This window comes from Mucilaginibacter sp. OK283, assembly GCF_900110415.1.
Classification (GTDB): Bacteria; Bacteroidota; Bacteroidia; order Sphingobacteriales; family Sphingobacteriaceae; genus Mucilaginibacter.
The window spans coordinates 57,672-115,342 of the sequence record NZ_FODR01000012.1 but is presented as its reverse complement, the minus strand read 5'-3'; the positions used below and the strand labels follow the sequence as shown (position 1 = coordinate 115,342).

The following is a 57,671-nucleotide window of genomic DNA, read 5'->3' as shown; positions in this document are numbered from 1 at the left end:
CATCAAAATAATAACAAACTTTTCGGAGCGTATCCAACCTGATATCAATTTTTCCCGACTCGAGCCGGGCAATATTAATATTGGTTTCGGTAAAGAATTTTTCCTGTGTAACCTGATTTTGTCGCCTCAAATTCTTAATCTGAAGGGCTATTTTCTTTTTAAAAGCTTCGTCAGAATTGGTAAGGTATTCAAAATCAGTAAGTAACATAAAAGTGAAATTAATTTAAAAATTGATTTTTTGCAGGGGGCTCAAAAAATAAATTGGCGTTTGATTATTAAAGTTCGTAAAAAATATTGGATTAAATAATTGTAACGCAACTATTATTTATTGCCAATAATTATAGAAATAATAAATACTGGCAATAAATTTGTTTTGAACAACTCGCCCTGCATATAATCTGTGAAAAAAAAATTAAATCACCTACCTGTGAAAAACTTTTTTTGAATTCTCAGACGCCCAAGTTGAGATTTTTTGTTCTTTGTTTTGGGTTTAATCAATAGTTTAAATTAATTAGGGGAAAGGGAGCTTCCAAAAAGGCTCTCTTTTTTTGTTTTACAACTTCCCAACCGATCCGAAGTTGTACGCATTTACAAACAAACAACCCCAGGATTTTATTACCCGCCATTTATGTTAAATATTGTGTCATTGTTACACAATAGGTATTGACACTTCGATATTTAATTATAAATTTGATAAGTAGCTATAGATTGTATCATTTTGTTGCAATAGCTCCTGAAACCAAGCTCTATACACCAGTTTAACCCAAATTCATAATAGTCGATATGAAAAAAATCGCCCTGTTGGTTCTTGTAGCGCTTAGCTGCACCTACTTATCATGTAACAAAGCCAGGCCCGGAAAGCCGCGCGTGCTTGTATTTTCAAAAACCATGGGCTTTCATCATGCATCTATAGATGCTGGGATAGCCGCAATTCAAAAACTGGGAGAGCAAAACGGGTTTGACGTAGATACCACCAAAAACTCCGCGATGTTTAATGATACAACCCTTCAAAAATACGCTACAGTTATATTTCTGAGCACCACCGGCGATGTGCTCGATTATCGGCAGGAAGCTGCTTTTGAGCGCTATATCCAGGCAGGCGGCGGTTACGTAGGCATCCATGCCGCGGCCGATACAGAGTATGATTGGGGATGGTATGGCCGCCTCATGGGCGATTGGTTTTATGACCACCCCGGTATTCACGATAAAAACCCTAACGTACAGCCCGGTACCTACAACGTGGTTGATGCCGATAACGACGCCACCAGGCACCTGCCCAAAGTTTGGAAACGTACAGATGAGTTTTACAGCTTCAAAAAGGCATTGGCAGCTGATGTGCATGTTTTAATTACCCTTGACGAAAGCACCTATAAAGGTGGTAAACGTATGGGGCTGCACCCTGCTACCTGGTATCATGATTTTGACGGAGGCCGCGCTTTTTATACCGCCATGGGCCATACCGAAGAAACCTATAAGGACGATAATTACCTTAAAATGCTGACCGCCGGCATTAAATATGCCATTGGCGAAAATAAAGAAGTGGACTACTCCAAAGCTAAAACCCAAACACCGCCCGAAGAGGACAGGTTTGTGAAAACTCAGCTTTCGACCGGTGAATTTTTTGAGCCAACCGAAATGACCGTACTACCCAACCTGGATATCCTGGTGATACAGCGCCGGGGCGAGATTATGCGGTATGATCACGCTACCCAAAAAGTAAAACAGGTAGGCTTTTTTGATGTATACTGGAAAACACTGCACACGCCGGGCACAAATGCCGAGGAAGGCATGCTGGGTTTGGCTAAAGACCCCGATTTTGCCAATAACAACTGGGTGTACATTTACTACAGCCCGGCCGATAGTTCGGTTAACCGCTTGTCGCGTTTTACGTTTAAGAATGATACGCTGGATAAAAAGACTGAGAAAGTGATATTGGAAGTAAAAGCCCAGCGCGAAATTTGCTGTCATACCGGTGGTTCAATAGCCTTTGGGCCGGGGCCTGATAAAATCCTGTTCTTCTCGGCAGGTGATAACTCAACCCCGTTTGATGAAAAAGGACAAAAATATGTGACCAGCGGCTATGCGCCTTTGGATGACAGGCCAGGTCACTTACAATTTGATGCCCGCCGGTCGGCAGGGAACACCAACGATTTACGCGGTAAAATTATGCGTATCAAAATTAAGGACGATGGTACTTACGATATCCCCGAAGGCAACCTTTTCCCTAAAGGCACGGCAAAAACCCGCCCCGAAATTTATGTAATGGGCGACAGGAACCCGTACAGGATATCCGTCGATCAAAAAAACGGTAATTTATATTGGGGCGAAGTTGGCCCGGATGCGCATAACGATAGCCTTGACACCCGCGGTCCAATGGGATATGACGAAATAAACCAGGCACGCCACGCGGGTAATTTTGGCTGGCCATACTTTGTGGGCGATAACAAACCATATCATATTTATGATTACGCCACAGGCAAATCGGGCCCGCTATTTGACCCTAAGCACCCGGTAAATAATTCGCGTAACAATACAGGGTTAACCGATTTGCCACCGGCTCAGCCGGCATTTATATGGTACCCTTATGGGGCCTCGGCCGATTTTCCGCAGGTAGGCGCGGGCGGGCGTAACGCAATGGCAGGCCCGGTTTATTATACCGATATGTTCCCGGCAGAAACCCGTTTGCCCGATTATTATAACGGAAAGTTTTTGGCTTATGAATGGATGCGCGGCTGGATAAAAGCCGTAAGCCTTACTCCTGAAGGTGATTTTGATAAAATGGAGCCATTTTTCCCGGGCCTTAAATCAAACTCGATGATTGATATGGAAGTCGGCTCCGATGGCAGGCTGTATGGCCTGGAATATGGCAGCGGTTGGTTTACGCATAACCCCGATGCGGGTTTATTCCGGATAGATTATATTAAAGGGAACAGGCCACCGGTAATAAGCAGTGTAAAGGTTGATAAAACAACAGGTTTGTTGCCTTTCACTGTAAAGCTAACAGCCCAGGCCAAGGATCCCGAAGGAGATAAAATAACTTATACCTGGAAAATGGGCGACGGTACCACCAAAGAAACCGATGCCCCGCAACTAAGCTATACTTATACCAAGGCCGGGGATTATAAAATAAGTGTTGAAGCCAAAGATGCAGAAGGCGCGGCAAGTAAAGGTAGCCCGGTTAATGTTTATGCAGGTAACGAGCAGCCTGTTGTATCGGTGAAACTAACCAGTGGCAATAAATCGTTCTATTTGCCGGGTGTTCCGCTTAGCTATGCGGTTACCGTTACCGATGGCGCGGCAACCAGTAAGGTTGATGCAAAACGTATTATAGTTAACGTTGATTATATTGATGGCTATAAAAAGCCCGTTGAAGCATCCCAATTGGAGCAAACAGCACCCGAAAATACCGGCAAAACGCTTATGCTGAGCATGGATTGTAAAAGCTGCCATAAAGAGGTTGGCAAATCAATAGGCCCTGCGTTTATTGATGTAAGCAACAAGTACCAGAAAGATCCTGATGCCATGAATAAGCTAAGCCAGAAGGTTATTAAAGGCGGTGCGGGCGTTTGGGGCGAAACCGCCATGTCGGCCCACCCAAGCATCAAAAAGGGCGACCTGGAACAAATTATTGGTTGGGTAATGTCGTTAGGAAAGGACAGCCAGAAAAAATCCTTGCCGCCAACAGGCACTATCATGCCAGATCCGGGCAAAACACCATCGGCCACTTTGGTATTAACAGCTAAATACACAGATGATGGCACCGACGCAATTAAAGCCTTAACCGGTACCGGCGTGGCTTCTTTAAACAGCAGTAATTACCTGTTCACAGGTGCCGAAAAAACAAACGGTTTTACCGGGTTTAAGTACAACGGCATGAATTTGATGATCATTCCGCCGGGCGAAGGTTGGTTTGAGGTTGACGATATTGACCTTACCGGTGTAAAATCAGTAAACCTGACCACATTCTGGCAGGCTGCACCAACGTATGGTTTCAATTTTGAACTTCATGCTGATGCGCCGGATGGTAAACTTATTGGCAAAGGCGGCATGCCAACGCCGGTAAAAGACCAAAAAGGAGGCATGGCGCATGTAGCGGTTACCCCTGTAACTGATGGTAAAATGCACAAGCTGTTCTTTATTTATAAACCGGTAAAACCGGGTGCCTTAACGGCCGGTGTTACGGGCTTGATATTTAGCGCGAAATAACAGCTACGGTGCCAGCTTTTGACAGAGGCTGAAAAACAAGAAATCCCGGTAGTTAAACTTGCCGGGATTTCTTGTTTTGTTGCTGTCGGAGACACAGAATCGCTTTTAAAATTATGAACAAACAGGAGGCACCTACGGAGCCAAAAACAAGATAGATTTTCACTATAAACACGTAACTCCGCTGGAGTTAGAAATAGTTGGTATGTTATTGACTCCGTAGGAGTCACGTGTTTATAGCACAAGGAAACCTAAAAGCAGGCTCCGTAGGTGCCTCCTCTTTAAAAACGATTGCCTGCTATCGGAGGAGAAAAGCTCATCGTTCCGATAAGTGTTTTTGACTAAATTCTTCCAGCGTAATGCTTTTTCCAGCCTCGTATTGTTGCATTCCGCGGTGGATACTTTCTGAAACATGGGGAGGGAATGTAACAGTGCTTGATTCAAACTGTACCTTCAACGCTTTCAATACAGCTTTAACTGTTTTCAGTTGCTCTGGACTTTCAGGATGTATAAGAATGCTTTCCATATAGACAAATATACCAACATCCACCTTTTACTTAAAGCCCATATTCCCATTCTCAACTCACAATGCCTGTTTCCTTTTAAACTCGCTCGGGGTGCAATTGTACTGTGCTTTAAACACCGTTGAAAAATAATTGGGGCTCGCAAAGCCTACCATGTAGGTTATCTCGGAAATGGAATAACCTTCGTGGGTGAGCAGGTACCTTGCTTTTTTTAGCCTTCGGGTTAAAATATAATCGGTAATGCTACAGCCCAACAGCGCTTTTACTTTACGATACAGTTGTACCCGCGATATGCCAATGGTTTTGCAAATATCATCTACATTAAAGTTTTCATTGGCCAGGTTTTGCTCGACTATGCCTGCAAAATCGTTAAGGAATTTTTTATCGAGCGATTTTGATGCCGGTATTTTGCCGTGGCTTACGTCGCTTGTAAAATGTTCTTTAAGTATTACCCTGTTTTTGATGAGGTTTTTTACCGTTGCCAGCAACTGGTCATAATTAAAAGGCTTCACCATATAAACATCGGCCATGCTGCCAATGCCATCAATTTGATGCTCAATACTGGCCTGCGCGGTAAGTAAAATAACCGGGATGTGCGATGTGCGGATATCTGTTTTAAGATTTTCGGTAATTGCTTTGCCCGACATACCCGGCAGTACTACATCTGATATAATAAGGTCGGGCACTTTTTCAAATGCTTCAGTCAAACCCTGTACGCCGTTATCTGCTGTAAAAACCTCATAATCGATGCCCAGTTTATCGGAAAGGTAGGTCAGCAAATCGGCATTATCCTCAATTATAAGAATGGATTGCTCCTTAGGGCTGCTAAGAGGGGTGGTATCGGTTTTTATTTCGCCTTGTTCAAGATCGGTGGTATAAATGCGCGAGCGCTCATCAATGGCAGCGGTATTAACAACCTTGCCCGGCTGGTTGGTACTGTAATTGTAAGGGTTGCCCAGTGGCAGTGTAATGGTAAAAATAGTTCCCTGCCATTTTTTGCTACTTACTTTAATATTGCCATGATGTAGCAAAACAATCTCTTTAGATAAGGAAAGCCCCAGGCCCGAACCTTTGGCATTGCCGTTATCTGCCTGGTAAAATTGGTCAAAAACGTGCTCGGCCTCTCCCGGCTCCATGCCTATGCCATTGTCCTGGATGGCTATTTCAACATTTTCGATATTTTTTGTAAATGTTACCTGGATGCGGCCATTGTCTTTAGTAAACTTAAGGGCATTAGATAGCAGGTTAAAGAAAACTTTATCCAGCATGTTGGCATCAAACCACACCGTTATTTTTTTTTCTGCCGAAGTTAAGCTCAGGCTGATGTTCCGTTTGCGGGCATTGTGCTGAAAGCTATCCATAATATCGGTAACAAAAGTTACCAGGTTACCGGGCGCAGCATTAATTTGTTGTTTGTCGTATTCAATTTTGCGATAATCTATGAGCTGGTTAACCAACCTTAGCAGCCTGAACGTATTTTTATGGATTAGTTTTAAGTTTTTGCCTGCTATAATATTGAGTTTCTCGTTTTTCATCATATCCTCAACCGGCGACAGGATGAGGGTTAATGGGGTACGAAACTCGTGCGAGATATTGGTAAAAAAGTTAAGTTTGGCTTCGGTAGCAACCTCGGCCCGGGCCGACATTTCCATCAGCTGGTTGCGCTGCAGCAAAATTTCGTTGTTTTTTACTTCAAGGCTTTTATTAATCTTTCGGTTCTCCATCAGCCAGTAAAACGCAAGCCCTCCAAAAATAATAGCCAGCACCAGGGTTATTACTATAATATTTAAAACTAACTCCTGGCTATTGTAAACCTGTCGCTGCTCTTTCAGTAACGATTGTTGCCGTTCAATATCCTTTTGCTGGCTGTTAATTTTGTTCCACTGCATTTTCATAAGCTGCACATTGGTTGAATCGATAACCAGCGATTGCAGGATGTTTTCTTTGGCAAAAGCTTCTTTATTCAGGATCCTGAATGCGGTGGTAATGGCCTCTTTGCCGCCGGTGGGGTATACCAAACTGGCATCAATAGTTTTTGATGCCACCATTTGCAGGCCACCGCCGGCGCCGGGCATGGCGTCGACCCCTAATACTTTAACGTGATGGTTTAAATGCAGGTTGTTTAGCACCTCCCTGGATGCGCCTGCCATTACATCGTTATGGGCAAACAGGGCATCGGCATTTTTTAAATCAGGCTGCACCTGGTAAAGTTGTTTTTGGGCATGGTCCTTTAACCAATCGCCATATACCTGGGCTTTAATATGTATGTTATTAAATTTTGCCAACGCATCGCTAAAGCCCCTGTGCCTTTCGATTGCGGGCGAAGAACCGGGGAGGCCCATCACCTCTACAATGTTGCCGGTGCCCTTTAAATTACTGCCAACGTATTCGCCGGCCATTTTGCCAATCTGGTAATTATCGGCGCCCACATATGCTGTGTAAAGGTCTGATGATGTTTTACGGTCAATTACAATTACCGGGATGCCTTTATTATAGGTTTGCTCAACTATACCGGTTAAAGGTTGTGCTTCGTTTGGCGATATGATGAGCAAATCGATGCCTTCATTCAGCATTTGCTTCACCTGTTCAATTTGTTTTTTGCTGCTGTTATCGGCATCGGCATAAATAAAACGGGCATCGGGATGTAACGAAAGCTCCATTTTCATTTCGTCCAGCATATTGCGCCGCCACAAGTCAGAGCCTACACATTGCGAAAAGCCAATTGTATACTGTGATGTTTTGTCGGCTTTTTTACAGCCGGTAAACACCATTAGTATACATATGCTTGGCAATAACAGGTTGCGCAATTGATGAAGCAAAGCCATTAAAAAATATTAAATAAACGTTTAAGCACGGTTTTATTGGTTAATACAATCCTTTTTTGGGAGACATGTATACAAAAGTATCGATAAAAGTTTTTACAATACAAATAACAGCCCCTGGCCACGGGTTATCTCTTGTATCATGATGTATCAAAACTGGAAATACCGTGTATCAAAATCAAACATCTGGATGGTACAGGATTGAAATTAAATTTTATTGTGCTGATAATCAAATAATTAACACGGATTTAATTTTTGTACTGTTTTGGAATAAAATCAATAACTGCCGCCTTGCATATCGCCCTACTTTGCAATCGTAAATCCAATTAACACCTTTTATAATTATTATGAGAAAACATTCCGTCCTGGCCTGGTCCATGGTCGTGGCCCTTGGTGGCTTCCTTTTCGGGTTTGATACCGCTGTGATATCGGGCGCCGAAAAATCTATCCAGCAATTCTGGCACCTGTCTGTAATGGAACATGGGCTTACCATATCTATCGCGCTTATCGGTACCGTAATTGGCTCATTGTTTGGTGCGAGGCCATCAGATATCTTCGGACGAAAAAACACATTATACTTTGTAGCGGCAGCCTACCTGCTATCATCAATAGGTACCGCCCTTGCCGATAACTGGTACCTGTTTTTAGTATTCAGGCTATTAGGAGGCCTGGGTGTAGGCATATCATCGGTAACAGCCCCTATTTATATTTCAGAAGTGTCGCCTGCAGATAGGCGGGGGCGTCTGGTTGGTTTGTTCCAGTTTAATGTGGTATTGGGGATCCTGATCTCGTACCTGTCCAATTACCTCATTAGCCAGGGCGGTGAGGCTTCATGGCGCTGGATGCTGGGCGTGCAAGCCTTCCCTTCGGCTTTGTTTTTAGCGCTCATTTATTTTATACCCGAAAGCCCCCGCTGGCTCATCCTCAAAAAAGGCGAAACAGGCAGGGCGCTTGAAATATTGCGTGTAATCAATCCGCTCAATTGCGAACAGGAGCTGGCTGCTATCAAAAATTCTACCCTTCATGACACTGCTTCAAGCGGCAATCTTTTCTCGGGCCAATACAAAACACCGGTAATATTAGCGGTGCTCTTCGCTTTTTTTAACCAGGTATCGGGCATCAATGCTATTATATACTACGCGCCACGCATATTTGAAATGGCCGGGCTTGGCGCGCACTCGTCGCTGCTATCCACAGTTGGTATAGGGCTAATCAATTTCATATTCACCCTGTTGGGTATTAATATTATTGATAAGGTAGGGCGCCGTACGTTAATGCTGGTTGGCTCAATCGGGTTAATCGCGTCGCTGTTCATGGTGGCGTTCACGTTTTACTCGGGCCACATGAGCGGGTTTGCAATCCCGGTTTATATGATGATGTTCATCGCTTTCTTCGCTTTTTCGCAGGGGGCGGTTATCTGGGTTTTTATATCCGAAATTTTTCCCAACCAGGTACGTGCCAAAGGTCAAACATTGGGCAGCTCAACACATTGGGTTATGGCCGCTATAATAGCTTTTTGTTTCCCCTACCTGGCCGAGTCGTTAGGCGGCGCGGTTACATTCTCTTTTTTCTGCGTGATGATGGTATGCCAGCTCATCTTCGTCTGGAAGTTTATGCCCGAAACCAAAGGCCGCTCATTGGAGCAGATAGAAACTAACATGGTAATGCATTAATAATTGAAATGACGATGACCCCGCAAACCAACATAACAACCCCGGCCATTTGCTACGGCGAAATCCTTTGGGATGTATTGCCCGATGGCCCGCAGCCCGGCGGCGCATTGCTTAATGTGGCGTATCACCTGAATAAACTGGGCATGCCCACCAGCCTGGTGAGCAAAATAGGCAACGATGCCAACGGCCACAAGCTGGAAAACTTGATGGACGGCTGGGGAATACCCAAACATTTACTGCAAACCGATACGGAGCACCCAACCAGCCAGGTAATTGCCAAAATGAACAATGGCAACGAGGTATCATACGAGATAGTTTTCCCCGTGGCCTGGGATTTTATAAGCGATAGCGAGCATATCATCAGCCAGTTGCAGCCATCAACCTACCTGGTATACGGCAGCCTGGCATCGCGTAACAGCGTATCGCGCAATACACTGTTTGAATTGTTGGAGCGTGATGCTATTAAAGTATTTGATATTAACCTGCGCCCGCCTTTTTTTAGCCGCGATTTGCTGGAAGAGCTTTTGCGCAAAGCAGATATAGTAAAATTTAACCAGGCCGAACTGGAAATGGTGCAGGGCCTTTTCAGGGGATCGTTCGGCAAAGAATCGGAACAGATCAGGTTTATACAGGACCACTTTAACATCCCCGAGATTGTAGTTACCAAGGGGGAGTTTGGGGCATCGTACTACAAGCAGGATAAGGCATACCATGTTGCCGGCCGCGAAGTAAAAGTTACAGACACCATTGGCAGCGGCGATTCTTTTTTGGCCGCGTTTATTGCCAACCATTATAACGGCGTACCGCCGGAAACCTTATTAAAAAACGCAATAGCGATGGGTGGCTTTATTGCAACAAAGAAAGGAGGTTGTCCCGATTATAAAATAACAGATTATCAAGACTTTAAAAGCCAATTATTTTAAATAAACCATACCTAATAAACTTAATTAAAAACCAATGAGAAAATTATTACTTATTTGTTCCCTGCTTATGCTGCTCATAAGTAAGGGATACGCGCAATCCCGCGTCATTACCGGGACTGTGCTGGATAACGCATCAAAACCAATGGATGGCGTTACCATTGTGGTTGTTGAAACCCAAAAATCAACGCTATCAGATGCCAGCGGAAAATTCAGCATCACGGCAGCAACCGGGCAATCTATCAGGTTTTCATATGTGGGCACCAAACCGATACTTGTAACAGTTGCCGCCGATACCAAAGTACTTGATGTGGTATTTAAAGATGCCGCAACCACCTTGAATGAGGTAGTAGTAACCGGTTACACATCCGAAAGGAAGAAAGACCTGACGGGCGCCGTGGCCGTTGTTGATTTAGCACCGGTAAAAAACAACAGCTCGGGTAATACCATGCAGGCTTTACAGGGCAGGGTTGCCGGTTTGTACATCGAAAAAGATGGATCGGCCAACGGTTCAACCAGCAGGATCCTGATCAGAGGGGCAAATACTTTGGGCAATAACAACCCTTTATATGTTATTGATGGTATACCCACCACCAGGCCCGAAGTTTTTCAAAATTTATCACCTTCAAACATCGCATCGGTACAGGTACTTAAGGATGCTTCGTCTGAGTCGATTTACGGGTCAAGAGCATCCAATGGCGTTATCATTGTTACCACAAAAAACGGCGGCAATACCCAGGGCAAAGTCCTGTTCCAGTTTAATAACAGTACATCTGTCCAGTCAGAAAAATCGTTGCGGTTTAAAATGCTGAATTCGACAGACAGAGGTAAGGCGCTATGGCAGGCATCTGTAAACGATGGCCAGGACCCGGCTGCCGGTTATGGCGATATATACACTTTTAACTGGAACGGTAATTATAACAACCCGGTTTTAAACAGTGTTACCCCCAAACAATTTGTAGGTGGCGACCCTAATACCCCTGCCGGCAATACCGATTGGCAAAGTGTATTGTATAAAACAGCCATGGTTTATAACAATGATTTCACAGCATCGGTAGGCAACAAAAACGCATCACTTGAAATTAACTTTGGCAACATCAAAAACACCGGCCTTGTTAGGTTTACAAAATACAACCGTACTACAGGTAGCATTAACGGTGTGGTACGCGCCTTTGACAACAAAGCTACTTTTGGCGTAAACTTAAAAATAACCAACTCAAACGAGACGCTTACTACCACAGATTTGGGCGGTGCGGCAACCACCTTTTTGGCGGTAACACTGGCACCTACTATACCAGTATACCAAAAAGATGGTGTTACTTATGCAGGCGAATCTGGCGCGGGATACTCTGACAGGAATAACCCGCTGCACATGCAGGATTTAGCCAAGTGGAACAATGCTAACCGGGTAAATACATTTGGTAATGTTTTTTTAGAAATACAACCCATTAAAAACCTGTATTTCAAATCGAATTTTGGTGCCGATAATTCAAATTACCTGAATAAGGTGATAACACCAACTTTCCAGGAAGGTGCCCTGGCGCGTACAACCAATAGCTTGTTTTTTGACCAGAACCATTACCTGAGCACTACTTTTTCAAACACGTTAAGGTATAACTACGATTTAACCACCAACAACCATTTTAAATTATTGGTTGGTACCGAGTATATTAAAACCTTTACCGATTTTCAGACCACCCTTAAACAAGGCTACGCCATACAAACCGAAGATTATTTTACCTTAGATGCCGGTACAGGCAATACTATAGTTACCGGCCGCTCTACCGGGAATAGCTTGTTTTCGCAGTTTTCGCGGTTAGATTATAATTATGCCGGTAAATACTTAGCCTCGGTAACCATACGCCGCGACGGTTCATCAAGGTTTGGTTCAAACAACCAATATGGTATTTTCCCGTCAGCTTCCTTCGGTTGGAAAATTGACCAGGAAAGCTTCATGAAAAACAACACCATCTTTTCGGAATTAAAACTAAGGGCAGGTGTGGGCCGTGTAGGTAACCAGGAAATTGGCGATCAATCGCGCTTCGCGCTTTATGATACCCGCTATGGTACCACTCAAAATCAGTTAACCCCGGGCTTTTGGGAGCAGTACATGAATGTTGGTACTGCTTACTCACTTTCTGGTGCCAATACAGGATCGTTACCCTCGGGCTTTGTGCAAACCCAGGCTGCCAATCCAGGCCTAAAATGGGAATCTACCGAAGAGCTAAATGCCGGGCTTGACTTTGCCATCCTGAACGATAAGATCTCGGGATCATTTGACTATTTTACCCGCAGAACCACAGGCATCCTGATTACACCACCAATTGCATCGGCATTGGGCGAAGGGCAATCAAAAACAGTTAATGGCGCCTCTAAAAGCAATAAAGGCTGGGAGTTTTTAGTAACCTATCATGGCCAGCAATCAGGCGATTTTAATTACAATGTAACTTTAAACTTTTCGCACTTCAGAGACAAAATCACTGATTTGCCTGAGAATGTTAGGCCGGCCTATCCGGGTAACATAGCTAATACCATTATAGGACATTCGCAGTTTGACATATTTGGGTATAAAACTGCCGGTCTTTTCCAATCGCAGGCCGAAGTGGATGCTGCCCCAACACAAATTGGCGCAGGACCGGGCAGAATAAAGTATGTTGATGTAAACCACGACGGAAAAATTGATGCAAACGATCAAACCTGGATAGGAACTACGCTACCCGCTTTGGAGTATGGTGCACGGATTGATTTAACCTACAAAAAATTCGACCTGTCTATATTTGGTTCGGGTGTTGCCGGCCGCAAAGGGTTTGATGTATATACCCTGTACAATAACCTGATGCATAGCCGCGAAAATGTTGGCCCAGGTGTATTTGGCGGATGGACACCGCAGCATACCAATACAAATGTACCTGCATTAACACTCAAAGATAATAACAACGAAGGCCGCACTTCTGATTACTTTATTGTAAACACATCTTACTTTAAACTCCGCAACATTCAAATTGGGTACACTATTGTGCCTAAAGCGGTATTTACCAGGCTAAGAGTGTTTGCGATGGCCGAAAACGTGTTTACGTTGAAAAGCAAAAGCTATTTAAGCCCAGATCCTGAAAGGATTGACCTTGGTCCGGTTCCAATTCCTAAAGTTTTCAGTTTTGGTATCAACGCATCATTTTAACGATATAAACTATTCAGTATGAAAGCAAAAATATTTTTCACAGCTGTTTTATCCGGACTGATCATCTTCAGTTCATGTAAAAAGGCGTTAGACTATACACCAAAGGGTGTGTTGTCTTCATCAGATTTAAAAACACCAACCGCTATTGAAGGTTTGGTAACCGCAGCCTATGCCGCTATTGGCAACGGCGACATGATAGGCCCCATATACAGCGATTGGGCTTACGGCAGCGTTCGCTCAGATGACGCCTATAAAGGCGGCGGCGGTACCGGTGATGTTGGCGAAGTTGACGCACTGGAGCATTACAACCTGGTAACCCCTTCAATGGATGCCTTTGTTTCACGTACCTGGAAAAATTTGTTCAAATCTATATCAAGGGCAAATGTGGCACTAAGGGCAGTTAATTCGCTCTCTGATGCCGATTATCCTAATAAGAAAACACGTTTGGCCGAGTTGAGATTTTTACGTGCCCACAGCTATTTTACCATGAAACTGCTGTATAAAAACATTCCAATTTTTGATGAAAACGCGACAGCGGATGATATTCTGAAAGTTTCGAACACGTTATCAAATGAGGATTCATGGAATAAAATTGCAGCCGATTTTCAATACGCTATTGATAATTTACCTGTTACCCAGCCAGAGCTGGCAAGGGCCAACAAGTTAAACGCCCAGGCTTATTTAGCAAAACTGAGATTGTACCAGGCTTACGAGCAGGACGATAAGCATCATGTAACCAATATCAATAAAACAAGGTTGCAGCAGGTGGTTGATCTTACACAGGCTGTTATCGCATCTGGCAAATATGCATTAAGCAGCGATATAGCCGATGATTTTTTACCGGAAACTGAAAACGGACCTGAATCTGTATTCGCTATTCAGTTTACCATTAATGACGGAACTACTGCCGGGCGTATGAATTTTGAGGATGGTTTAAATTATCCGCATGGCGCACCACAATACGGATGTTGCGGCTTTCATGCTGCAAGCCAGAACCTGGTGAATGCGCATACTACTGATTTTAATGGCTTGCCTAACTTTGATACGTTTAACAACAGCATTGCCGATTTAACAAAAGTAACGGTTGACCCCAGGTTAGACCATACCGTTGGTATCGACGGCCACCCGTACAAATATGACAACACGAAGCCATTCAGCAACAGTTGGGTGCGTGACCCTGGTGTTTACGGAAATTTCCACACCATGCGCAACCAGCAATTGGCTACCAGCTCATCATACTTTAAGCTTGGTCCGTTTATGGGTTCGGCAAAAAATTATGATATCATCAGGTACGATGATGTACTGCTCATGCAGGCCGAAGCCTATATTGAACTGGGGCAGCAGGCAAATGCATTACCGCTCATTAATCAAATAAGAAACCGTGCGGCGGCAAGCACCGGACGGCTTAAAAAAATAGATGGTACCTTTCCATCCAACTATAACGTTAAACCCTACAGCATTGCCAACTGGACGCAGGATTATGCCCGCAAAGCACTGCAATGGGAAAGGCGACTGGAGTTTGCCACAGAAGGAGCCCGTTTCTTTGATTTAGTAAGATGGGGAATTGCCGAGAAAACACTCAATGACTATATTAACGTTGAAAAAGGCAGGAGAACATTCCTGGCAACTGCTAAATTTACAGCAGGCCGGGACGAGTACCTGCCTATACCACAATCAGAAATTACATTTACCAACGGTTTGTACAAACAAAACCCGGGGTATTAAACTTGTTAAAGCATAAATAGGGCCCCGGTTTATAATTATGCCGGGGCGCCTTTGTAAATACACGCTTAAGTTCATCTGCCTAAATTAAAAGAACTTCAATTATGAAAACAAAAACCGGCATCGCGTTACTGATGGCCTTTATAATGATTACCATGGTTAGTAAAGCGCAGGATAAATCAGGAGTAAGCTACCAGGAGCCGCACAGGCCGCAGGTGCATTTTTCGCCGGAGCAGCATTGGGTAAATGACCCCAATGGGATGGTTTATTTTAACCACACCTACCATTTGTTTTTTCAATACTATCCTGATGGTATTGTGTGGGGGCCAATGCATTGGGGGCATGCGGTAAGTAAAGACCTGGTGCACTGGAAACAAATGCCTATAGCTTTATATCCCGATAGCCTGGGCTATATATTCTCGGGCAGTGCTGTGGTTGATTCCAACAATACTTCGGGCTTTGGTAAAAATGGAAAGGTTCCGTTGGTAGCCATATTTACGCACCATGATCCAAAGGGAGAAAAGGCAGGTACCGATGTTTTTCAAAACCAAAGTATTGCCTACAGCCTGGATGAAGGGAACACCTGGACAAAATATGCCGGCAACCCGGTACTTAAAAATCCGGGGATTAAAGATTTCAGAGATCCTAAAGTGATGTGGTACCCCAAACAAAAAAAATGGGTAATGACCCTGGCTACCAAAGATCATATTACCTTTTACTCGGCACCTGATTTAAAAACCTGGAAAAAGGAGAGTGAGTTTGGTTTAAGAGAGGGAGCGCACGGCGGGGTATGGGAGTGCCCCGACCTGTTCCCTTTAAAGCTGAACGGCAAAACATACTGGATACTTGTGGTAAACCTTAACCCGGGAGGCCCCAACGGAGGCTCGGCTACGCAATATTTTGTGGGAGACTTTAACGGGCACCGGTTTACGCCGATGGATACCCAAACGCGCTGGCTGGATTATGGCCCCGATGAGTATGCAGGCATTACCTGGAGCAATACCGGCAGCCGCAAAATTTTCCTTGGCTGGATGAGTAACTGGGAATATGCCAACCAGGTACCCACCCAAAAATGGCGCAACGCCATGACCATTCCGCGCGATTTGCGTTTAAAACAAAGTAAACAAGGTATCGTGATCGCATCGGCCCCGGTTCCTGAGTTAGTTAATATCAGCGCCAATACATCTGTATCAAAAAACGTGGCAGTTAATAAAATACTTGAGTTAACCGGCAAGGTGAATAAATTAAAAAGCCAATACATTTTAAAGTTAACGCTTGCCCGGTTAAAGGGCTATACCATCAAGTTGTATAACAAAAAAGGAGAGGAAGTGTTAATTGGGTATGATGATGTTAAGGGACAGTATTTTATCGACAGGACAAAATCAGGTAAGGTGGATTTTCAAAAAGACTTTTCGGGCCGGTTTACAGCCCCAAGATTGAGTACATCAAAAAGCGCCGACCTGACCATTGTAGTTGATAAAGCATCCGTTGAGCTTTTTGCTGATGGAGGCTTAACCACCATGACTGCTGTTTATTTCCCGAATGAAGATTTCACAGGCCTGGCTATAAATGTAGGTGGAAAGCTGAAATTAAATACGCTTTCCATTACAGGTTTGAAGTCGATTTGGAAGTAGAATATTCCACAAATCTAAAGTAAATGAAAAGACCGCCACTTTTGATGACGGTCTTTTTCTTTATAGTATCCGGTTTTTAACGCCGATCTCAGGTTCCGTATTCCGGGGTGGTTACTTCGCTTTCTTCAAACTCGTAATCGGTTAACGGCGGGCATGAGCAAATGAGCGTTCTATCGCCATAAGTATCATTAACCCTGCCTACTGACGGCCAGAATTTAAAGGCAGCTACATAAGGCAGCGGGAATGCTGCTTTTTGGCGGGTGTACGGATGTTCCCATTCATTGCCGGTAATTACGGCTACCGTGTGCGGCGCATTTTTTAACGGGTTGTCTGTTTTATCTAACACGCCACTGGCAACATCGGCAATTTCATGGCGGATAGCTATCATGGCATCACAGAAACGGTCGAGCTCATGTTTAGGTTCCGATTCGGTTGGTTCAACCATCACCGTCCCCGCAACCGGGAATGATACAGTTGGCGCGTGGAAACCGTAATCCATTAAGCGTTTGGCAATATCTGTAACCTCGATACCGAACGGTTTAAACGAGCGGCAATCCAGGATCATTTCGTGTGCACAACGGCCATTCGCACCTGTGTATAATACCGGGAAATGACTTTCTAAACGGGTTTTTATGTAGTTAGCATTCAGGATAGCGTAGCGGGTTGCATTAGTTAAGCCTTCGCTGCCCATCATGGCTATGTAAGCATGAGAGATGATCAGGATAGATGCCGAACCCCATGGTGCTGCAGATACCGCGTGGATAGATTTACCCCTGTCGATATCAACCACAGCATGGCCAGGTAAATAAGGCACCAGGTGTTTAGCTACGCCGATAGGGCCCATACCGGGGCCACCGCCACCGTGAGGGATACAGAAAGTTTTATGCAGGTTTAAATGGCAAACATCGGCACCAATATTGGCCGGGCTGGTTAAGCCTACCTGTGCGTTCATGTTGGCGCCATCCATATAAACCTGGCCTCCATTTTCATGGATGATCTGGCAGATCTCGATGATCGATTCCTCAAATACTCCATGGGTAGATGGGTAGGTAACCATTAAGCACGATAGCTCGTTTTTATATTGCTCGGCTTTGGCACGCATATCGGCCACGTCAATGTTACCATTATCATCACATTTAACAACCACTATCTTCATACCTGCCATAGCTGCAGATGCAGGGTTGGTACCGTGTGCCGATGATGGAATTAAAGCGATATTACGGTGGGTATCGCCCCTGTCATGATGATAGGCGCGGATAACCATCAGGCCGGCGTATTCGCCTTGTGCTCCTGCGTTTGGCTGTAAGCTCATGGCCGCGAAGCCGGTGATCTCACTCAGCCACTTGTTAATCTCGTCAAACAGTTGCATATAGCCGCCAACCTGGTCGGTTGGTGCAAAAGGGTGAATTTTGCTGAAATGGTTCCAGGTAACCGGGATCATTTCAGTGGTGGCGTTCAGCTTCATTGTACATGAGCCTAAAGCGATCATGGAATGGCAAAGCGAAAGATCCTTTGCCTCTAATGATTTAATATAACGCAGCATTTCATGTTCGGAATGGTGCGAGTTAAACAACGCATGGGTCAAGTAAGCAGATGTACGCTGTAATTCGGTTGGGATCACAGTTTCCAAATCAGCTTTCAATCCGTCAAAATCAACATCGTTAATAGTTTTACCCAATACTTTGGCAAAGAATCTAATTATGGTTTTAATATCCTCGGGCGATGTAGTTTCATCAACAGAAATGGTAACAGCCGAACCTTCGTAGTTCAGGTTCATCTCGTTGTTTAGCGCTTCAGAGTGGATAGGGCCTGCTAAGTGGGCAACATCAAACTTCAGGGTATCAAAATAACTTTCGTTCAGTTGCTTGTAACCTAATTCGCCAAGGGCTTTAGCTAATAGGATGGTTAAGCCATGAATTCTTTCGGCAATAAGTTTAACACCTTTAGGGCCATGGTATACGGCATACATACCGGCCATAATAGCCAATAATGCCTGCGCGGTACAAATATTTGAAGTGGCTTTATCCCTGCGGATGTGTTGCTCGCGGGTTTGCAAAGCCATACGCAAAGCATAGTTGCCCGCGCTATCAATAGTTACACCGATGATGCGGCCGGGGATAGAACGTTTGTATTCTTCTTTAGTAGCAAAAAATGCGGCATGCGGACCGCCAAAGCCCATTGGTACACCAAAGCGTTGGGTGCTTCCAACAACAATATCGGCACCCCATTCACCCGGAGGGGTTAACAGTACCAGGCTCATGATGTCGGCAACAACGGTTAGTTTAATGCCTTTTTCGTGGCCGGCGGCAGCAAAATCCTTGTAATTATACACCGCGCCTTTACCGGCAGGGTATTGTACAATGGCGCCAAACATATTGTCGGTTAATTCAACCGTACGATGGTCGCCTATTTGCAGTTCGATGCCGTAAGGCTCCGAGCGGGTTTTTAAAATATCAATAGTTTGCGGGAACAGTTCTTCGGATACAAAGAACACGTTGGCAGCGTTGTTTTTACGCAGGCTGTACTGCATAAACATAGCCTCGGCAGCGGCTGTGCCCTCATCCAATAGGGAAGCATTGGCAATTTCCATCCCGGTAAGGTCAATAACCATGGTTTGGAAATTTAACAAAGCCTGTAAACGGCCCTGCGCAATCTCGGCCTGGTACGGCGTGTATTGGGTGTACCATCCGGGATTTTCGAGGATGTTACGCTGAATAACACCAGGCACAATTACATCATAATAACCTTTGCCGATGAACGACTTAAATACCTTGTTTTTTAACGATGTTTGTTTAAGTGTAGTGAGGTAGTCAAACTCGCTTTTCGCAGGTGGCAAATCAAGCGGTTTTTTAAGCCTGATCTGGTCCGGAATGGTTTGCGCTATCAGTTCATCCAGTGAGCTAACACCGATGGTTTTTAACATTTTTGCCGTGTCGGCCTCATTTGGAGCAATATGCCTTGACTGGAATTGTTCCTGGTAATCTGCGTTAAGCTTCATGAAATAGTCGTCCCCTTAAATTTACCGCAAAGGTACGATTTTACAATATCAGTAACAATTGCGTAATATGATATTGACAAAGCATTTACAGAGAAATTTTATATCTTTAACAGACTTATACTTATCATGTTTGCTAAGAAATTTTTACTGTTAATAGTCTTTCTGTTTTTATTAAGCAATTTTAATTTTGCCGCCACCATCGTGGTAACCAGTAATGCCGATACAGGGCCCGGTACGCTTCGCGAAGCACTCTCGGTAGCAGCAGGCAACGGCATCATTACTCCCGATATCATCCGGTTTAATTTACCCGGTAGTTTGGTATCCGATCGTACCATTAGGTTAAAAAGCCAATTGCCGTTTATTACCTCCAACGTTACTATTGACGGTACAACCCAACCGGGTATTGCATTCGGGGTATCAAACGCCAAGGTGATTATTGAGCCCGAAACCTCTCCTGTTTATTTTAATGCTTTAAATATTAATGGCGAGGTAAATGCAGGTGGCGCACCAGCCACAAAAATTGCCATATACGGATTGTACATTCGCAACTTTGCTAAAATTAACAGTTTGGCCACTGCCGACCTTAGCCAGGGCTCGGGCTTAATGATGGAAGGGGATGTAAGCGGGATTGTTATAGGAGCGCCTGGCAAAGGAAATGTTTTTTGCGGCAACATTAACGGAATTTATAACACCTCCTATTACTATGCTGCAGGCGCTTCGGATATTCAAATTCAAAGTAATATTATAGGTTTGCTTGATGATGGCTTCACCGCCGCCAGTAACTACACCGGCATTAACCTTACTTTAGATAAAGATGGTTTGATAGGTGGTACGGATGCCGGTATGGGTAATGTGATAGCGGCCAATGTTACCGGTATTAATATAGCGCGGGCTTATTATTACGGGGTAGCCAATACCATAACCATACAAAACAACAAAATAGGCACCGATTATACCGGCAAAGCCGATTTTAAAAATATCCCGCTTTTGCAACAAAGCGCGTTTATTAAAGCTTATGGCATTAACGTTAACTCGTCAAATACAACGCTAAACGTTACTTCCAATTTAATATCGGGCCAGCGCTATTGCGGCATTTATATCGAGAACGCCACGTTTAAAATAACGGGCAACAAAATAGGAACAGATATTACCGGAACCAAAGACCTTGGCAATGGTGAGGGCATTCATGCCGGTACAAGTTCGTCTGGTACCATAGGTGGCACTGCCGCAGCCGATATCAATTATATAGGATATAATTTTTATGGCATCGAAGCTTTAAACAGCACGCATACACTAATTACGCACAACAGCATTTTTTGCAACAGCGATTATGGCATAAGCGTTTTAACCAATAATTATCAGGTTCCGTTTGTGCAGGTACTTAATTTTAGCGGCACTGCTGTATCGGGTACTGCAACGCCAAATTGCAAAATTGAATTGTTTTTGTCGGACGATTGCGGCAATATATGCCAGGGTAAAACCTACATAACCACGGTAACATCAAGCGCAAGCGGGGCATGGAGTTATTCGGGTACTTTTAGCAAGGCTGTTATTGCCACGGCTACGGATGCCAATAATAATACTTCGCCTTTTTCGTCATTGGTGATACAGGATAATGATGTGGTTGTAAAAAATTATACCTGTGCTTACCAGGGGAGTGTAACCATACAGCAACCCCGTACCGGACTATTATTCCACTGGGATAAAAAAGAAACCAATGGATCGTTAACGCCAATAGGCAACACGCAGAATATAAAAAACCTGCTGCCCGGTACTTACCAGTTAACCGTTCAATATCCGGGTGGCTGTCAAAAAACAACGCAACTGTTTGAAATAAAAGACCTGCGGATAAAAATACAAAATGTAATTGTGCCTACACCCCAGTGTCGGCAAAAGTCGTTTCCGTTTGATGTCAATTTTACGGGTGGTACAGGTAACGTAACCTTTGCCTGGAAAGACAAGGCCGGGCAGGTAAAATCAACAGATAAGGCCGCAAATTTACCCGAAGGCACTTATACCGTTACTATTTATGACGAGGCCGGTTGTGCGGTTACCTCATCGCCGGCTGTCACTATTAAAGCCAAACCGGGTCCGGATTATGATCTTTCGACTATGCAGGTTGCCCCCGCGCGATGCGGCATTGCCGATGGCGGTATCAGCAATATAACAACAACAGTAGGCATAGGCACATTAACCTATAAATGGACAAATGATGCCGGGGTAGTGGTGGCTACTACCAAAAACCTGGTAAAAGTTAAAGGGGGCTACTACACCCTCACGCTGTATGACCAAAGCGAATGCAGTCCGTATTCAACGCCTCCTATTTTTATCCAGGAAACCAATTCTGTAAATATTAGCGGAGGTTCTATTACTCCGGCCAAATGTGGCGCCAATAATGGTGCAATAACAAGTGTATATGTTCAAAATGCCGACCTGTATCAATGGTACGATCCACAAGGAAACCCAATTACCACCAATCAAAGCAATTTAGATATTTTTAACCTTGCCGATGGAACTTATCGCCTCAACGCGGTTAACACGGTAACCAAATGCAGCAATGATGGATATTTTACCGTTAACAGGCTAACGCCGGAAGTATTTACCATTAAGAGCCTGGCGAGTGTTGCCACCACCTGTGGATTAGATAATGGGGCAATTAACCTGGAGATTGAAGGAAAAATAATCCCGGTATCATACCAGTGGATGAAGCAGGATGGCACTTTGATTAGTAATTCGCCAAGTATAAGTGGTTTAGCGGCGGGTTTTTATACACTTAATGTAACCGATAAATATGGTTGCCCAAGTGTGCTGGTAAACAATTTAGAAGTAAAAGTAACGCCGCTTTTACAGTTTTCGTCGGTAAACAATCCCGTTTCCACTCCCGATCAGTGCGATCAGTTATTTGGAAGCATTACCGGTGTTGATGTAACAGGCGGCGTGCCTCCTTACAAATATACCTGGACCAATACTGATAACAATGCCGTTGTTGGTACGGATAAAGACCTGAAAAGTGTAGGAGAGGGAAATTACTCGCTGGTTGTTACGGATAATACGGCATGCGCCATCCCGCTTACCGTAGATCGTGCAGTTAGTAATAATAAGTTTACGCCCGATCCGCCCGTTGTTAATAATCAACGGATCTGCGATCCGGAAACAGTTACCATCAGCGTACAAAACCCGGTTGCGGGTACTTATAAATTGTATGCAGATGCTACATCTACTCTGCCGCTTTCAACTAACACAACGGGTAAATTCACTTTATCTATTACTGAAACCAGTGATTTTTACATCAACTATAGCATTGGCAGCTGCGAAAGCAACCGGACACAAACCCATATTGAGGTAGTGCACGTAGATGTTAAAAAACCAAACTCATTTAGCCCCAATGGCGATGGTATAAATGACTACTGGAACATAGAAGGTCTTGAGAAATTTCCAGGCTCGCTGGTACAGGTGTTTAACCGCTATGGCCAAAAGGTATTCGAATCTAAAGAGTATGCAACCGTTTTCACCGGGAAATTCAACAATCAGCTATTGCCGCCGGGCGTGTATTATTATATTATCAATTTAAATACCCCATGCAGCCTGCTCTCAGGCAGTTTAACTATTGTCAGGTAGGATGATTATTGGATGTGTGAAGGTGGTAAAATCCTAAAGACTAATAACAATGCGTTGCAAGTGTCTGTTTATTATGTTGTTTACATTGCTTTGCCGGCAGGCAACTGCGGCCGTATTTGTAGTTACCAGCAATGCCGATAGCGGGCTGGGAACTTTGCGTGAGGCATTAACTAAAGCTGCAGCCAACGGCAGCGCCGAGAAGGATTTTATTAATTTTAATCTGCCCGGTACTACTATTGTCGCCAGAACTATTACCATAAATAACGCGCTGCCTTATGTTAGCTCGAATATGGTTATAGACGACAGTACGCAGCCGGGTGCAAAGTTTGGCGTTAGCGAAGCGAAAGTTAAGATAGTAAATATTGATCAGCAATATCCCTCCATTGGTTATGATTTATGTGTGTTTAAATGTGATAATGTACATGATGTAATCATCAATGGCTTTTATCTTGCAAGTACCAATTTTTATCGCAATAGCGTCGGTTATATCCTGGTATCAAATAGCAGCAATATAGGCGTGTATCACTGCCTGATGGAAAGCGGTATTTTTACAGCAGAAAACACTCAAAAAATCACCTTGCAATCGTCAATATTGGGTTTGTTTCCGGATGGTTACCAATGTTCAACAGGCAGTGTGGACATCCTGAATTGTAATGATATCACAATTGGCGGGGATGAAACGCAGGGAAACGTAATTGAGGGATTTGTAAGGTTGTATAACGATAAAATTTCTACCGGTTGGAATTACTCTATTGGGAGCAATAAAATGGGGGTTGATTTTACAGGGACTAAAACAAGCATGCACATGTACTCCTACAAAGGCCGAATACAGGTAATTGAGGGTTTTGTTGGGCATTTACCTGTAGTTTCCACCGGCAAAATTTATAATAATATGCTTGCTAATTATTACAGCATAGGCATCAATGTGCAGGGGCGGGGAAATGTAACTATAACCGGCAATATGCTTAATACTGATAAAACCGGCACCGCAAACTTTTGGGTAGATCAAACCGAGTTGCCACCAAGACAGCCTAATGGAATAGTGCTTGACCGGGTTACCAGTGCCATTGTAGGTGGACCAAATCCTGGTGACCCCAATATTATCGGCAATATGTTTTACGGGGGTATACAGGAAGGGTCCGAAAAAGGCGTATTGATTTCACAAAACAGCATTTTTTGTATTTATATAGATGGGCAGCACGGCTATGATACACAGAGTGATTTAGACGCTGCCGGTGTGCCAAAACATCCATCTGTAAAAATGACGAAAATAACACCTGGGTTAATTGTAGGAACGGCTACACCGGGTGCAAAAATAGAGTTATTTTATGATGATATTAGTACCTGCGGATGCGACCCCCGCCATTATTTTGCTTCAACCAATGCGGATGCACAAGGCAATTGGACGTACGCCGGCAATACGCCAACACAAAGGATAGTTGCCTCATCTATTTATAATAATAATACCTCGCTTTTTACCCAGCCAGAAATTAACCTCGATCATTTAAAGATAACGCCACCAGATTGCGGAAAAAATAACGGAAGTATTGAGGGTATTGAATTTTACAATGCCGCTGGCGTTACCTGGATAAATGACAAGGGTGTTGAGATATCGCACAATTTAGATATTAAAGATTTGCCGCCTGGGAATTATAAATTAAAAATAGGATCCGGCAATTGTTCCAGACAATCAAATTGGATAACTGTTATTGACCCCAATCCCAAAATAGACGACTCCGGTATAAAAACTACAATGCCGGCATGTAATACCAATGGTTCAATTTTGGGCTTACAGGCATCCGTAAGCACCGGGGAAGATCTTGGGTTTGTCTGGATAAATAAAGCAGGGACCAAAATAGGCGATAAAATAGACATCGATAACTTACCGCCAGATGAATATACCCTGGTTATTACCGGTGTAAAAAATCATTGCCAATTAATTTACGGCCCAATTGTTCTTAAAAAGACAACCGGACCAACTATCGACGATTCAAAACCAATTATAATAAACACTAATTGCGGCCAAACCATAGGTTCTATAAAAAACATAATAATTACCGGCGGCACCGGTACCCGGCATTTTACCTGGAAAAACGAGCAGCAGCAAGAGGTAGCCACCACGCAAGATCTAACTGGACAACCAGCTGGCAAATATACTTTGCAGGTAACGGATGATAGCCAATGCGCCCCTGTTTTTAGCAAAGCCATAGAAATTTTAGAAATTAATGGCATAACCGTTACCGAATCGCCCAATCCTACAACGCCCGCAAGTTGCGGTAAGGCAAACGGCGCGGTGATCGGAGTTACAGCAACAGGTGGAACTAAATATGAATGGCGAGACATCAATGGAAACTTGGTGGGCAGCAGCCCCGATTTAAAAAACGTACCGGCTGGTGCTTACCAGTTAACGGTATCCAACGCTTTTTGCCAAAAACAATCAACGGTATACCAGGTAACCGAGCAGTCAGGTACCGTATTTCCCTCAACCTATAGCGTTAACCATATTGATGCCTGCTACGGTGCAGCTAACGGCGCGTTGCAGATAAACCAGGATCTCCTGATAAAGGCTGTTAGATGGGTTAACGCCGCCGGGGTTGACGTTGCCATACACCACGGCGCAACAGGTTTGCCCGCCGGTAGCTACAAGCTTTATCTAACCGACCAAAACGGGTGCGAAAGTTATTATAACACCTACCAGGTAAATCAGCTGCCCGAGTTAAAAGTTACTAATAACGGGCAAACAGGCAACGAGCAATGTGGATTGAAAAGCGGTTACGTAAGTAACGTAACGGTTGCCGGGGGCTTACCACCTTATACTTACACCTGGCTCAATGCCAACGGTGTATCAATAGGCACAACAAGCAGCATTTCAAATCTGGCAGAGGGTTCATATACATTAAACATTGCGGATAGTAGATGCGGAAGCATAAATGTTAACTACCAAATTCAAAACATTACGCAGGATTTGGCAGCGCCATTGGTAAGTGATATTCAGGTTTGCAGTCCGGGGGATGCCATTCTTTTTGTAAACAATGCCGGGGCCGACGTAGTTTACCGTTTGTACGACCAGGCTAATAGTGCATCGCCATTAACCGAACAAACCGGCGGGCGGTTTAAAATAGCTGTACCCGCCAACCGCAGCTTTTTTGTAAGCCAGGTAAATGGCACTTGCGAAAGCCCAAAAACAGAAGTAAAAGTGTCAGTAGGCTTATCTCCGCTCAGCATTGCCAATTCTTTCACCCCTAATGGCGATGGCCATAACGATTACTGGAAGATCAGCAATATCGAAAGCTACCCTGCCGCTGTAGTACAGGTATTTAACCGCAACGGCCAAAAGCTGTTTGAATCAAAAGGATATTCAACACCGTTTAACGGCACCTATAATGGCAAGGCGTTGCCGGTTGGCATCTACTATTATATTATCAACCTAAATAAAAACTGTAGTCTGTTATCGGGAAGCTTAACTATTTTAAGGTAAAACCTGAGGTCAGGTGCCTGAGGCCGGAGGTCTGAGAGGAAGAAACGTTGCGCATTTCAATCCTCAGGCCACAGATCACACACCACAGATCTCAAACCAACTGCCTTAAATACATCTGAATAGTATTTTCCAATCCGTAATATAATGCATCGCAAATAAGGGCATGACCAATGCTCACTTCATCTAAAGCAGGTATGTTTTCGGCAAAGTATTTTAAATTATGCAGATCGAGATCATGTCCGGCGTTAATGCCCAGTCCGGCTTCGTGTGCTACCCTCGCGGCTTCAATATAGGGCGCTATAGCCAGTTCTTTGCCCTGGTGATAATGGGTAGCATAACCCTCGGTGTAAAGCTCAATCCGGTCGGTGCCGGTTTTTGCGGCCCCTTCAACCATTTTGGCAACCGGGTCAACAAAAATAGATACGCGAATGCCGGCTTCTTTAAAAACGGCTATCATATCTGTTAAGTAATGATAGTTGGTAATGGTATCCCAGCCATGGTTAGATGTTATTTGCCCTAATACATCAGGTACCAGCGTAACCTGCTCCGGTTTGTTGGCCAATACAAGGTCAATAAACTTTTGTTCCTGGCAGTTGCCTTCAATATTAAACTCGGTGGTAATTATTTTTTTAAGGTCGAAAACGTCCTGGTAGCGAATGTGCCTTTCATCCGGGCGGGGGTGTACAGTAATACCTTGCGCTCCAAAAAGTTCGCAATCTTTTGCAACCTGTACCAAATCGGGGTTGTTTCCGCCGCGTGAATTACGCAGGGTGGCTATTTTATTGATATTGACAGATAAACGGGTCATGGGCTATGTTTACTTTTACAATGGCAAATATCACCATTTACTTAAAACACCCGAAACAATTTTATTTGCAAATTAATTATGGACCTGATTGAGAGTTTGATCCAACAAAAAAGCCTCAAATCTTTCGACTTGAGGCTTCCGACTTAAATGTAGCGGGAGCAGGACTCGAACCTACGACCTTCGGGTTATGAGCCCGACGAGCTACCAACTGCTCCATCCCGCACTGTATTGGTATATGTTGCATTCCGTCATAACCTCGGAAAGGTGCTTCCAATTGTCAAAATGCAATTTTGCACTCCGTTTTAATTGGACTGCAAAGATATAATTCGTTTCTTTGCAGTCCAAATATATTTTTAATTATTTTTATATGAGTCACCAGGCAGGTTTTGTAAGTATAATTGGTAAGCCCAATGCCGGGAAATCAACCCTTATGAACGCCCTTGTTGGCGAAAAAATGTCAATTATCACCCCAAAAGCGCAAACTACCAGGCACCGTATTTTGGGAATTGTTAACGATGATAACTACCAGATTGTGTTTTCGGACACCCCCGGGGTTATCAAACCACATTACGCATTGCACGAAAGTATGATGCACCAGGTAGACGGATCAATTGTTGATGCCGACCTGATTTTGCTGGTTACCGATATTTACGAGGAGTTTGACGAAACCGACGTGTTAAAAAAGCTGGAAGGTTCGTTGGCGCCAATTGCTGTATTGATCAACAAGATTGACCAAAGCGATGAGGAAACCGTAAAAAAGAAAGTGGAGTTTTGGCAGGAGAAATTAAACCCCAAAGCCATTTTCGCCATATCGGCTTTGTTGGGCCATAATATTAAAGCCATTATGGATTTTGTGATAGGCAATTTGCCAGAGCACCCGGCTTATTATGAAAAAGATCAGCTTACGGATAGGAACGACCGCTTTTTTGCGTCGGAGATGATCCGGGCGCAATTACTTAAACAGTACAAAAAAGAGATTCCTTACAGCGCCGAAGTAATAGTAACCGCATTTGTTGAAGGCGAAAAACTGCACCGCATCAGCGCCGAAATTATTGTAGAGCGCGATTCGCAAAAGAATATCATTATTGGCCAGGGGGGCAGTATGCTTAAAATAGTAGGCACTTACGCCCGTCGCGATATGGAAGAGTTTTTTCAGAAGAAAATTTTCCTGGAGATGTTTGTAAAAGTGATCCCCGACTGGCGCAGCAAAAAAAATTACCTTAAAAAATTCGGATACGAATCATAGACCGAAAGAATCAAGAGTCAAGAATCAGGATTTTGTCTTGACCCTTTAATAAAATTTCATTTATATATAGAACAGGAATTTTAAGATAGATAGATTTGCATAAATCTTGACTCTTGGTTCTTGATTCTTGACTCTAATTTAAAAGCATGAGTAACATAGTAGCCATTGTTGGCCGCCCTAACGTAGGCAAATCAACTTTATATAATCGCTTAACCGAAACCCGCAAAGCCATTGTTGACGATTTTAGCGGTGTAACCCGCGACAGGCACTACGGTGTTTCTGAATGGACCGACCACCAGTTTACCGTAATTGATACAGGCGGCTATGTAGCCAACTCTGCTGATATTTTTGAGACTGCCATTCGTGAGCAGGTAGAAATAGCAATTGAAGAAGCATCGGTTATTTTGTTTATGGTTGATGTTACAACAGGCATTACCGATCTTGACGATGAAATTGCCACCATGCTGCGCAAAAGCAAAAAGCCGGTTTTTGTGGTAGTAAACAAACTGGATAACAACGCGCTATTATCTGATGCTACCGAGTTTTATAGCCTGGGCCTGGGCGAGATTTACAGCATCTCATCCATGACAGGTTCTGGTACAGGCGAGTTGCTTGACGAAGTTGTAAAGCATTTTGACGACGAGGTGCTTGAAGAAAATACCCGCCCTAAATACGCCATCGTTGGCCGTCCAAACGTGGGTAAATCATCTATCATCAACTCGCTTATAGGTAAAGACCGCAACATAGTTACCCCTATTGCCGGTACCACCCGCGATTCTATCCACATCCATTACAACCAGTACGGGCACGATTTTATGCTGATTGATACTGCCGGGATGCGTAAAAAAACCAAGGTTAAAGAAAACATCGAGTTTTACTCGGTAATGCGTACTATAAAGGCTTTGGAAGAAGCCGACGTAATTATTTTGATGATTGATGCAGTTGAAGGCATCGAATCACAAGATATCAATATCTTCCACCTGGCCGAAAAGAATAAAAAAGGCATTATGGTTGTGGTGAATAAGTGGGATTTAATCGAAAAAAATAACAAAACCGTTAAGGTTTTTGAAGAGATGATCCGCGAGAAGATTGCTCCATTTACTGATGTACCTATCGTGTTTACATCCGTTACCGAAAAGCAACGTGTGTTAAAGGTAATTGACGTGGCCAACCAGGTTTACCAAAACCGCGCCCGTAAAATAGCTACCTCCAAACTGAACGAGGTAATGCTGCCGATTATCGAAAACTATCCGCCGCCATCCATCAAAGGCAAATACGTAAAAATTAAATACATCACCCAAATTGCTGGTTCATCGCCCATGTTCGCCTTCTTCTGTAATTTGCCGCAGTATGTTAAAGAGCCTTACTATCGCTTTATTGAAAACAAACTAAGGGAAAACTTTGATTTCAGCGGAGCGCCGATTCAGGTGTGGTTCAGGCAGAAATAAAACTCAGATATGCAGATATACAGATGATTTTTTGATTGAATAGGTGGCGATCCTTTCCGCTCATCTGCACATCTGAAATTTGCACATCTGCACATTCCTTTTCCGCACATCAAAAAATCTAAAATAATGTATCATTTGAGGTTTTGCATGCGTAATATAGCTAAACCTTAAGCTGTTATGTTTGCTAAAAAATTATCCTGCATTGTCTTGGTGGCCTTGGCCCTTGGCTCATCCTGTAAAAAATCGCCCTTAGTTGCCGTTCAGGACGATAATGGCTGTATCAGCCGCATAAAGCGCGATTACTCCGATCCTAACAAAACCGAGCTTGCAGCAGCGCTAAAGCTTTTGCAGGATAACCACATTGCTACAGCAAACCAGGTTGTAGGTGGCGCAACATTAAACGATACCATTACTACAAATGGCCCGGTGCATGTTATGCAGCATGTATTTAACCAGCTTTATGCCAATAACCAGCCTATATTGTTTGCCCAGGTAATTTACCACTTTAACAACGGGATTTATCAATCAACAAGCGGGTACCTGTATAATTCGGTTACGCTTGATACGGTGCCACATACCAGGCTTTCGCAATTGCGTTATGTATTTATGCAGGAGGCAAAAAATGATGGGTATGCTGTTACAAACAAAATCACCTCATCGTGCCTGGTTGCCGAGTTTGGTTATCTTGATATTAGTCCTGATTCGCACGGGCAGTTGGTTAAAGCATGGCGGGTTACTCCGCCAAATCAGTCATACCCCCTGGCTATGATACGCGACGATAACGGCCACCTGATTTATTATACCAATGGGATAATGACATTAAATAAGGCATCGCATTGATGAGCAGATTTCAGATGTGCAGATGATCTTATAGATGTGCAGATGATTGGTTTGTAAAACATGGAAAGCCATAATGAAAAAGGGGATAACGATTTGCCAATCAAACCATCATCCCCTTTCTTTTTTTCATCTGCACATTTGGAATCTGAAATCTGCACATCCATCCCTACTGCTCCAACGCCTTTTTATAAGCCACATCATTGGTGTTCATCACTTCCTGGAAAGCGTTATCGCCCCATTTAAGCCGGGCTGCGCTTGCTTTTAGGATGTTTTTGATATAATCTTTTGATTGCAGCAATTCGCGCGAATCCATTTCCTTTAGGGTTTGAGATGAGTATAGGATAAAACCACGAAAATCATCATCACTGATGTTATAATGTTTTATAAAGTCTTCGCCATTGGCATACTTGCCCAGTAAGGGTTGCATTTTATCAATCACATAAGCCGAAAATAGCTGTTGTTCGCCAAGGTTTTGCACAACTTGTGTGTTTTGGGTAGTATCAGCAGGTACAAAAACGTCGGGCATAATGCCGCCGCCGCTGTAAACTTTGCGGCCACCTGTGGTGTGGTATGATGATCCTTTAAAAACGGAATCACTGCGGTTGCTTTGTTCAGAAAACAATTCGCCTTTTTGCATGCGCTGGGCCAGCTCATTGCGGTAACTGCTAATGCCGCCTTTATATGATTTTTGGATTGATCTGCCGGATGGGGTATAATACCTTGCCACCGTTAAATTAATAGCCGAGCCATCGCCAAACGGAAACTGCTGTTGCACCAACCCCTTGCCAAAAGATCGGCGGCCAACAATGGTAGCCCTATCCAAATCCTGTAAAGCGCCGGCCAATATTTCACTTGCCGATGCCGAATATTCATCTATCAATACGGTTACTTTACCTTGTTGAAAAGTGCCCGAATCCGTGGCAAAATAATCAGTGCGGGGCTCATGGATGCCTTTGGTGTATACAATTAGTTTCCCCTTGCCCAAAAATTCGTCGGCCATTGATGTAGCTGCGCTTAGATACCCGCCGCCATTGCCCCGAAGATCAAGTACCAGTTTATTCATGCCATCAACCTTTAGCCGGTTAAGTGCTGTCCTGAAATCCACATCGGTAGTAGCAGCAAACTTGCTTATTTTGATGTAGCCTGTATTGGCCGTGGCCATATAAGCCGCGTTTATGCTGCTGATATCAACCCGGCCGCGTTTCATGGCAAATGCTTTAGTGCCTTTGCCATTAGGGTTTATCACATCCATCACAATGGTGGCATCTTTTTCGCCCCGGAAAATATCATTCACTTTATCGGTCGTTAGTTTTGTGCCCGAGAACTTTTTATGATCAACATTAACAACTTTACTCCCTACAGGTAAGCCCGCTTTATCGGCAGGCCCTCCGGCATATACCTGGGTAATTACCAGTGTATCGCGTAGTAACACGTATTCAATGCCGATGCCGTTGAAGCCCCCCTCTAAGCGTTCGTTGATGTTTTGCGCCTGTTGCGGCGGCAGGTATAGCGAATGTGGGTCGAGGTTTTGCAGCAACTCGTTAATTGATGCGCCTTCAATGCTGTCAACATTTACGCTATCCACATAATTTTCACCAACCAGGGTTAGCACTTTAGATAGTTTATCATCCCCAGAAAACGAAAAGCCAAGGTTACGGTCGCCATTATTCCTACTAATGTATAATCCAATAGTAATGCCCACCAGCAACAGGATCAGCGTCCTGAAAATTACACCCGCAGTCTTTTTCATATTCAGCAAACAAAGTTAATCAATGCGTTGCCAATAATTTTTATCGGCAGCCTTGCATTTGATGTTTTTTAACGAATTTTGTTATAAATTATTAAAAATTAATGGAACGTACCACCGAAAGGGAATCGCATTATAAAAACCTGGAGTTGCAATCGGTAAAAGAAATCCTGGAAAACATAAACCGGGAAGACCAGACGGTACCACTTGCGGTGGCCAAAGCATTGCCTCAGATTGAGGCGCTGGCCACCATAACCGCCGAAAAGATGAAGCATGGCGGCCGCCTTTTTTACATTGGTGCCGGTACCAGTGGCCGCCTTGGTGTGGTTGATGCGTCAGAGTGCCCGCCAACATTTGGTGTTCCGTTTGACATGGTAGTAGGGTTGATAGCCGGCGGCGATGGAGCAATTCGTAAGGCCGTTGAATTTGCAGAAGACAACGCCGAACTTGCCTGGCACAACCTGTTGGAGTATAATGTGACAGAAAAAGATGTAGTGGTAGGTATTGCCGCATCGGGCACTACGCCCTATGTAATTGGGGGGCTTAAAGCAGCAAACAGTCATAACATGGTTACCGGTTGTATAGTTTGCAATAGTGGCAGCCCTGTTGCGGCTGCTGCCCAATACCCGGTTGAAGTAGTTACCGGGCCTGAGTTTTTAACCGGATCGACCCGGATGAAGGCAGGCACCGCCCAAAAACTGGTTTTAAATATGCTAAGCACCAGTGTAATGATTCAGCTGGGTAAGGTAAAAGGGAATAAAATGGTTGATATGCAATTAAGTAACGATAAGCTGATTGACCGTGGCACCCACATGGTAATGGACGAAACCGGCCTGGCCGAAGCTGAAGCCGCCACCCTGTTAAAAAAATACGGTAGTGTAAGAGCTGCTGTTGATAATTATAAAACTGCTTGATGTGCAGATATGCAGATTTCAGATGTGCAAATGATGTTATTAACTTTAACATCTGCACATCTGAAATTTGAAATCTGCACATTTGAAATTTGCACATCTGAACAATGCACGAGATAGAACCATATTACCGCTGGAGGGATGATTACATAGCAGCCGAAGACGAATATTCGCCTTTTTATGCTACGGAGTATAGTGAGTTTGAGTTTGATAAGCAGGTATACAACTATCTGCTGCATCCACAATGGGATTCGTTCGGCTCCAACACGTTATACATGAAGGTGCTGTATGCCGATTATGAAAAAGGCTATACCATTATTGAGTTTATAGGCGAGTGGAATGATGCCATTAACAACGATATCATGATGCTGAAACGCGAGATACTGGAGTTGATGATTGATAACGGTATCAATCATTTTATACTGATAGGCGAAAATATCCTCAACTTCCACTCTTCAGATGACTGTTATTACGAAGAGTGGTTTCAGGATGTTGAAGACGGATGGATAGCTGGCGTCAACTTCCGCGAGCACGTGATTGACGAATTTAAGCGTAATAATATTGATTACTACATCAACTTTGGTGGCCAGTTAGATGATCTGGGCTGGCGCAGCCTTAAGCCCATCCAGGTGTTTAAAAAAGTGGAAGAACAGATGGTGAGGAGGCTGAATTAGCCCCTGTAAGTCTCCCCTACCGGGGGAGATTTAGAGGGGGCTGCCGCTCAATACGTTTCATGTATCCATGTCATCACCCTAACCATTTCGCCCCTGATATCTTTAGCGGGCCGGGTAAAATTGTTATTCATGAAAGCGAAGGCCAGGTGCTTGCCCTTACGGGTTACCAGGTAACCGCTTTGATTATGATTATTGGATAACGATCCGGTTTTAGCCCAAACAAAAGCCTTCCCGTTATCTGTTTTATAGGCATTTTTAATGGTACCGGTTAGCCCCCCCGCAGGCATCAGGCTGTGCAGCAGTGTATCACTTTTAACTTCGCCGGCAATTTTGCATAGTAATTTTACCATGCTGCGCGGGGTAAACAGATTGTAACGCGACAGGCCCGATCCGTCTACCCATTGCGGCTCATCGGGTAAATCATTTAAAAAGTGCTTTTTCGAGTAATTGATTACCGAATCGGCGTTCAGCATATTAAACTTTACCGACGAGCAAACCAGCAGCAATTGTTCGGCAATAAAATTATCGCTGGGCTGCAGCATTCGTCGGTACACAGAATCGGCGTTGGTGTTATAAATTGTTTTAGCTGAGTTGCTGATGGGCAAGTACGTTAGGTAAACAGGTTTTTTTAACGTATCTTCCAACAATGCTTTTGTAAGCATGTCGCTTGTTTTCCAGGGTACCAACTGGTTGAATTTTTTAGGAATGTCTGTTTGCGGATAAGCAAAACGGTTAGTTAATAAATCGCGCTGTACTTTAAATCCGGCGGGCTTAAAGTCGGGGTCGCGGGTTAAAAATCTTTTAAAGTATTGCGGTTTTACCTGCAGGTTTCCATCGGCATCGCCATATAAAAACACTTCGTTATCTTCTATCGGGAAAACGCTTAGCTCCTGCTGGTAATCGTCGTTATAATCATCCCATCCCCATCCCGGGCCAAAAATTTTACCGGTATAACCGGTGGCCGACCAATACAGGTTTTTATTACTGTTTTTTAAAAAACTTAAGCCTTTAATTCCTTTAAGATCGCTGTGTAAAAAGGATGGGTCGCCGGTGCCCCAAAATACCAACGAATCATTGTGCACCTCGTACTTTAATGCGGGTATCGAATCGCCCAGCATTTTAAGGCAGGTATAAAAAGTAAACAGTTTGGTGTTTGATGCGGGGGTAAAATATTTATCAGAATTTAACTCAAATACCATCTTTTTTTGGTCCATATCGTACAAAGCAAAACCGGTAAAATGATCATTGGACACCTGCGATTGCTCAAACTGCTTTTTAATATTCCGTTTATTAATGGAATGGCTTTGAATACTGCAACTCCCCAATAATAAACCGTAAATTGTTATCAGAAACGTAAATGTTGTGCCCCGCATAAATATTTATTTATTTAACCAATTAATGTTGTAAATTTAATATTACCAATTATACCAAATTGTTACTTAAGCTATTTCATAAACTAAAGCATTTCCGGTCGTTGTGGCTCTTGTGCCTGCTGGCATTTTGTTTCACAACAGCCCGTGCACAGTACTTTGATTTAGATGCCCGCAAAAAAAAAGTAACCATACCTTTTAGGCTGGTGCGTAACCTTATGGTTATTAAATTAAGCATCAACAACAGGGGGCCGTTTAATTTTATTTTAGACACCGGCGTTGGCCTTATGATTATAACCGACCCTAAGTTAGCCGATTCTATCAGCATACCTAATAAACGCACCTTAAAGATACCCGGACTTGGCGAAGGTGCCGATGCCGAAGCGTATGTAACTTCGGCCTTAAAAATAGATATTCCGGGCCTGGTAAGTTACGATGTGGCGGCGGCTATATTAAAAAAAGATCTTTTCAGCTTATCGGGTTATGCAGGCATGCCTATACACGGGCTTATAGGATACGAGTTTTTCAACAACCTTGCCGTTAAAATAGATTTTCAGGATAGCACAGTTACTGTTACGCGGCCAAAAGACCTTAAAGTTTTCAGGAAGGGTACGCAGATACCCATAACTATTGAAGATAGAAAGCCTTATGTAGTAAGTAATGTGGTGTTGCAGGGGGGGCGTGTTGTAAAAAGCAAACTAATTATTGATCTTGGAGCCGGGCACCCGATATCGCTTGAAAAGATTATACCATTATACGGGTTGCCACAAAAATTTATCGCGTCGGCCAACCTCGGGATTGGTTTAAACGGGCCTATTAATGGGTTCATTGCCCGTTTGGAGTCGCTCGAGATAGGCAAGTTTAAAATTAAAGGCATTATATCATCCTTTCCCGACGACGGCAATAACCAAACCCGGCTTTCGGTACCCAGGGATGGTAACCTGGGCATTGGTGTGCTTAAGCGGTTCTCGGTTATCTTCGATTATACAGGTAATTCTATGTATCTGAAACCCAATGCCAATTTTAAACAGCCCTTTGAACATGATATGAGCGGCATTGAATACTATGCCGCGGGCGCTAATTTGGATAGGGTAATTATTAACCGCGTGGAGCCCGGCTCGGCCGGCGACGAAATAGGACTGGAGCGGGATGACGAGATAGTTGCCATTAACTTTAAGCCGGTTTCGAAAATGAGCCTTGAAGAAATTGACGAATTATTCCGCTCGAGAAATGACAGGAGCCTTTTGTTGGATGTTTTTCATGATAAAAGGCTGGATAAGGTAGTGCTTACCTTAAAACGCAGAATTTGATTGCCTCTTTTTATTTAATTAAGCCCCTGTTTTATAAAAAACGGTAAACTTTGCATAAGTTTACGTTTTAAGTAGACTAATTAATGAAGAAAAACCCTGTGGCAGGCCAGTTTATGCGCGGCACTGCGTTAATTTTAACCGTTTTGGCTGCCTCCTGCGCCACAAAAAAGCAAACGGCAAATCAAACTTTAACCCTTAAAACAACAGCTGGCCCCGGTGGTACAACTGCTACCGCTACCGTTGGCGCCCCTAAAAAAGAGGGCATCAAGAAATTCAGCGACCTGATTACGGGTAAAATGAAAGCTGATAGCGGATTGTTTAATACCTATAAGGTTGATGGCAAGTATTACTGTGAAATTCCAGATTCATTGCTAAGCCGCGAAATGCTTGTTGTAACCCGCTATGTGAAAACTCCGGCCGGTTTAAGAACATTTGGTCAGCAATACGGCGGCGAACAGCTTAACGAGCAGGTTTGGAAATGGGAGCGCCATGACAAACAGGTTTTTATTCGTGTACCCAGTTATAGTGTAAGGGCCGATAGTACATCTGATATGTATCAATCGGTTAAAAACTCAAATCTTGATGCCGTTTTGGCTTCTTTTGATATCAAGGCTTTTAATAAAGATACTACCGGTGTTTTAATTGATGTAACAGATTTTTACAACGGCGATATTGCCGCGATAGGTTTATCTGATGATGTAAAAAAAGCCTATAAAATTTCGGGTGTTGATGGCGCACGGTCGTACATCGATACCATTAAAAGCTTCCCCATTAACCTGGAGGCCCGTACATTAAAAACCTACCGTTCTGGCGAGTCGCCGACGGATAACTCAAACGGTGCGGTAACGTTCGAATTAAATACCTCAATGGTATTATTGCCAAAAACACCAATGAAACCACGCATCAGCGATGCAAGGGTCGGTTTTTTTGGCCAGCGCCAAACTGATTATGGTACCGATAAGCAAAAATCGGAGGTTACAGCCTATATACACCGCTGGAAACTGGAACCAAAAGACCCGGCAGCTTATGCCAAAGGACAACTGGTTGAACCTAAAAAGCAAATTATTTACTACATTGACCCTGCCACACCAAAAAAATGGGTGCCATACTTAATTGCCGGTATAAACGACTGGAATAAGGCGTTCGAAGCCGCGGGCTTTAAAAATGCCATTGTAGGGAAAGAAGCGCCAACAAAAAAGCAGGATCCTGAATTTAGTACCGAAGATGCCCGCTATAGTGTTATCCGCTACTTTGCGTCTGATGTCGAAAATGCTTACGGCCCGCACGTATCCGACCCACGAAGCGGCGAAATATTAGAAAGCCATGTTGGCTGGTACCATAATGTAATGAATCTGCTGCGCGATTGGTACCTGATACAAACTGCAGCTGTTAATCCTGCCGCACGCAAAGCCCAGTTTACCGATGAGCAAATGGGCGAGCTGATTCGTTTTGTATCATCGCATGAAATTGGCCATACCCTGGGTTTGCCGCACAATTTTGGTTCAAGCTATGCTTATGCGGTTGATTCGTTACGCTCAAAATCGTTTACGGATAAGCATGGTACCGCGCCATCAATTATGGATTATGCCCGTTTTAACTATATCGCCCAACCTGGCGATAATGTAACGCACCTTTACCCGCAAATTGGCGAGTACGACCTTTGGGCTGTAAAATGGGGTTATAGCTGGTTCCCCGGCAATAAAACTGCCGATGAGGAGAAAGATATTCTGGCCGATTGGACAAACAAAAAAGCAGGTAACCCCTTGTACTATTTTGGCCGCCAGGGCACATCAATTGATCCGCGCCTGCAAAATGAAGATTTGGGCGATAATGCGATGAAGGCGAGTACGTATGGCATTGCCAACCTGAAACGCATTTTACCAAACCTTGAAAAATGGACCTATCAAAAAAATGAAGACTATAGTGATGTAAGCGAGCTCTACAACGAGGTTTTGGGTCAGTATTCCCGTTATATGGGTCATGTAACCACTAACATTGGCGGTATGAACGAAAACTTTAAAACGTATGATCAAAAAGGCCCGGTTTATGATTTTATAGGTAAAGCCTTGCAACATGATGCGGTGGTTTTTTTAAATAAACAAATATTTACCACCCCTTATTGGCTTATTGATAAAGCCGAGCTGGGCAAGTTTGATAATGGCGTAATGTACAACCGCATTAAAGGGATGCAGGTAGCTGTGCTTGGCAATGTACTAAGCCAATCAAGGCTGGCCCGTATGTATGATAATGAAGCCAAAAACGGCACCGCCGCTTATACCGTAGCCAATTTGCTGGATGACCTGCGCCCAGGCATTTTTGCAACCGGCAAGCCAGATGCATTTAAACGCAACCTGCAGCGCGGATACGTGGAAAACCTAAGGAGTTTATTGACTGATGATTTCAGGGGCTTCCCGGGCTTCCCGCCGCAGGTATTAGCCTCATTTGGGTTAACACCAATCAATATGGCTTTATCGGATATCAGGCCTATGGTACGTGCCGAATTAAAGAAAATTGATGCCAGCCTACCAAAAGGAGGCGATGCATTAACTGCTGCACATTATGCTGATTTAAAGCTGCGCATAAAAGAAGCGTTAAACCCAACAAGGCCAATAGTAAACATACCCGGTGCTGGTGTGATACGTGGCATCAATGGCGAAGAAATATTGAAAGAATATACAGGCAAAGGGTACCTTAATTGCTGGCCAAAAACAAATGTGGATAACTAATTTGTCTTTTAGGTAAAGATAGCCGAATAAAAAGCCTGCTTAATAATTTACTTAAGCAGGCTTTTTTTATGATTTTGGCATGCATTGATGCCTGGGAAAAATTCTTTTACTATTGAACAATTAGCAGCAATAAAACAGGCGTTATTTAAGCTGACTTATGTTTTCAAAAAATGCAACCTGTATATCGAGCAGCGATTTTACATTTATTTTTTCGCCGTAGGCATCAAAGCAAAGAAATTGGGTGCTTTCTGGATGATTTCTCCTGGCTTTCTCAAAAAAATTGAAAGTTTCAAAAAAATAATGATTGATTGTAACATTATTTTTACCATTGGTTTGCGAGGCATTGAGTCTGAAGCCGATCGCATCCATCCAATTATGGACCTTTGCGTGTAAATTATTGCTGATCTTGTTCATAGGTTAAATGTTTTTTAAGTATAACGAAATCATTTGACGTTTTGTTACACCGTCTTTTAGACATTTGTTTAATAACTATGTGGATAATCATCTGTGGATAATCATCACGGCTAAAATTTTAATTAATAATAAAAATAACGTTTTCTGCCGCTGTTTCGTGTAACTAATTATCCACACATCCGTACTAAAGCATACTATATACTACTAAAAATATTTGTTATGGGAAAACTACGACTTTTACTACCCGTTTTATTGCTTTGCATGATTAGCATAAATTCATGCAAAAGGGATAAAACACCCGGCCCAACCGGGGCTACAGGTGCTGATGGGGCACAGGGGCCAAAAGGAGATACAGGTGCAACAGGGCCGCAGGGGCCGCAAGGCGCAACAACGGGTATACCTGGCCCAACAGGAGCAACCGGAGCTACGGGAGCCACAGGTGCTACCGGCCCTATTGGCCCGCAAGGGCCGGCAGGGGCCACAGGTGCTACCGGGGCAACCGGAGCTACTGGCCCTATTGGGCCACAAGGACCGGCAGGTCCAATTGGTGCTACGGGAGCAACCGGCGCTACGGGGGCAACCGGAGCTACGGGAGCTACAGGTGCAACCGGCGCTACAGGTGCAGTTGGGCCAAGAGGTCCTGCAGGACCAACTGGTGCAACCGGCGCTACAGGCGCTACAGGAGCAACCGGTGCTACGGGTGCAACTGGTGCTACCGGCCCACAAGGACCGGCAGGACCACAAGGGCCGGCAGGAGCTGATGGAACTACTAACATCAAAAGTTATATAATAACCAATCAAAATGTGAGTTCGGCTGCGGCAACCAGGCTTAATGTACCGGCAATTACTCAGGAAATTGTTAATAGCGGGCTTGTTTTAGTGTATTTAAGGGTAACTGGTACATCAAGCTTTTACGCTTTACCTTTCATCAGGATTACCAATGCCATATACCAATCGGATGTGGGCTTAGGCTTTGTAAATGTAATAGCTAATTTCAACTCGCCCGGCTATGATTTTAAAGTTGTGGTGATTCCTGGCGGCAGTGTAACTACTTTACAGGTTACCCACCCCGGCCTCAACTTTAAAAACTATAACGAAGTTGCATCGGCATTGCACTTGAATTAATTTAAAACTGACTGATCTTATAATAACACCCAAGCCCGGCAATGCCGGGCTTTTTTTTGCTCATATATGTAACAATAATATGATTGATAGGCCTTTAATAGCCGAATGTGTAACAATTATATGTTTATTATTTAATATGCCCTTTATATGTTGAACATTTGCACTTTAACTGTGTCTTTAACACAAATAAATACACTTGTAGCTCAGCATATATCATGAAACCCCTAATTTTAATTTTAAGTATTTTTTTGTTAAGCGCCTTTGGCACATATGCCCAAACTGCACGCGATATCAGTGGTACCATTGCAGATACCGCCAAACTTAGCTTACCCGGTAGTAGTGTAAAACTGGTTAACGATGCCGGCGATAGTTCATTAACCGTTGCCGATGCTAATGGTAAATTCAGGTTCCCTGGCGTTAAAGGCAGTAAAATAACGCTTACGATATCGTCAATTGGGTTTACAGCCATAAAAAAACACTTTGCATTGGAGGATAATACCAAGCCGGTAGATTTAGGTTTGATATTATTAAAGGCCGAAACAAATTTGCTTGGCCAGGTAAACATTGTAGGAGCCGCCAACCCCATTACCCTTAAAGAGGATACGGTAATATACAACGCTGCTGCTTACAAAGTACGCGCGAACGCGCCCACCGAAGATTTGATAAAAAAGCTTCCTGGTGTGGATGTGGATGTAAACGGCAATATTACCACGCAGGGCAAGCAGGTTACCAAAGTGCGGATAAACGGCAAGGATTATATGGGCGGCGATGTGCAGAGCGCTACCAAAAACCTGCCTGCTGATATCATCGAGAACATACAGATGATTGATGATTACGGCGATCAGGCCAATCTTACAGGTATTAAAACCGGCGACCCTACCAAAGTAATGAACATTACCATTAGGAAAGATAAAAACTATGGCTATACAGCCCAGGCTACTGCAGGCGATGGTCGCGATGCCTTGCCACAAGACCAGGGGGTACCCAATAAAAACCGCTACATAGGATCATTAAATATTTTCAATTTCCACGGCGATCAGCAAATTGCGGTGCAGGGAAGTATCAATAACACCAATGTTAACACCTTTTCGTTCGGCACTACAGGTGGCGGCGGCGGTGGTGGTTTTGGCGGCGGTGGCGGCCGTGGCAACGCGGGCCGTGGCGGTGGTGGCGGCGGAAGCCTTATTACCGCTCAAAATGGCTTAACCGATGCAAAATCAATAGGCGTAAACTTTCGCGATCAGTGGGGCAAAAATCTTGCTGTATATGGTAGTTATAGCTTTGCAGATAATACCACAAGCACCAATAACAATATTTTTCAGCAAAACACCTCGGCAGCCAACCCAAGCGAGCAGCACCAGCTAAGCCTCGAAAAAGATCAGAATATAAATCACCGGTTTAACTGGAACATGGAGTATAAGCCGGATACTGTTAATTACTTAAAGGTGGTGCCATCTTTTTCATACGGCAGCACCAATACCAATGAATCGGATAGTGTAAACCTTACCAGGAAAGGAACCCTTGCTTCGGCATACACTTCTACTACCAATGGCGATTCGCAATCGCCTAATTACGGTATTACAGCATTGTATAACCATAGATTTCCGCACCGCCGTAACCTGAGTATTTTTGCATCGGCAAGCTCGGCGCCAACCACATCATATCAAAACCCTATTTATAATTTTGTTCCGGGTACACAGCAAACCGCTCCCGAAAACCAGATTATTAATACGTATAGCCGTACCAATAGCGTTGGCGTAAACCTATCGTACCTTGAGCCATTGGGCGCACGTTCATATTTAGAGCTTAATTACGCCTTAAACCATTCGGCAACGGTAAATAATAAGGAAACTGACACGCTAAGCAACGCCCAAACGTGGAATGTGTACGATTTGCTGTCGAACAAATTTGATTATACGTTTACCACCAATAAGGTTGGCTTAAACTATCGGTTCATCGAGAAAAAGTATAACTATACTTTAGGCTTAGCCGTGCAGCCCTCAACGTTAGATGGCCACTCCGTATCAAACGATAACATCCCGGATACGCATAAAAACACCTTTAATATTATACCTACTGCCCGCTATATTTATAATTTTTCGCGCAGCAAAACATTCGCGGTTAACTATAACGGCTCAAACGCGGCACCAAGCTTTACGCAGTTGCAGCCAGTTATCGATTTTTCAAATGCGCTATACCCGGTTCAGGGTAACCCATACCTGAAACCTGCGTTTACCAACAATATATCTATCAGGTATAACAACTTTAGCTTTACAACGGGTAATGTGTTTTTTGCCAACTTTACTTACCAAAACATATCTAACCAGGTTGTAACTAATACCATTACATCAAACACCTCAAACAGGATATTTACCCAATACCTGAATGCCGATGGCTTTTATAATTTTACCGGCCGGGTTACTTACTCCAAACCATGGGCCGAGCGCAAATATTCAGTTACGCTTAATGGTACCGCCCAATATAATAATAACGTAGGCTACTTAACCAGCCTGACCGACCTTGACCCGCTGGCGGCCACGCCTGATCAGATAGCTTCTGCGCAACAAAAAAACACAGCTAAAAACCTGGTTTTTACTCCCGAAATACGGTTCAGGGTAGATTTGCCAAATATCATCGATGCGCAAATTTTAACCAACTATGCCATCAACAGGACAACCAACTCGGTAAAGAATGATATTAACGATGGTTTAACCAATATCAGAACCTGGAACATTGGCCTTAACGGGAAAAACTATTTTGGCGATTGGGTATTTAGCTACGATTATACCAAGGCAACCAATTACGGTTATGCTTCAATCATTAAAGTAACTAACCCTAATATTTTAAATATGTATGTGGAACGCCGGTTCTTAAAAAACAAGGTAGCTACCCTGCGGCTATCGGCTTTCGATTTATTTAATCAAAACACCGGTTATTCATCAACCACAACAGCCAGTTCAACTACCGTATCAAACGTAAACAGGCTTGCGCGTTATTACCTGCTTACCTTTACACTGCGCCTGCAAAAATTTGCGGGTAAAGCGCCAACCCAGGACATCAGGGGCGACAGGCCGCGCGGCGAACGTGGTGGCCGCGGCGATGGCGGTGGGCCAGGCGGTGGCGGTCCTGGCGGCGGCGGTCCGGGCGGTCCGCAATAAAAGGCATAAACTAACAAGGCCCTATCCTGAGCAGATGGGGCCTTGTTATATACTGTAGAATAAAAATTTAATGATTATTAACTAATCAGCACCTTGCTGATTACCTTTTCCAATTCTTCCAGGTCAAACGGTTTGGCAAGATAAGTTTGGGCACCGGCATTGCTGGCCAGGATCTGGATATCGCTATTGGCCGAAAAGTAAATTACCGGGATGTTTTTTAATGCTTCCGATTTCTTTAACGTTTGGGTGGCAATAATGCCGCCAGCATCTGGAATCCAGTTATCCATAAGTATAACATCCGGTAAAACACCAGATACTTTTTCCGTTATATTATTGCAATCAGTGAAGGTAAAAACTTCCCAGCCTTGCTCTTCTAAAATATAACTACATATAGAAAGGATGTCTTCGTCATCATCAAAAATGATGATCTTTTTATTCGGGTCTCTCATGCGGATAGTGCAAGTGAAAATATAGCTTATTTTTAATAAAAGCAAATAAATTTAGGTTCTAATTAAATGGTGCTTTTCCGGGTCTTTAACTCGCCCTTTCAAATACACGTTTCTTGTCAGATTAACAGTTCAGACCTTTGTATCCGTGTTCTCTGAAGTCTTTGTGTACCAAATACACGTAAATTGTTGGTTACTTAATAATTTATGCCTTTATATACCAAAAACAATAATAAATTTACTCAACCAATTGCCTTCCGGCCTTTTTTCCTGTTTTGGATTATGTATAACCCGTTAAATATTTGTTTGATGAATAAACATGTCATTTCGTTTTTATCGGCGGCAGCGCTGATGTGTACCGCTACCATAGCATCAGCTCAAAAAACAACAGCGGCCAGTGTTTGGCTTACTAAAGCCGATAGGTCGGCATTGTTTGCCAGGCAAAAAGAAACGCAGGAGTTTAAAACAGGGGGCAAGCCCAATGAAATTACCATTACGGTGAATGATAAGCAAACTTACCAGCCCATTGATGGTTTTGGCTTCGCGCTTACCGGCGGCAGCGCCATGCACATCATCCGCATGAATGCCGATAGCCGCGCCGCGCTGTTAAAAAACTTGTTTGCCTTTAATGACAACAACATTGGCGTAAGCTATTTGCGGTTGAGCATAGGCGCATCTGATTTAAATGAAAAAGTTTTCTCGTACGATGACATGCCCGCCGGCCAAACCGACCCCACATTAAAACATTTTGACCTTGGCCCCGATAAGCAGGACGTAATACCGGTGATGAAACAAATACTGGCCATTAACCCCTCAATAAAAATATTGGGTTCGCCATGGTCGCCCCCGGCATGGATGAAAACCAACAACGATACCCGCGGCGGCAGGTTAAAGCCCGAATATTGGGGTACCTATGCTAAATACCTGGTAAAATATATACAGGGGATGAAGGCACAGGGCATAAACATAGATGCCATTACCGTACAAAACGAGCCTTTACATCCCGGCAACAATCCCAGCTTACTGCTGGTTGCCCCTGATGAAGGTGCTTTTATTAAAAACAACTTAGGCCCTGCCTTTAAGGCAGCAGGCATCAAAACAAAAATTATTTTGTACGATCATAACTGCGACCGGCCCGACTACCCAATTTCGATATTAAACGACAAAGCGGCAGCAAAATATATTGATGGCTCGGGTTTTCACTTATATGGCGGCGATATCAGCGCCCTAAGTACCGTTCACTACGCCCACCCGGAAAAGAACGTTTACTTTACCGAGCAGATGGTGGTTGAGCCCGAAAACGAATCGACCATTGATATGAGGTGGCCGCTAAAGCACCTGATTATTGGCGCAACCCGCAACTGGAGCCGCAACGTACTGGAATGGAACCTGGCCGCCGACCAGGATTATAAACCTTATACCGATAGGGGAGGATGCCCGTCATGCCAGGGCGCGATTACCATCAATAAAAACGAGGTAAAAAAAAATGTGGCTTATTATACCATTGCGCACGCATCAAAATTTGTAAGGCCAGGTTCGGTACGCATAGCATCAAACAACCTGGATAAATTGCCAAACGTGGCTTTTAAAACCCCCGATGGCAAAAAGGTTTTAATAGTGGCCAACACAAGCGAAGCTGCACAGGATTTTGATATCAGCTACGCCGGCAAAACGCTTGCTGCTCATTTGGATAAAGGATCTGTTGGTACTTATACCTGGTAGAATTAGAATCAAGAGTCAAGAATTAAGATAAGCGCAAAAGGCTGTTATTTTTTTCTCGATTCTTGGCTCTCTTAAAATAAACGTTATAATAATCGCTAATAACATGTTAACAAAATCTGTTAAAAATATATTTTCTTGCAAGGGCTTGCTGGTATTGGCCGCGGCCTCCTTTATATCGGTACAAAGCCAGGCACAACAGGGCTTTTTAAAGGCCGACGGTAAAAAAATAACCGACGAAAAAGGCAAAAACGTGCTGCTGCGCGGCATGGGTCTTGGCGGCTGGATGCTACAGGAGGGCTACATGTTGCATGTAACCAAAGATAGCCGCCAGTACCGCATCCGCGAGCGGCTGGAGGAGCTGATGGGGCCGGCAGAAACCAAAGAGTTTTACGATACCTGGCTGGCCAACAACACTCGCAAAATTGACGTGGATTCGATGCACCGATGGGGCTTTAACTCGGTTAGGCTGCCCATGCATTATAACCTGTATACGCTCCCTATAGAAAAAGAACCCGTTGCCGGGAAAAATACCTGGATAGACAAAGGGTTTAAAATGACCGACGACCTGCTGGCCTGGTGCAAGGCCAACCATATGTACCTGATACTTGATTTGCATGCCACCCCGGGCGGCCAGGGTAACGATCTGAACATATCCGACAGGAATACCGATAACCCCTCGTTGTGGGATAGCGAGGCCAACAAGCAAAAAATGATTGCCCTTTGGCATAAACTGGCCGACAGGTATAAAAACGAACCTAACATAGCCGGTTATGATATTATTAACGAACCCAACTTTGGCTTTGATGACCCGGCGAATGATAAAAATGGCCTGAAGGAAAAAACCAATGCTCCGCTAAGAAAATTGATGGTTGATATTACAACGGCGATACGCCAGGTTGATAAAAAGCACATTATTATTATTGAAGGTAATGGCTGGGGCAACAACTATAACGGCATTTTGCCGACCTGGGATAAAAACATGGTGCTTAGCTTTCACAAATACTGGAACTATAACGACCAAAAATCAGTAGAGCATATTGTAAAAACCCGCGACCAGTACAACATTCCCGTATGGCTTGGCGAAACCGGCGAAAACTCCAACGTGTGGCTAACCGAAGCTATTGGCCTGTTAGAGAAAAATAATATCGGCTGGGCGCTTTGGCCGTTAAAAAAGATGGGGAATAATAATCCTATAGAGATACCATCTAACCCGAATTATGATGATGTTACCAACTATCTGAACACCGGCCGTAACAAGCCCAAAGAAAGTAATGTTTACAGCGGCACTTTAGAAATGGCCACTTATGCCAAACTGGAAAACGCCATTATTCACCATGATGTGATAGATGCTATTTTCAGGCAGCCCCACACCACAGCAACCAAACCGTTTAAGGCCAATAAGATTACCAATGGCACTATCATCAACGCTGTAGATTATGACCTGGGCCGCAACGGCTACGCCTATTTCGATACCGATACTGCCGACTATCACGTATCAACCGGTAAATACGGCAAAGGCAACAATGGGCACATGTATCGTAACGATGGGGTAGATATCGCTAAAGATTCTGCCGCCTACAGCAGTTATTATGTAACCGATATTGAAAAAGGCGAATGGCTGCAATACACACTGAAAACCACGACATCCGGCAGCTACACCGTAAAGCTTAAAGTAGCGGCAGCAGCCGATGATGGCAAAATAACCCTAAATGTTAATGGAGCCACTCAAGCTATCAATGTACCCGCCACAGGCGGCTTTAAAAAATGGCAGGTTATTGAGCTGAAAAATATCCGATTAAAAGCCGGTATTAATAAAGTTAGAATTTATGTGGATATGGGAGGCTTTAACCTGCATTGGATGAAGTTTGATAAGGAGAAATAATAGAGTATCAGCTTAAAATCCGGGCCAATTCTTTAATAAGAGTTGGCCCGGAACTTTTTACAAGGCAGGTAATGGCCACACTTGACAGGACATAACTGAAAAGAATAAGCACTAAAAATTTGGCGTACATACATATTGATACTTTTACTTTTTAACACTCACCTCGGTAATGGCCGTTCTGCGGGTGGCAGTATAAACAACACCGTTTACCATTTCGTACCCGGTAGAAACACTTTGCGAATAGCGTTTTAAAATAATGCCGGTGAGGTTGTCTATCAATATTGATCCGTTAATGCGGCTATTTAAATTGCCGCCTAAAACAGATGTTTTATAGGTTATTGTGGTAGTACGCCCGCTTACAGCGTAAATAGTATAACTGGTTTCGGCAGCTTTGGTGGCGTCTGTCCACGTGTAACCTTTTTTTAGTGCTGGGTTTACAGGGAAGTCGACCATAAACTGCAGGGTGCTGCCGGGTAATAACCGCTCGGGCTGGATGCCGGTGAACGACAACAGCGTATCATCTACAGATACAGGGCGTTTTAAATTCAATACTTCGCCTTTATGATTTACCGTAACCATTGGCCGGGTATTTACCATTTTTTGCAAACCTGCATGGATAATAGAATTTGGATCGCCTGGCCTGGCCGAATTATATACCAGGTTTTGATCCATCGCATTTACGGTATCAATCAACTTATCGGTTATGATGGTAACGGAGGCGTTCTTTTCGGTTGCATCTATTACTTTGTAGGTTTTTACAATGTTTGAAATCGAACCGACACGTAGCGTTTGACCGCCCCGTTGTAAAACACAATTTGATTTGGTGATAACCTGCCGTTGAAATTCATCGCCTATTTTAAATCTAATCTGCGCACAGGTAACACTGCCAATAAATGTTAGTGTTATAATTAATATATGTTTTAAATATACCATGATTGCTATCTGGCCTATTACTAAGCCGGCCTGTTTTATTTTTTAACTGATTTAGATTTAACTTTTTTTGCGCCTTTTATACTACCTGTTCTGCCTTCTTTTACGGTCACGGTAATCAGCTTGAAATTGGCATTTTCAGGAATCCCCGGGCTGGGCCAAGGTTCTAATCCGCCCCCGTTTGCCGGCGGGTTAGGCATGGCGGGGGTAAGTACCTCAGGCATAGCAGGCATTAATACGTTTGCAGGCGCGGGTTGGCCCGATGGAACCGGCTCGGCAGGCAAAGCGGGCAATTCGGGCGATGCAGGTATCGGCAGCTCGGGAATTGATGTTACCGGTAAATCACGCAGGGATTGTTTTGGCAACCCGGGAGTTTCGGGCGCTCCGGGCATAGGAATTTCGGGCAGGTTGGCCTCAATACCCAATATAGTTGGCTGATCGGGCGTATTTACCACCGGCGACACCGTTGAAACAGCGGCCAAAACCGGCATTTGCACGGGAGGCGCCGGCGGTAACGAAACCGGAGGAATATCGCTCAGGCTAAGCGCAACGGGTTTATCCAACGGAGGCTTACCATTGGTGCCCCCTTTTACCTGGGTACCAGGATGTAAGGGTGGTGGTACAGGCGGCGGTACGTTCCAATCGGACTGATTGGTTCTGCTTTGGGCTATCACCTGGTTTAGGCAGCAGGCAATGGTTATAATAGTAAAAACCAAGGCCATCAGCATTTTGCTGCGGACTTTGATTTTCCTTGTTTTTTTGATCAGGTATGTTTCCATTAAATGACTATCTTTTTTATAAAAGCTGTTAGCTTGTTATAAAATGATTGATTATGTTTTGTTGAAATATATAATGTAAGTTGTTGGTCCTTTTATTGGTTTGCGCCCAGCGTAGGCAATCCATATTAAAGTTAGCTTTTTTTAACTTATTAGCACTCAAAATCAGCAGTAACAAACGCTTTCGGGGTTACGCTGCCAAGCCGCCTTTTCTGTTTTCCTTTTCATCGTACTAATTATTTGTAAATCTACACTTTATTGACTCTCCCAAAAATACCAATTGCTTTGTATTGTGTGCTTTTTTTTAACTCTATAAAATTGTGGTATGCAAAACTTAATAAATATCGCCGGCAGTTGCAGGCTGTATTTATAGGTTGCTAAATCAATTTGTTTCACCTAAAATTAAGGGATATGACAACCATTTTAGAATATTTAGCTTATTGTACCCCAGTTGTATTTGTAGTGTTATCACGGTTATACAACCTGAAATTTAACAGGTTGCGCGGTACAGGCAAGATACCCGATATAGAGGGGGCGAAGCGAAGGCAAACACTGTTTTCGGTATTGGCCATATTATCGGCATTACTGGTAGTTGTTATACAATCGCAGTTTTTTTTTCGAGGCTTATAATTACTATCTTTAACTGGGGGCATACACCCGGGATATGAAATACTTGTTTTTGCTTTTGTTTCTTTCAATTATCCTTCCGTGTTCCGGTCAGAATATTGATAGTTTAAGAAAAATAGTGGTTGGTAATTTACCAGCCACTATGCGCTTAACCGGCGCCGAAAAAACTGTGGCTTATCTGACCGCAAAAAATACAGAAGAAATTTTGCCTGTTGCCCGGATAGGGCTAAATCTTGCTATGAGGCTTCATGATAAAAAAGTAACCGGTTTAATGCTAAGAAGCATAGCTGCAATTTATTTTTTTAAAGGCAATTATGATTCTACAGCCCATTATTGCGATAAGGCGGCGAATGTGTTGGCGGCCATAAACCAGCAGCATGTTTTGGCCGATGACTATATGCGGTTGGCAGAGGTGTATGCCAGGCAAAAAAATTACGATAAGGCCATTAGTCTTTACAACGCGGCGATAGACCTGGCACCCAAAACAGGCACTCGCCAAACGCTGATGTTTGCCTTAAGCGGCCTTGGCCGGCTGTATGAAGCCAGGCAAAATTACCAGGAGGCGCTAAATTATTACAAGCAATCTTTTGACATCGGCGATTCGATTGATTTTGTAAAAAAAGCGAAGGCAAATACCTCTGAAGCTTACAGCCATAGTTTTATGGGCGATGTTTTGGGGAGCATGAAACAAAAAAACATCCAGGTGCCCGATATTTTAAAAACGATAGAAACTAAAAAAGCATTAAGTGATACCCTTGCGCTTACCATTAATTATTTTAACCTGGGCCAGTTATATAAAAGCAAAAAGATGTATCCTCAGGCGCTGGATGCTTTGCAAAATTGTTTGCAATACGCAACACAGATAAATTATACCGACATGCAAAACAGTGCTGTTAACGAGATAGCCGATTTGTATGGGCAAATGGGCAATTACAAACAATCGCTTTTTTATTTAAAAAAGCATGCCACATTAAGTACTACAAAAAACTCAAAAACCATTGATGAACTACAAACCAGGTACGAAATAACACAGCGGGAAGACCAGCTGCTGAAACAGCAGTTTGAAATAACCAAACGCAATTACTGGATGGTAGGCATCATTGTTTTTGTATTGCTGATACTTTTGATAGTTTTTATTTTTTATAAGCAAGCGCAGCTAAAGCAACGCAACGCGGCTATGCAGGCTATTATTGAAACTGAAGAAAGCGAGCGCAGGCGAATTGCGCAGGATTTGCACGATAGCGTAAGCCAAACCATGTCGGCAGCAAAAATTAACTTAACGGTTATTGGCGGCGAGCTGCCTTTTGTAAGCGAAGACCAACGAAAGCGATTTGAAAAGGCGATAAACCTGGTTGATTATGGCTTTAGGGAAGTACGAACAATATCGCACAATATGATGCCCTGGGCGCTTCATAAAACAGGCCTTGCACAGGTTGTTAAACAGTTTATTGAGAATATTGAAAACAATACCATAGCCATAAATTTTTACAGCAAAGGCTTTGATGCCCCGTTTGATGATACCATCGAAATTATTTTGTACCGGGTTTTACAGGAAAGCGTGAACAATGTAATGAAGCACGCCAATGCAAGCCGGCTTGATATTTCGTTGATAAGGGATGAGGCAAATATCAGCCTTACTATTGAAGATAACGGCCTGGGCTTTGATACTGCCAATCCCGAAACTCAGGGTGGGATGGGGCTGAACAACCTGCGGTCGCGAATTAATTTTTTGAAGGGTAAAGTCGAGCTTGATTCACAGGCAAGGAGAGGCACGCTGGTATCGGTATATGTACCAGTTACAGGTAAGCCGTTATAAGTTTACCTGTATGCTGCCGCCTTAAGTGCCGTTAGCCCTGGGTCAATAGTCTAAAAAAGCTATAAACCGGCGGAAAAAGTGCTGTACTGCAGAAACTGTTACTTAAGTAGCTACGCCGATATATGGTTATCCCTAACCATCTTTTCCAGCGCCGAAATCCAGGTGGGCGAATCGTTCAGGCTTTCTACCAGCTGTACGCGTTCGCCGCCAAGGGCTTTAAACTCGTCGCCATACTCCGTGGTTACTTCATAAACGGTTTCCAGGCAATCGGCCACAAAGGCTGGGCAAAACACCAGCAGGCTTTTTTTGCCGGCTTTGGCCAGGTTGGCTACAATTTCGCTGGTGTATGGTTGTACCCATGGGTCGTTACCCAGGCGCGATTGAAAGCAGACGGTATATTTTTCTGTGGGAATATTCAGTTTTTCGGCAATCAGTTTTGCCGTATGGTACGATTGGGCCGAATAGCAAAATTTATTGGCATCGGTAATTGTTTCGCAGCATTTATCAACTTTTAGACAGTGTTTGTGGGTATGGTCGGCTTTAATCAATTGCCTTTGAGGAAGGCCGTGAAAACTGAACAGCACGTGGTCAAACTTTTCGGGTTCGTATTTGGCGCCGTTTTCGGCAAAGGTGGCAATCATCAGTTCATTGTCATGAAACGAGTTTACAAATGATATGGTAGGTTTGGTTGGCCACTGCATCAGCAATTCCATCACCTTATCATAAACAGATCCTGTACTGGCCGACGCATATTGAGGGAAAAGGGCTATCACCTGGATATCATCAACCAATGCATCCTTCAGCCTGTTCAAAGCCGATTCGATAGTTGGGTTTTGGTAGCGCATTGCCAACTCAACAACATACTCGTCGCCCAGGCGTTGCTTTAAAGCTTCCTGTTGTAAAATACTGTAGTGCATCAGCGGCGACCCGGTAGTGTCGCTCCAGATAGCCTGGTATAACTTTGCCGATTTTGGCGCTCGGAACGGAACAATTATCCCACGAACCAGTAAGGTACGCAGCACAGGGTTAATATCAATAACCCGCGGATCCATTAAAAATTCATTGAGGTAGGTACGCACATCAGCTGTCGACGCGCTGTTTGGTGTACCTAAGTTGACTAATAAAACACCTTTTTTGCCCATAATTTTCAGTGTGCGAAATTAAGAATTTTTGGCCCGGCAAAGGAGTATGGGATAAATAAATTACAAAAGGGTAACAGGAAGAGAATCAAGAATCAAGAGTCAAGACTGCTGCGGTTTGGGGGCGAAGCAAAAAAGGGTTTAGCATTAACAACCAAGAGTCAAGGCAGCTTCAATTTTGGTGGCGAAACAAAGAAGACGGCTAAAAGCCAAGACACCTGAAAGCTTGACGCAGGGCTGGAAGGTATTGACAACATACAAGTGCAGCTATCTTGACTCTTGATTCTTGACTCTTGGCTCTACCTTCCACATCATCCACCACGGCGTTCCCGGCGAATGATGATGCTCATAATGATAGCCAAAAAAGTAGCAGCTAAAAAAGGCCAGTACGTGGTTTTTCTTTTGGCTTCGGGCAAAATATATATTATCATGTTCGCCTTTGTGGGGTTGGTAGGTGCCAAAATAGAATAACTGCAATGTGCTCAGCAACGATGGCGCTACCCAAAACAACAGCAGGTTTTGTTGGGGAATCCAAAATTTTAATAAGTTGAATAATGCTGCCATTGCCACAATTTGCCATATAGAGAGATAGTTGCGGATAAACCTCACATACCAGTTCCAGAAATGGCCATTGTGATAATCAGGATCATGATTTGTATGTACGTGGTTGTGATGCAAGTGATGCTTGGCATACAACTTTGGGTACCAGAATGCCGCATATAAAAAAGTGCACAGGTAGCCAATTAAGTTGTTGATGCCCCGATTGGGTGATATGGTGCCATGCATGGCATCGTGTGCAGTAATGAACAAGCCGGTATATAAATGCATTTGCACCAGTAGCAGGATGTAAACCAGTGGATTAGTAAAACTAAAATTCCATTGCATTAATAAAATAGCGGAAGTGGTCCAGCAACCTATTACCACCAGGGCAACCAGCAAACCAATATTGGATGGGCTTTTTTGCATGCGGATTATATAACAGCAAAAAGCGTGCTGCTAAATACTTTCAATAGCTTCTTTTACTTGTTGCATCAGCCACATAGGGGTTGATGTAGCGCCGGCAATGCCCACGGTATCATTTGGAGAAAACATGGATGGTTCTAATTCGTCTGCCGACGAAATGAAATAAGTATTGGGATTATGCTTGCGACAAACTTCAAACAATACTTTACCGTTTGATGATTTTTTGCCTGATACAAAAACTATCTTATCAAAACGGGCGGCAAACTTTGGCAAATCCTTATCCCGGTTTGATACCTGGCGGCAAATGGTATCATTGGCTTTAAGGTTATATCCACGGGCTATCAATTCATCTTTTACATGGTAAAACTTTTCCATGCTTTTGGTGGTCTGGCTGTACAACGTAATATTTTGCGGTAACTCCATATTGTCCAGTTCGGCAATATCCTGAAAAACCAGGGCTTCATTGTTAGTTTGCCCCTGCAGGCCAACAACCTCGGCATGGCCGTGCTTGCCAAAGATCAGGATCTTCTCGTTCGAATCATATGATGTTTTGATACGGTTTTGCAGCTTTAATACCACCGGACACGATGCATCTATCAGGGTTATGTTGTTCTCCAAAGCGATGCGATAAGTATCCGGCGCTTCCCCGTGGGCGCGGATAAGTACCTTCTCGTTACGCAGCTTTTTCAGTTCGGCGTGCTCAATAATACGCAGTCCCTGTGCTTTCAGGCGCTCAACTTCTCCGTCGTTATGTACAATGTCGCCAAGGCAGTATAGGTAGCCATCTTCGGCCAGTATCTCTTCGGCCATATCAATGGCATAAACTACTCCGAAGCAAAAGCCCGAATCTTGATCAATAGTAACCTTTAAGTTATATGCTCCCATGGTGTTGCAAATATACCATTGATTTTGCTGATTATTTAACCGGATTTTAAAGATTAGGTTTGATTGACAGGGGTGTGGTTTTGGCGATGGACAGAACCCGGGTACCTGCGGGTTAACATATGTACAATTACATACGTAATTACTATATTTAGCTTTTTATCATACTATGCAATTTGAATTTACAGAAGAGCAACTGATGATTAAACAGGCAGCCCGTGACTTTGCCCAAACCGAATTAAAACCCGGCGTTATTGAACGGGACGAACACCAGAAATTTCCGGCCGAACAAATTAAAAAACTGGGCGAGCTTGGTTTTTTAGGAATGATGGTTGCCCCGCAATATGGCGGCAGCGGCATGGATGCTATATCATACGTGCTGGCAATTGAAGAGATCTCGAAAGTTGATGCTTCTACGGCGGTCGTCCTTTCGGTAAACAACTCGTTGGTTTGCAATGGGATCGAAAAATTTGGCAACGAGTTTCAGAAAGAAAAATATTTAGTCCCTTTGGCCAAAGGCGAAAAGATAGGTGCGTTTTGCTTATCTGAACCGGAGGCTGGCTCAGATGCTACATCGCAGCAAACTACCGCCATTGATATGGGCGACTACTATTTACTCAACGGCACCAAAAACTGGATAACTAACGGCAGTACCGCATCTACCTACCTGGTAATGGCGCAAACTAATGCCGCCAAACGGCACAATGGCATTAACGCGCTTATTATTGAAAAAGGCATGGAGGGTTTTACCATAGGCCCCAAAGAAAATAAAATGGGAGTACGCGGTTCAGACACCCATTCTATCATGTTCAACGATGTTAAAGTACCTAAGGAAAACCGCATTGGCGACGAGGGCTTCGGGTTTAAATTTGCCATGAAATTATTGGAGGGCGGGCGTATAGGCATAGCCGCGCAGGCACTGGGTATAGCGTCTGGTGCTTACGAACTTGCTTTACAATATTCAAAACAGCGCAAGGCCTTTGGCAAACCCCTGGCCGATTTACAAGGTATTCAATTTAAACTTGCCGATATGGCTACCGAAATTGAAGCAGCCCGCCTGCTTTGCCTGAGGGCTGCCTGGTTAAAAGATCATAACCATCCGTACGCGCAAGCCAGTTCAATGGCCAAACTTTTTGCATCGGATATGGCCATGCGTACCACTGTTGAGGCTGTTCAAATTCATGGCGGATATGGCTTTGTAAAAGAGTACCATGTAGAGCGTATGATGCGGGATGCCAAGATAACCCAGATTTATGAAGGTACATCAGAAATTCAGCGAATTGTAATTTCGCGCGGAATATTGAAATAATCACCTGAATTTTATACTTTTGATAGTATACCAATTTGGTAGACTATTTTACATCAACATGAAAATAAAATCCATCATAGTAGCTTTATCATCTGCCCTGCTTGTGCTGACAGCAACGGCACAAACCAAACTTAAAACAGGTATATGGCGCGGGGCGCTAACAACCAAGTCGGGAAACGAAATTCCGTTCAATTTTGATGTTAAGGATACAGCGGGCAAACAACAGCTAGCTATTATTAACGGTGCCGAAAGGTTTAAGGTTACCGATGTTGCTACAGCGGGCGATTCTGTTTTTATACATATGCCGCTTTTTAATTCAGAATTTAAACTGAAGCTGGATGGCGATAAGCTAACCGGCAACTGGATAAAGCACCTGGCGAGCCAGGATGTGTTAACGCCGTTTGCGGCTACACCCAATACTCCATGGCGTTTTTTGAAAGCGCCCGAAAAGCCGGCTTATAACGTAGGCGGCCGCTGGTCGGCCATTATTGGCGAGGGCGAAGGGGCCGATACTACCGTAGGCGAATTTAAGCAGGTTGGCGCCAAACTAACCGGCACGTTTTTAACCACCACCGGCGATTACCGCTACCTGGAAGGTATTGTGGCCGGCAATAAACTGTTCCTGTCTTGCT

At 43.8% G+C, this 57,671-nt stretch carries 37 protein-coding genes and 1 tRNA gene (2 of these 38 cut by a window edge); 24 read left to right on the top strand and 14 right to left on the bottom strand.

Annotation, left to right across the window (positions count from 1 at the left end):
- Positions 1–208 carry the 5' portion of a helix-turn-helix domain-containing protein gene (locus BMX56_RS23450; protein ID WP_090652130.1) on the bottom strand. The gene continues 35 nt to the left of window position 1, outside the view, so only the first 208 of its 243 coding nucleotides appear in the window; the start codon lies at positions 206–208; its stop codon lies off the left edge, out of view.
- 575 nt (positions 209–783) lie between these two features.
- Here BMX56_RS23450 and BMX56_RS23445 point away from each other — a divergent pair.
- Positions 784–4,206, top strand: a complete 3,423-nt coding sequence (locus BMX56_RS23445; RefSeq protein ID WP_090652129.1) for a ThuA domain-containing protein — start codon at positions 784–786, stop codon at positions 4,204–4,206.
- 313 nt (positions 4,207–4,519) lie between these two features.
- Here BMX56_RS23445 and BMX56_RS23440 read toward each other — a convergent pair whose 3' ends face one another.
- Together BMX56_RS23440 and BMX56_RS23435 are read right to left on the bottom strand one after the other, a co-directional pair.
- Complete coding sequence (locus BMX56_RS23440) at positions 4,520–4,729, bottom strand: DUF2683 family protein (protein ID WP_090652128.1); 210 nt, start codon at positions 4,727–4,729, stop codon at positions 4,520–4,522.
- A 57-nt stretch (positions 4,730–4,786) separates the two neighbouring features.
- Positions 4,787–7,552 (bottom strand): hybrid sensor histidine kinase/response regulator transcription factor, encoded by a 2,766-nt coding sequence (locus BMX56_RS23435; protein WP_255369904.1) that lies wholly within the window; start codon positions 7,550–7,552, stop codon positions 4,787–4,789.
- 344 nt (positions 7,553–7,896) lie between these two features.
- On the opposite strand from BMX56_RS23435, the gene BMX56_RS23430 reads away from it, so the two are divergent.
- The 5 genes from BMX56_RS23430 (at position 7,897) to BMX56_RS23410 (ending at position 16,676) form a co-directional block, all read left to right on the top strand.
- Positions 7,897–9,222, top strand: coding sequence for a sugar porter family MFS transporter (locus tag BMX56_RS23430; RefSeq protein ID WP_090652127.1), 1,326 nt, complete (start codon positions 7,897–7,899; stop codon positions 9,220–9,222).
- 8 nt (positions 9,223–9,230) lie between these two features.
- Positions 9,231–10,145 (top strand): carbohydrate kinase family protein, encoded by a 915-nt coding sequence (locus tag BMX56_RS23425; protein WP_090652126.1) that lies wholly within the window; start codon positions 9,231–9,233, stop codon positions 10,143–10,145.
- 34 nt (positions 10,146–10,179) lie between these two features.
- Complete coding sequence (locus tag BMX56_RS23420) at positions 10,180–13,320, top strand: SusC/RagA family TonB-linked outer membrane protein (RefSeq protein WP_090652125.1); 3,141 nt, start codon at positions 10,180–10,182, stop codon at positions 13,318–13,320.
- Positions 13,321–13,338: 18 nt separating this feature from the next.
- Entirely contained in the window at positions 13,339–15,045 is a 1,707-nt protein-coding gene (locus BMX56_RS23415) for a RagB/SusD family nutrient uptake outer membrane protein (protein ID WP_090652124.1), read from the top strand.
- Between the two features lie 101 nt (positions 15,046–15,146).
- A complete protein-coding gene (locus BMX56_RS23410; RefSeq protein WP_218152476.1) occupies positions 15,147–16,676 on the top strand; it encodes a glycoside hydrolase family 32 protein in 1,530 nt (509 codons plus the stop codon).
- An 88-nt stretch (positions 16,677–16,764) separates the two neighbouring features.
- On the opposite strand, the gene gcvP is transcribed toward BMX56_RS23410, so the two are convergent.
- Positions 16,765–19,674: an aminomethyl-transferring glycine dehydrogenase gene (gcvP, locus tag BMX56_RS23405; protein WP_090652123.1), complete on the bottom strand. Its 2,910-nt coding sequence runs from the start codon at positions 19,672–19,674 to the stop codon at positions 16,765–16,767.
- A 126-nt stretch (positions 19,675–19,800) separates the two neighbouring features.
- Between gcvP and BMX56_RS23400 the strand changes: the two genes are divergently transcribed.
- Together BMX56_RS23400 and BMX56_RS23395 are read left to right on the top strand one after the other, a co-directional pair.
- On the top strand, positions 19,801–23,292 hold the full coding sequence (locus tag BMX56_RS23400) for a T9SS type B sorting domain-containing protein (RefSeq protein ID WP_090652122.1): 3,492 nt from the start codon (positions 19,801–19,803) through the stop codon (positions 23,290–23,292).
- Between the two features lie 49 nt (positions 23,293–23,341).
- Positions 23,342–26,770 (top strand): gliding motility-associated C-terminal domain-containing protein, encoded by a 3,429-nt coding sequence (locus BMX56_RS23395; protein ID WP_090652121.1) that lies wholly within the window; start codon positions 23,342–23,344, stop codon positions 26,768–26,770.
- A 91-nt stretch (positions 26,771–26,861) separates the two neighbouring features.
- Here the strand turns inward: BMX56_RS23395 and BMX56_RS23390 are convergent, their stop codons facing one another.
- Positions 26,862–27,578, bottom strand: a complete 717-nt coding sequence (locus BMX56_RS23390) for a pyridoxine 5'-phosphate synthase (protein WP_090652120.1) — start codon at positions 27,576–27,578, stop codon at positions 26,862–26,864.
- A gap of 150 nt (positions 27,579–27,728) precedes the next feature.
- Positions 27,729–27,801: transfer RNA gene (locus BMX56_RS23385), tRNA-Met, on the bottom strand.
- A gap of 144 nt (positions 27,802–27,945) precedes the next feature.
- Between BMX56_RS23385 and era the strand changes: the two genes are divergently transcribed.
- The 3 genes from era (at position 27,946) to BMX56_RS23370 (ending at position 31,112) form a co-directional block, all read left to right on the top strand.
- Positions 27,946–28,824, top strand: coding sequence for a GTPase Era (gene era, locus BMX56_RS23380; protein ID WP_090652119.1), 879 nt, complete (start codon positions 27,946–27,948; stop codon positions 28,822–28,824).
- 146 nt (positions 28,825–28,970) lie between these two features.
- Positions 28,971–30,272 carry a ribosome biogenesis GTPase Der gene (gene der, locus BMX56_RS23375; RefSeq protein ID WP_090652118.1) on the top strand — a complete coding sequence of 434 codons (1,302 nt, stop codon included), beginning with the start codon at positions 28,971–28,973 and terminating at the stop codon, positions 30,270–30,272.
- A gap of 177 nt (positions 30,273–30,449) precedes the next feature.
- Positions 30,450–31,112 (top strand): hypothetical protein, encoded by a 663-nt coding sequence (locus BMX56_RS23370; protein WP_090652117.1) that lies wholly within the window; start codon positions 30,450–30,452, stop codon positions 31,110–31,112.
- Between the two features lie 166 nt (positions 31,113–31,278).
- Here the strand turns inward: BMX56_RS23370 and BMX56_RS23365 are convergent, their stop codons facing one another.
- The gene (locus BMX56_RS23365; RefSeq protein WP_090652116.1) at positions 31,279–32,862 is read right to left on the bottom strand and encodes a S41 family peptidase; all 1,584 of its coding nucleotides are present in this window, start codon (positions 32,860–32,862) and stop codon (positions 31,279–31,281) included.
- 101 nt (positions 32,863–32,963) lie between these two features.
- On the opposite strand from BMX56_RS23365, the gene murQ reads away from it, so the two are divergent.
- Positions 32,964–33,773 (top strand): N-acetylmuramic acid 6-phosphate etherase, encoded by an 810-nt coding sequence (gene murQ / locus BMX56_RS23360; protein WP_090652115.1) that lies wholly within the window; start codon positions 32,964–32,966, stop codon positions 33,771–33,773.
- A 104-nt stretch (positions 33,774–33,877) separates the two neighbouring features.
- Complete coding sequence (locus BMX56_RS23355) at positions 33,878–34,444, top strand: hypothetical protein (protein WP_090652114.1); 567 nt, start codon at positions 33,878–33,880, stop codon at positions 34,442–34,444.
- A gap of 47 nt (positions 34,445–34,491) precedes the next feature.
- Here the strand turns inward: BMX56_RS23355 and BMX56_RS23350 are convergent, their stop codons facing one another.
- Entirely contained in the window at positions 34,492–35,817 is a 1,326-nt protein-coding gene (locus BMX56_RS23350; RefSeq protein ID WP_090652113.1) for a D-alanyl-D-alanine carboxypeptidase/D-alanyl-D-alanine-endopeptidase, read from the bottom strand.
- A 59-nt stretch (positions 35,818–35,876) separates the two neighbouring features.
- On the opposite strand from BMX56_RS23350, the gene BMX56_RS23345 reads away from it, so the two are divergent.
- From BMX56_RS23345 to BMX56_RS23325, 5 genes are all read left to right on the top strand, one after another.
- A complete protein-coding gene (locus BMX56_RS23345) occupies positions 35,877–37,124 on the top strand; it encodes an aspartyl protease family protein (protein ID WP_143065514.1) in 1,248 nt (415 codons plus the stop codon).
- Positions 37,125–37,207: 83 nt separating this feature from the next.
- On the top strand, positions 37,208–39,850 hold the full coding sequence (locus tag BMX56_RS23340; RefSeq protein WP_255369903.1) for a zinc-dependent metalloprotease: 2,643 nt from the start codon (positions 37,208–37,210) through the stop codon (positions 39,848–39,850).
- An 87-nt stretch (positions 39,851–39,937) separates the two neighbouring features.
- The gene (locus tag BMX56_RS29915) at positions 39,938–40,243 is read left to right on the top strand and encodes a hypothetical protein (protein WP_143065513.1); all 306 of its coding nucleotides are present in this window, start codon (positions 39,938–39,940) and stop codon (positions 40,241–40,243) included.
- Positions 40,244–40,483: 240 nt separating this feature from the next.
- Positions 40,484–41,389, top strand: coding sequence for a collagen-like domain-containing protein (locus BMX56_RS30630; protein ID WP_090652110.1), 906 nt, complete (start codon positions 40,484–40,486; stop codon positions 41,387–41,389).
- Positions 41,390–41,604: 215 nt separating this feature from the next.
- Positions 41,605–44,547: a TonB-dependent receptor gene (locus BMX56_RS23325; RefSeq protein ID WP_090652109.1), complete on the top strand. Its 2,943-nt coding sequence runs from the start codon at positions 41,605–41,607 to the stop codon at positions 44,545–44,547.
- A 77-nt stretch (positions 44,548–44,624) separates the two neighbouring features.
- On the opposite strand, the gene BMX56_RS23320 is transcribed toward BMX56_RS23325, so the two are convergent.
- Positions 44,625–44,996 carry a response regulator gene (locus BMX56_RS23320; RefSeq protein WP_090652108.1) on the bottom strand — a complete coding sequence of 124 codons (372 nt, stop codon included), beginning with the start codon at positions 44,994–44,996 and terminating at the stop codon, positions 44,625–44,627.
- Positions 44,997–45,302: 306 nt separating this feature from the next.
- Between BMX56_RS23320 and BMX56_RS23315 the strand changes: the two genes are divergently transcribed.
- Both BMX56_RS23315 and BMX56_RS23310 read left to right on the top strand, forming a co-directional pair.
- Complete coding sequence (locus tag BMX56_RS23315) at positions 45,303–46,715, top strand: glycoside hydrolase family 30 protein (protein ID WP_090652246.1); 1,413 nt, start codon at positions 45,303–45,305, stop codon at positions 46,713–46,715.
- Between the two features lie 103 nt (positions 46,716–46,818).
- Complete coding sequence (locus BMX56_RS23310) at positions 46,819–48,597, top strand: cellulase family glycosylhydrolase (RefSeq protein WP_090652107.1); 1,779 nt, start codon at positions 46,819–46,821, stop codon at positions 48,595–48,597.
- A 144-nt stretch (positions 48,598–48,741) separates the two neighbouring features.
- Here BMX56_RS23310 and BMX56_RS23305 read toward each other — a convergent pair whose 3' ends face one another.
- Together BMX56_RS23305 and BMX56_RS23300 are read right to left on the bottom strand one after the other, a co-directional pair.
- Positions 48,742–49,530, bottom strand: a complete 789-nt coding sequence (locus tag BMX56_RS23305; RefSeq protein ID WP_090652106.1) for a hypothetical protein — start codon at positions 49,528–49,530, stop codon at positions 48,742–48,744.
- Positions 49,531–49,565: 35 nt separating this feature from the next.
- Entirely contained in the window at positions 49,566–50,306 is a 741-nt protein-coding gene (locus BMX56_RS23300; protein WP_090652105.1) for a hypothetical protein, read from the bottom strand.
- Positions 50,307–50,714: 408 nt separating this feature from the next.
- Between BMX56_RS23300 and BMX56_RS23295 the strand changes: the two genes are divergently transcribed.
- On the top strand, positions 50,715–50,933 hold the full coding sequence (locus BMX56_RS23295; protein WP_090652104.1) for a hypothetical protein: 219 nt from the start codon (positions 50,715–50,717) through the stop codon (positions 50,931–50,933).
- A 34-nt stretch (positions 50,934–50,967) separates the two neighbouring features.
- The gene (locus BMX56_RS23290; protein ID WP_090652103.1) at positions 50,968–52,746 is read left to right on the top strand and encodes a tetratricopeptide repeat-containing sensor histidine kinase; all 1,779 of its coding nucleotides are present in this window, start codon (positions 50,968–50,970) and stop codon (positions 52,744–52,746) included.
- Positions 52,747–52,856: 110 nt separating this feature from the next.
- Here BMX56_RS23290 and hemH read toward each other — a convergent pair whose 3' ends face one another.
- The 3 genes from hemH to BMX56_RS23275 form a co-directional block, all read right to left on the bottom strand.
- Positions 52,857–53,888 carry a ferrochelatase gene (gene hemH, locus BMX56_RS23285; protein ID WP_090652102.1) on the bottom strand — a complete coding sequence of 344 codons (1,032 nt, stop codon included), beginning with the start codon at positions 53,886–53,888 and terminating at the stop codon, positions 52,857–52,859.
- Between the two features lie 264 nt (positions 53,889–54,152).
- A complete protein-coding gene (locus BMX56_RS23280; protein ID WP_090652101.1) occupies positions 54,153–54,851 on the bottom strand; it encodes a fatty acid desaturase in 699 nt (232 codons plus the stop codon).
- Positions 54,852–54,881: 30 nt separating this feature from the next.
- Positions 54,882–55,733 (bottom strand): 4-hydroxy-3-methylbut-2-enyl diphosphate reductase, encoded by an 852-nt coding sequence (locus BMX56_RS23275; RefSeq protein ID WP_090652100.1) that lies wholly within the window; start codon positions 55,731–55,733, stop codon positions 54,882–54,884.
- 166 nt (positions 55,734–55,899) lie between these two features.
- Between BMX56_RS23275 and BMX56_RS23270 the strand changes: the two genes are divergently transcribed.
- Positions 55,900–57,039 (top strand): acyl-CoA dehydrogenase, encoded by a 1,140-nt coding sequence (locus BMX56_RS23270; RefSeq protein WP_090652099.1) that lies wholly within the window; start codon positions 55,900–55,902, stop codon positions 57,037–57,039.
- A gap of 58 nt (positions 57,040–57,097) precedes the next feature.
- Positions 57,098–57,671 carry the 5' portion of a peroxiredoxin family protein gene (locus BMX56_RS23265; RefSeq protein WP_090652098.1) on the top strand. It continues 680 nt past the right edge of the window, so the window shows 574 of its 1,254 coding nt (coding positions 1–574); it begins with the start codon at positions 57,098–57,100; its stop codon lies beyond the right edge, outside the window.

Bases quoted from the DNA above. Each gene is read 5' to 3' on its own strand.
- BMX56_RS23300 (WP_090652105.1), bottom strand. From the start codon at position 50,306: ATGGAAACATACCTGATCAAAAAAACAAGGAAAATCAAAGTCCGCAGC.
- BMX56_RS23270 (WP_090652099.1), top strand. From the start codon at position 55,900: ATGCAATTTGAATTTACAGAAGAGCAACTGATGATTAAACAGGCAGCC.
- BMX56_RS23295 (WP_090652104.1), top strand. From the start codon at position 50,715: ATGACAACCATTTTAGAATATTTAGCTTATTGTACCCCAGTTGTATTT.
- BMX56_RS23440 (WP_090652128.1), bottom strand. From the start codon at position 4,729: ATGGAAAGCATTCTTATACATCCTGAAAGTCCAGAGCAACTGAAAACA.
- BMX56_RS23315 (WP_090652246.1), top strand. From the start codon at position 45,303: ATGAATAAACATGTCATTTCGTTTTTATCGGCGGCAGCGCTGATGTGT.
- hemH (WP_090652102.1), bottom strand. From the start codon at position 53,888: ATGGGCAAAAAAGGTGTTTTATTAGTCAACTTAGGTACACCAAACAGC.
- BMX56_RS23325 (WP_090652109.1), top strand. From the start codon at position 41,605: ATGAAACCCCTAATTTTAATTTTAAGTATTTTTTTGTTAAGCGCCTTT.
- BMX56_RS23390 (WP_090652120.1), bottom strand. From the start codon at position 27,578: ATGACCCGTTTATCTGTCAATATCAATAAAATAGCCACCCTGCGTAAT.
- BMX56_RS23290 (WP_090652103.1), top strand. From the start codon at position 50,968: ATGAAATACTTGTTTTTGCTTTTGTTTCTTTCAATTATCCTTCCGTGT.
- BMX56_RS23305 (WP_090652106.1), bottom strand. From the start codon at position 49,530: ATGGTATATTTAAAACATATATTAATTATAACACTAACATTTATTGGC.
- BMX56_RS23415 (WP_090652124.1), top strand. From the start codon at position 13,339: ATGAAAGCAAAAATATTTTTCACAGCTGTTTTATCCGGACTGATCATC.
- BMX56_RS23400 (WP_090652122.1), top strand. From the start codon at position 19,801: ATGTTTGCTAAGAAATTTTTACTGTTAATAGTCTTTCTGTTTTTATTA.
- gcvP (WP_090652123.1), bottom strand. From the start codon at position 19,674: ATGAAGCTTAACGCAGATTACCAGGAACAATTCCAGTCAAGGCATATT.
- der (WP_090652118.1), top strand. From the start codon at position 28,971: ATGAGTAACATAGTAGCCATTGTTGGCCGCCCTAACGTAGGCAAATCA.
- BMX56_RS23365 (WP_090652116.1), bottom strand. From the start codon at position 32,862: ATGAAAAAGACTGCGGGTGTAATTTTCAGGACGCTGATCCTGTTGCTG.
- BMX56_RS23430 (WP_090652127.1), top strand. From the start codon at position 7,897: ATGAGAAAACATTCCGTCCTGGCCTGGTCCATGGTCGTGGCCCTTGGT.
- BMX56_RS23370 (WP_090652117.1), top strand. From the start codon at position 30,450: ATGTTTGCTAAAAAATTATCCTGCATTGTCTTGGTGGCCTTGGCCCTT.
- BMX56_RS23425 (WP_090652126.1), top strand. From the start codon at position 9,231: ATGACGATGACCCCGCAAACCAACATAACAACCCCGGCCATTTGCTAC.
- BMX56_RS23320 (WP_090652108.1), bottom strand. From the start codon at position 44,996: ATGAGAGACCCGAATAAAAAGATCATCATTTTTGATGATGACGAAGAC.
- BMX56_RS23340 (WP_255369903.1), top strand. From the start codon at position 37,208: ATGAAGAAAAACCCTGTGGCAGGCCAGTTTATGCGCGGCACTGCGTTA.
- BMX56_RS23355 (WP_090652114.1), top strand. From the start codon at position 33,878: ATGCACGAGATAGAACCATATTACCGCTGGAGGGATGATTACATAGCA.
- BMX56_RS23420 (WP_090652125.1), top strand. From the start codon at position 10,180: ATGAGAAAATTATTACTTATTTGTTCCCTGCTTATGCTGCTCATAAGT.
- BMX56_RS23280 (WP_090652101.1), bottom strand. From the start codon at position 54,851: ATGCAAAAAAGCCCATCCAATATTGGTTTGCTGGTTGCCCTGGTGGTA.
- BMX56_RS23275 (WP_090652100.1), bottom strand. From the start codon at position 55,733: ATGGGAGCATATAACTTAAAGGTTACTATTGATCAAGATTCGGGCTTT.
- BMX56_RS23410 (WP_218152476.1), top strand. From the start codon at position 15,147: ATGAAAACAAAAACCGGCATCGCGTTACTGATGGCCTTTATAATGATT.
- murQ (WP_090652115.1), top strand. From the start codon at position 32,964: ATGGAACGTACCACCGAAAGGGAATCGCATTATAAAAACCTGGAGTTG.
- BMX56_RS29915 (WP_143065513.1), top strand. From the start codon at position 39,938: ATGCCTGGGAAAAATTCTTTTACTATTGAACAATTAGCAGCAATAAAA.
- BMX56_RS30630 (WP_090652110.1), top strand. From the start codon at position 40,484: ATGGGAAAACTACGACTTTTACTACCCGTTTTATTGCTTTGCATGATT.
- BMX56_RS23445 (WP_090652129.1), top strand. From the start codon at position 784: ATGAAAAAAATCGCCCTGTTGGTTCTTGTAGCGCTTAGCTGCACCTAC.
- BMX56_RS23350 (WP_090652113.1), bottom strand. From the start codon at position 35,817: ATGCGGGGCACAACATTTACGTTTCTGATAACAATTTACGGTTTATTA.
- BMX56_RS23395 (WP_090652121.1), top strand. From the start codon at position 23,342: ATGCGTTGCAAGTGTCTGTTTATTATGTTGTTTACATTGCTTTGCCGG.
- era (WP_090652119.1), top strand. From the start codon at position 27,946: ATGAGTCACCAGGCAGGTTTTGTAAGTATAATTGGTAAGCCCAATGCC.
- BMX56_RS23435 (WP_255369904.1), bottom strand. From the start codon at position 7,552: ATGGCTTTGCTTCATCAATTGCGCAACCTGTTATTGCCAAGCATATGT.
- BMX56_RS23310 (WP_090652107.1), top strand. From the start codon at position 46,819: ATGTTAACAAAATCTGTTAAAAATATATTTTCTTGCAAGGGCTTGCTG.